General features: G+C 71.1%; 62 protein-coding genes and 2 pseudogenes (1 of these 64 only partly in view). 48 read left to right on the top strand and 16 right to left on the bottom strand.

Annotated features, from left to right (window positions below):
- From ACZ6X9_RS32820 to ACZ6X9_RS32740, 17 genes are all read left to right on the top strand, one after another.
- On the top strand, positions 1–351 hold the end of the coding sequence (locus ACZ6X9_RS32820; protein WP_469781690.1) for a hypothetical protein. It extends 432 nt beyond the left edge of the window; only the last 351 of its 783 coding nucleotides appear in the window; its start codon lies beyond the left edge, outside the window; its stop codon occupies positions 349–351.
- Positions 352–492: 141 nt separating this feature from the next.
- Positions 493–921 (top strand): hypothetical protein, encoded by a 429-nt coding sequence (locus ACZ6X9_RS32815; protein ID WP_469781689.1) that lies wholly within the window; start codon positions 493–495, stop codon positions 919–921.
- A gap of 275 nt (positions 922–1196) precedes the next feature.
- On the top strand, positions 1197–1493 hold the full coding sequence (locus tag ACZ6X9_RS32810; protein ID WP_469781688.1) for a WhiB family transcriptional regulator: 297 nt from the start codon (positions 1197–1199) through the stop codon (positions 1491–1493).
- Complete coding sequence (locus ACZ6X9_RS32805) at positions 1490–1900, top strand: hypothetical protein (protein ID WP_469781687.1); 411 nt, start codon at positions 1490–1492, stop codon at positions 1898–1900. The genes ACZ6X9_RS32810 and ACZ6X9_RS32805 overlap by 4 nt, the downstream gene beginning before the upstream one ends.
- A gap of 91 nt (positions 1901–1991) precedes the next feature.
- Complete coding sequence (locus tag ACZ6X9_RS32800; protein WP_469781686.1) at positions 1992–2429, top strand: DUF6197 family protein; 438 nt, start codon at positions 1992–1994, stop codon at positions 2427–2429.
- 103 nt (positions 2430–2532) lie between these two features.
- Positions 2533–2958 (top strand): hypothetical protein, encoded by a 426-nt coding sequence (locus ACZ6X9_RS32795; RefSeq protein ID WP_469781685.1) that lies wholly within the window; start codon positions 2533–2535, stop codon positions 2956–2958.
- Positions 2959–3104: 146 nt separating this feature from the next.
- Positions 3105–3317 (top strand): DUF5999 family protein, encoded by a 213-nt coding sequence (locus tag ACZ6X9_RS32790; RefSeq protein WP_469781684.1) that lies wholly within the window; start codon positions 3105–3107, stop codon positions 3315–3317.
- 634 nt (positions 3318–3951) lie between these two features.
- Positions 3952–5673 carry a DUF2637 domain-containing protein gene (locus ACZ6X9_RS32785; RefSeq protein WP_469781683.1) on the top strand — a complete coding sequence of 574 codons (1722 nt, stop codon included), beginning with the start codon at positions 3952–3954 and terminating at the stop codon, positions 5671–5673.
- A 151-nt stretch (positions 5674–5824) separates the two neighbouring features.
- Positions 5825–6337: a hypothetical protein gene (locus ACZ6X9_RS32780; RefSeq protein WP_469781682.1), complete on the top strand. Its 513-nt coding sequence runs from the start codon at positions 5825–5827 to the stop codon at positions 6335–6337.
- Positions 6338–6340: 3 nt separating this feature from the next.
- Positions 6341–6541, top strand: coding sequence for a hypothetical protein (locus tag ACZ6X9_RS32775; RefSeq protein WP_469781681.1), 201 nt, complete (start codon positions 6341–6343; stop codon positions 6539–6541).
- Positions 6542–7793: 1252 nt separating this feature from the next.
- A complete protein-coding gene (locus ACZ6X9_RS32770) occupies positions 7794–9053 on the top strand; it encodes a hypothetical protein (RefSeq protein WP_469781680.1) in 1260 nt (419 codons plus the stop codon).
- 11 nt (positions 9054–9064) lie between these two features.
- Positions 9065–9499 (top strand): hypothetical protein, encoded by a 435-nt coding sequence (locus tag ACZ6X9_RS32765; RefSeq protein ID WP_469781679.1) that lies wholly within the window; start codon positions 9065–9067, stop codon positions 9497–9499.
- Between the two features lie 92 nt (positions 9500–9591).
- Positions 9592–9732, top strand: a complete 141-nt coding sequence (locus ACZ6X9_RS32760; protein ID WP_469781678.1) for a hypothetical protein — start codon at positions 9592–9594, stop codon at positions 9730–9732.
- A 93-nt stretch (positions 9733–9825) separates the two neighbouring features.
- Positions 9826–10668, top strand: a complete 843-nt coding sequence (locus ACZ6X9_RS32755) for a hypothetical protein (RefSeq protein WP_469781677.1) — start codon at positions 9826–9828, stop codon at positions 10666–10668.
- Positions 10665–12104 (top strand): P-loop NTPase family protein, encoded by a 1440-nt coding sequence (locus ACZ6X9_RS32750; protein WP_469781676.1) that lies wholly within the window; start codon positions 10665–10667, stop codon positions 12102–12104. The genes ACZ6X9_RS32755 and ACZ6X9_RS32750 overlap by 4 nt, the downstream gene beginning before the upstream one ends.
- A gap of 76 nt (positions 12105–12180) precedes the next feature.
- Positions 12181–12372 (top strand): hypothetical protein, encoded by a 192-nt coding sequence (locus ACZ6X9_RS32745; RefSeq protein ID WP_469781675.1) that lies wholly within the window; start codon positions 12181–12183, stop codon positions 12370–12372.
- A gap of 87 nt (positions 12373–12459) precedes the next feature.
- The gene (locus ACZ6X9_RS32740; protein WP_469781674.1) at positions 12460–12960 is read left to right on the top strand and encodes a hypothetical protein; all 501 of its coding nucleotides are present in this window, start codon (positions 12460–12462) and stop codon (positions 12958–12960) included.
- A gap of 85 nt (positions 12961–13045) precedes the next feature.
- Here the strand turns inward: ACZ6X9_RS32740 and ACZ6X9_RS32735 are convergent, their stop codons facing one another.
- Positions 13046–13240, bottom strand: coding sequence for a hypothetical protein (locus ACZ6X9_RS32735; protein WP_469781673.1), 195 nt, complete (start codon positions 13238–13240; stop codon positions 13046–13048).
- Between the two features lie 114 nt (positions 13241–13354).
- Here ACZ6X9_RS32735 and ACZ6X9_RS32730 point away from each other — a divergent pair, with 114 nt between their 5' ends.
- From ACZ6X9_RS32730 to ACZ6X9_RS32675, 12 genes and pseudogenes are all read left to right on the top strand, one after another.
- A complete protein-coding gene (locus tag ACZ6X9_RS32730; RefSeq protein WP_469781672.1) occupies positions 13355–14161 on the top strand; it encodes a hypothetical protein in 807 nt (268 codons plus the stop codon).
- Positions 14162–14328: 167 nt separating this feature from the next.
- Complete coding sequence (locus ACZ6X9_RS32725) at positions 14329–15186, top strand: DUF4097 family beta strand repeat-containing protein (protein WP_469781671.1); 858 nt, start codon at positions 14329–14331, stop codon at positions 15184–15186.
- The gene (locus tag ACZ6X9_RS32720; protein WP_469781670.1) at positions 15110–15568 is read left to right on the top strand and encodes a zinc finger domain-containing protein; all 459 of its coding nucleotides are present in this window, start codon (positions 15110–15112) and stop codon (positions 15566–15568) included. The genes ACZ6X9_RS32725 and ACZ6X9_RS32720 overlap by 77 nt, the downstream gene beginning before the upstream one ends.
- Before the next feature lie 315 nt (positions 15569–15883).
- On the top strand, positions 15884–16348 hold the full coding sequence (locus tag ACZ6X9_RS32715; protein WP_469781669.1) for an RRQRL motif-containing zinc-binding protein: 465 nt from the start codon (positions 15884–15886) through the stop codon (positions 16346–16348).
- A gap of 30 nt (positions 16349–16378) precedes the next feature.
- Positions 16379–16927, top strand: a complete 549-nt coding sequence (locus ACZ6X9_RS32710) for a hypothetical protein (RefSeq protein ID WP_469781668.1) — start codon at positions 16379–16381, stop codon at positions 16925–16927.
- A 402-nt stretch (positions 16928–17329) separates the two neighbouring features.
- On the top strand, positions 17330–17911 hold the full coding sequence (locus tag ACZ6X9_RS32705) for a hypothetical protein (protein WP_469781667.1): 582 nt from the start codon (positions 17330–17332) through the stop codon (positions 17909–17911).
- A pseudogene (locus tag ACZ6X9_RS32700) lies at positions 17908–18176 on the top strand (hypothetical protein). The gene ACZ6X9_RS32705 and the pseudogene ACZ6X9_RS32700 overlap by 4 nt, the downstream one beginning before the upstream one ends.
- A 1-nt stretch (position 18177) precedes the next feature.
- Positions 18178–18344: pseudogene (locus ACZ6X9_RS32695) on the top strand (pRL2-8).
- 84 nt (positions 18345–18428) lie between these two features.
- A complete protein-coding gene (locus ACZ6X9_RS32690; protein ID WP_469781666.1) occupies positions 18429–19373 on the top strand; it encodes an AAA family ATPase in 945 nt (314 codons plus the stop codon).
- A gap of 96 nt (positions 19374–19469) precedes the next feature.
- Positions 19470–19739 carry a hypothetical protein gene (locus ACZ6X9_RS32685; RefSeq protein ID WP_469781665.1) on the top strand — a complete coding sequence of 90 codons (270 nt, stop codon included), beginning with the start codon at positions 19470–19472 and terminating at the stop codon, positions 19737–19739.
- Positions 19740–19760: 21 nt separating this feature from the next.
- Complete coding sequence (locus ACZ6X9_RS32680; RefSeq protein WP_469781664.1) at positions 19761–19961, top strand: hypothetical protein; 201 nt, start codon at positions 19761–19763, stop codon at positions 19959–19961.
- Complete coding sequence (locus tag ACZ6X9_RS32675) at positions 19961–20446, top strand: hypothetical protein (RefSeq protein ID WP_469781663.1); 486 nt, start codon at positions 19961–19963, stop codon at positions 20444–20446. The genes ACZ6X9_RS32680 and ACZ6X9_RS32675 overlap by 1 nt, the downstream gene beginning before the upstream one ends.
- 47 nt (positions 20447–20493) lie before the next feature.
- Here ACZ6X9_RS32675 and ACZ6X9_RS32670 read toward each other — a convergent pair whose 3' ends face one another.
- Positions 20494–20697: a hypothetical protein gene (locus ACZ6X9_RS32670; protein ID WP_469781662.1), complete on the bottom strand. Its 204-nt coding sequence runs from the start codon at positions 20695–20697 to the stop codon at positions 20494–20496.
- Positions 20698–21057: 360 nt separating this feature from the next.
- Here ACZ6X9_RS32670 and ACZ6X9_RS32665 point away from each other — a divergent pair, with 360 nt between their 5' ends.
- The 3 genes from ACZ6X9_RS32665 to ACZ6X9_RS32655 all read left to right on the top strand — a co-directional run bounded on the left by ACZ6X9_RS32665 (position 21058) and on the right by ACZ6X9_RS32655 (position 22010).
- The gene (locus ACZ6X9_RS32665) at positions 21058–21273 is read left to right on the top strand and encodes a hypothetical protein (RefSeq protein ID WP_469781661.1); all 216 of its coding nucleotides are present in this window, start codon (positions 21058–21060) and stop codon (positions 21271–21273) included.
- Between the two features lie 8 nt (positions 21274–21281).
- Positions 21282–21584 carry a hypothetical protein gene (locus ACZ6X9_RS32660; RefSeq protein ID WP_469781660.1) on the top strand — a complete coding sequence of 101 codons (303 nt, stop codon included), beginning with the start codon at positions 21282–21284 and terminating at the stop codon, positions 21582–21584.
- Between the two features lie 207 nt (positions 21585–21791).
- Positions 21792–22010, top strand: a complete 219-nt coding sequence (locus ACZ6X9_RS32655; RefSeq protein ID WP_469781659.1) for a hypothetical protein — start codon at positions 21792–21794, stop codon at positions 22008–22010.
- 325 nt (positions 22011–22335) lie between these two features.
- Here the strand turns inward: ACZ6X9_RS32655 and ACZ6X9_RS32650 are convergent, their stop codons facing one another.
- The 3 genes from ACZ6X9_RS32650 to ACZ6X9_RS32640 all read right to left on the bottom strand — a co-directional run bounded on the left by ACZ6X9_RS32650 (position 22336) and on the right by ACZ6X9_RS32640 (position 25817).
- Positions 22336–23250: a ParA family protein gene (locus ACZ6X9_RS32650; RefSeq protein WP_469781658.1), complete on the bottom strand. Its 915-nt coding sequence runs from the start codon at positions 23248–23250 to the stop codon at positions 22336–22338.
- 32 nt (positions 23251–23282) lie between these two features.
- Positions 23283–24749 (bottom strand): ParB/RepB/Spo0J family partition protein, encoded by a 1467-nt coding sequence (locus tag ACZ6X9_RS32645; protein ID WP_469781657.1) that lies wholly within the window; start codon positions 24747–24749, stop codon positions 23283–23285.
- A 189-nt stretch (positions 24750–24938) separates the two neighbouring features.
- A complete protein-coding gene (locus tag ACZ6X9_RS32640) occupies positions 24939–25817 on the bottom strand; it encodes a hypothetical protein (RefSeq protein ID WP_469781656.1) in 879 nt (292 codons plus the stop codon).
- Positions 25818–26093: 276 nt separating this feature from the next.
- On the opposite strand from ACZ6X9_RS32640, the gene ACZ6X9_RS32635 reads away from it, so the two are divergent.
- The 3 genes from ACZ6X9_RS32635 to ACZ6X9_RS32625 are packed head-to-tail and all read left to right on the top strand — an operon-like array spanning position 26094 to position 29243.
- Complete coding sequence (locus ACZ6X9_RS32635; protein WP_469781655.1) at positions 26094–27179, top strand: tyrosine-type recombinase/integrase; 1086 nt, start codon at positions 26094–26096, stop codon at positions 27177–27179.
- Between the two features lie 4 nt (positions 27180–27183).
- Complete coding sequence (locus ACZ6X9_RS32630; protein ID WP_469781654.1) at positions 27184–27501, top strand: helix-turn-helix domain-containing protein; 318 nt, start codon at positions 27184–27186, stop codon at positions 27499–27501.
- Positions 27498–29243 carry a hypothetical protein gene (locus ACZ6X9_RS32625; RefSeq protein WP_469781653.1) on the top strand — a complete coding sequence of 582 codons (1746 nt, stop codon included), beginning with the start codon at positions 27498–27500 and terminating at the stop codon, positions 29241–29243. The genes ACZ6X9_RS32630 and ACZ6X9_RS32625 overlap by 4 nt, the downstream gene beginning before the upstream one ends.
- A gap of 82 nt (positions 29244–29325) precedes the next feature.
- Here the strand turns inward: ACZ6X9_RS32625 and ACZ6X9_RS32620 are convergent, their stop codons facing one another.
- Entirely contained in the window at positions 29326–29790 is a 465-nt protein-coding gene (locus tag ACZ6X9_RS32620) for a hypothetical protein (RefSeq protein ID WP_469781652.1), read from the bottom strand.
- A 298-nt stretch (positions 29791–30088) separates the two neighbouring features.
- Here ACZ6X9_RS32620 and ACZ6X9_RS32615 point away from each other — a divergent pair, with 298 nt between their 5' ends.
- The gene (locus ACZ6X9_RS32615) at positions 30089–32005 is read left to right on the top strand and encodes a hypothetical protein (RefSeq protein ID WP_469781651.1); all 1917 of its coding nucleotides are present in this window, start codon (positions 30089–30091) and stop codon (positions 32003–32005) included.
- Between the two features lie 198 nt (positions 32006–32203).
- On the opposite strand, the gene ACZ6X9_RS32610 is transcribed toward ACZ6X9_RS32615, so the two are convergent.
- Positions 32204–33094, bottom strand: a complete 891-nt coding sequence (locus ACZ6X9_RS32610) for an endonuclease/exonuclease/phosphatase family protein (RefSeq protein WP_469781650.1) — start codon at positions 33092–33094, stop codon at positions 32204–32206.
- Between the two features lie 174 nt (positions 33095–33268).
- Here ACZ6X9_RS32610 and ACZ6X9_RS32605 point away from each other — a divergent pair, with 174 nt between their 5' ends.
- Complete coding sequence (locus ACZ6X9_RS32605; protein ID WP_469781649.1) at positions 33269–34363, top strand: hypothetical protein; 1095 nt, start codon at positions 33269–33271, stop codon at positions 34361–34363.
- Between the two features lie 33 nt (positions 34364–34396).
- Here ACZ6X9_RS32605 and ACZ6X9_RS32600 read toward each other — a convergent pair whose 3' ends face one another.
- A complete protein-coding gene (locus ACZ6X9_RS32600; RefSeq protein ID WP_469781648.1) occupies positions 34397–35836 on the bottom strand; it encodes a transcriptional regulator in 1440 nt (479 codons plus the stop codon).
- A 291-nt stretch (positions 35837–36127) separates the two neighbouring features.
- On the opposite strand from ACZ6X9_RS32600, the gene ACZ6X9_RS32595 reads away from it, so the two are divergent.
- The 4 genes from ACZ6X9_RS32595 (at position 36128) to ACZ6X9_RS32580 (ending at position 39715) form a co-directional block, all read left to right on the top strand.
- Complete coding sequence (locus ACZ6X9_RS32595) at positions 36128–37360, top strand: SIR2 family protein (RefSeq protein ID WP_469781647.1); 1233 nt, start codon at positions 36128–36130, stop codon at positions 37358–37360.
- Positions 37361–37468: 108 nt separating this feature from the next.
- Positions 37469–38794 carry a UDP-glucose dehydrogenase family protein gene (locus tag ACZ6X9_RS32590; protein ID WP_469781646.1) on the top strand — a complete coding sequence of 442 codons (1326 nt, stop codon included), beginning with the start codon at positions 37469–37471 and terminating at the stop codon, positions 38792–38794.
- Between the two features lie 50 nt (positions 38795–38844).
- On the top strand, positions 38845–39171 hold the full coding sequence (locus tag ACZ6X9_RS32585; protein ID WP_469781645.1) for a MazG-like family protein: 327 nt from the start codon (positions 38845–38847) through the stop codon (positions 39169–39171).
- Between the two features lie 109 nt (positions 39172–39280).
- Entirely contained in the window at positions 39281–39715 is a 435-nt protein-coding gene (locus ACZ6X9_RS32580) for an NUDIX domain-containing protein (RefSeq protein ID WP_469781644.1), read from the top strand.
- Positions 39716–39786: 71 nt separating this feature from the next.
- Here the strand turns inward: ACZ6X9_RS32580 and ACZ6X9_RS32575 are convergent, their stop codons facing one another.
- Together ACZ6X9_RS32575 and ACZ6X9_RS32570 are read right to left on the bottom strand one after the other, a co-directional pair.
- Positions 39787–41097, bottom strand: a complete 1311-nt coding sequence (locus ACZ6X9_RS32575) for a hypothetical protein (protein WP_469781643.1) — start codon at positions 41095–41097, stop codon at positions 39787–39789.
- A gap of 65 nt (positions 41098–41162) precedes the next feature.
- Positions 41163–41858, bottom strand: a complete 696-nt coding sequence (locus ACZ6X9_RS32570) for a hypothetical protein (protein WP_469781642.1) — start codon at positions 41856–41858, stop codon at positions 41163–41165.
- 1325 nt (positions 41859–43183) lie between these two features.
- On the opposite strand from ACZ6X9_RS32570, the gene ACZ6X9_RS32565 reads away from it, so the two are divergent.
- Positions 43184–44446: a replication-relaxation family protein gene (locus ACZ6X9_RS32565; protein WP_469781728.1), complete on the top strand. Its 1263-nt coding sequence runs from the start codon at positions 43184–43186 to the stop codon at positions 44444–44446.
- A gap of 189 nt (positions 44447–44635) precedes the next feature.
- Here the strand turns inward: ACZ6X9_RS32565 and ACZ6X9_RS32560 are convergent, their stop codons facing one another.
- Complete coding sequence (locus ACZ6X9_RS32560) at positions 44636–45190, bottom strand: hypothetical protein (RefSeq protein WP_469781641.1); 555 nt, start codon at positions 45188–45190, stop codon at positions 44636–44638.
- A gap of 367 nt (positions 45191–45557) precedes the next feature.
- Between ACZ6X9_RS32560 and ACZ6X9_RS32555 the strand changes: the two genes are divergently transcribed.
- Both ACZ6X9_RS32555 and ACZ6X9_RS32550 read left to right on the top strand, forming a co-directional pair.
- Positions 45558–45881, top strand: coding sequence for a hypothetical protein (locus tag ACZ6X9_RS32555; RefSeq protein ID WP_469781640.1), 324 nt, complete (start codon positions 45558–45560; stop codon positions 45879–45881).
- 241 nt (positions 45882–46122) lie between these two features.
- On the top strand, positions 46123–46314 hold the full coding sequence (locus ACZ6X9_RS32550; protein ID WP_469781727.1) for a helix-turn-helix domain-containing protein: 192 nt from the start codon (positions 46123–46125) through the stop codon (positions 46312–46314).
- A 162-nt stretch (positions 46315–46476) separates the two neighbouring features.
- Here the strand turns inward: ACZ6X9_RS32550 and ACZ6X9_RS32545 are convergent, their stop codons facing one another.
- Positions 46477–46848 (bottom strand): DUF6233 domain-containing protein, encoded by a 372-nt coding sequence (locus ACZ6X9_RS32545; protein ID WP_469781639.1) that lies wholly within the window; start codon positions 46846–46848, stop codon positions 46477–46479.
- 392 nt (positions 46849–47240) lie between these two features.
- A complete protein-coding gene (locus tag ACZ6X9_RS32540) occupies positions 47241–47732 on the bottom strand; it encodes a hypothetical protein (RefSeq protein WP_469781638.1) in 492 nt (163 codons plus the stop codon).
- Between the two features lie 83 nt (positions 47733–47815).
- Between ACZ6X9_RS32540 and ACZ6X9_RS32535 the strand changes: the two genes are divergently transcribed.
- Complete coding sequence (locus ACZ6X9_RS32535) at positions 47816–48679, top strand: hypothetical protein (RefSeq protein WP_469781637.1); 864 nt, start codon at positions 47816–47818, stop codon at positions 48677–48679.
- A gap of 23 nt (positions 48680–48702) precedes the next feature.
- Here ACZ6X9_RS32535 and ACZ6X9_RS32530 read toward each other — a convergent pair whose 3' ends face one another.
- The gene (locus ACZ6X9_RS32530; RefSeq protein ID WP_469781636.1) at positions 48703–48918 is read right to left on the bottom strand and encodes a hypothetical protein; all 216 of its coding nucleotides are present in this window, start codon (positions 48916–48918) and stop codon (positions 48703–48705) included.
- A gap of 201 nt (positions 48919–49119) precedes the next feature.
- Between ACZ6X9_RS32530 and ACZ6X9_RS32525 the strand changes: the two genes are divergently transcribed.
- The 3 genes from ACZ6X9_RS32525 to ACZ6X9_RS32515 all read left to right on the top strand — a co-directional run bounded on the left by ACZ6X9_RS32525 (position 49120) and on the right by ACZ6X9_RS32515 (position 50301).
- Positions 49120–49278: a hypothetical protein gene (locus tag ACZ6X9_RS32525; RefSeq protein ID WP_469781635.1), complete on the top strand. Its 159-nt coding sequence runs from the start codon at positions 49120–49122 to the stop codon at positions 49276–49278.
- A 261-nt stretch (positions 49279–49539) separates the two neighbouring features.
- Positions 49540–49755, top strand: coding sequence for a hypothetical protein (locus tag ACZ6X9_RS32520; protein ID WP_469781634.1), 216 nt, complete (start codon positions 49540–49542; stop codon positions 49753–49755).
- A 360-nt stretch (positions 49756–50115) separates the two neighbouring features.
- A complete protein-coding gene (locus tag ACZ6X9_RS32515; protein ID WP_469781633.1) occupies positions 50116–50301 on the top strand; it encodes a hypothetical protein in 186 nt (61 codons plus the stop codon).
- 78 nt (positions 50302–50379) lie between these two features.
- Here the strand turns inward: ACZ6X9_RS32515 and ACZ6X9_RS32510 are convergent, their stop codons facing one another.
- Both ACZ6X9_RS32510 and ACZ6X9_RS32505 read right to left on the bottom strand, forming a co-directional pair.
- On the bottom strand, positions 50380–53247 hold the full coding sequence (locus ACZ6X9_RS32510) for a helicase associated domain-containing protein (RefSeq protein WP_469781632.1): 2868 nt from the start codon (positions 53245–53247) through the stop codon (positions 50380–50382).
- Positions 53248–53289: 42 nt separating this feature from the next.
- Positions 53290–53874: hypothetical protein (locus ACZ6X9_RS32505; protein ID WP_469781631.1), on the bottom strand; the 585-nt coding region annotated here is incomplete at its 5' end.

Genomic DNA, 53874 nt, shown 5'->3' with positions numbered 1-53874 from the left:
GTCCGCCAGGTGTTCCGGCGACACCAGCAGCAGTGCCCGGCCTGCAGGCGCGAGGCCGTCGGCCACGACGGACAGCCGCTGCCCTGCCGCGATGGTGAGCGGCTGGCTGGCACCTTCCTCCGGCTGTACCGCCAGGAGCCCAAGCGCCAGGCCGCCCGCGCCCGGGAGCGTCAGCGCTTCGACCGCCGGTACGCCGCAGCGGCCCCCGTGAAGCGGACGTCCGAGTGGGCCGCGGTGCTCCCGAAGGTGAAGGACGCTGACGCCCGGCGCGCGCAACTGCCCGCAGGTGAGGCGCCGCTGGAGACCCTCGTGCCGCTGACCACGCTCCACCCGCAGCACCCGGCGCGCTGAACCTACTTACGAACGATCACGGCCGGCCACCCCCGCTCGCGAGGGTGGCCGGCCGTGGCTGCTCGTACGGCAGTCAGCAGCCCCCCGGAGTAGCACCTCCGGGGGGCTGATCTCACGCCACTGGACCCTCGGGAGGCCCAGATGAACGCCAGCATCGCACATCCGCGGCCCGCGCCCGCGGCCGTACCCGACCCCAGCGTCCTCGAGGCCCTGCGCCGCGTCATCGCCACGGAGATCGGCCCACGCCGCCCCGGCGCCATCTATCAGAACCAGGACGGCGCGTTCGAGGTGGTCGCGCTCATCCGGGACGCCCAGCGCGCCCGCGAGTTGCTGAAGCGTCGGTGCGCCCAGTGGGCGCTGATCGTGAAGGACGTGCTCCGGCCGGGGGCCGAGCCCTTCGCGGTCGGCTCGGTGTGGACCACCGCCGATCGTCTCGTCCGCGAAGGAGCCGCCCAAGCGTGCGGTACCTGCGGTGGGGCCAAGGGCTGGTTGGTCGACACCAGCAGCGACGGTGTCTGCCGGCAGACCTGGAAGACCTGTGACACCTGTGGCGGGACCGGGAGCGCCTGATGACCGGCGTCGGGCTGACGGACGAGGAGCGCGAGGCGCTGTCTCAGAAGGTTGCCGAGCAGAACAAGTGGTCGTCGAACCGGCCCTGGTAACGCTTTACGACCGGCTGCCACCGCGTCAACCAGCTCACTTTGCACCGCTCCGCGCTTTCGCTCTGTGTCGGGCGGGGGCGCGGAGACCGTCGTGACAGACCCCCTGCTGTGGCCGGGCGGCTGCAGCAGATTCACCAGCCCCGAGGTCATCTCCTTGCGGCTGCCCGTTTCTGGGAGGCCCCCATGCACTACCTGGTACGGACCTACGCCTACAACCCCCTCAGCACGGCCGTCGCAGAAAAGCCGCGACCGGCCTGCGCGGACGAGGACCCCGAACTGTTCTTCCCCATCGGCAACACCGGCCCCGCCTTGATGCAGATCCAGGAGGCCAAGGCCGTGTGCTGTCGGTGCCCCCTGTTGGAAAGCTGCCTCCAGGACGCCCTGGACCGCAACGAACTGGGCGTGTGGGGCGGCCTGTCCGAGGACGAGCGGCGCGCGCTGAAGCGCCGCGCCGCCCGCAAGGCGAAGGGGGCAGCATGACCACCACCCCCAAGAAGCACCCGACGGAGGAGGCCAGCGCGGTCGCTCTGCTCGTGCCGATGCGCGAAGGCGGCCGCATCGCCGTCCGGGTCCGCCGCACCATCGTCGGCGGCCTGTTCGTCCACCGGGCGGTCGGCCAACCCGGCTGGCGGCTGACGCACCACTCTGGCCTGGCCCTCGCCGCCGTCACACACGAGTGGCAGGGCGCGCTGGTCGCCGCCCTCCTGGCGGGCGTCACCGACTGGACCCGAGGTCCGGCCGAGCTGCGTGCGGACGTCGCTGCCCTCATTGAGGACGTCGACGGCGCCGTACGGCAGGCCGGCGGCGAGCTGCTCTTGACCCCGGGTGGCGAGGCTGAGCGGCTGCTGGACGTCCGCTCTCCGCGGTCGGTGTCCCCGGTCACCTGACTGCCGGTTGCCTGATCCGCCCGACCGCCGCTCCCCCGGGGCGGCCGGGCGGTGACGGGAGCCGGACAGCCCGGCCACCAAGGAGGCCACCATGGCGGCACCGCCCTCGCACCAGCCCGGCATCCCGGTCGACATCACCTTTCAGCACATGCTCAGCAAGTTCAGCGACGCTGCGCAGTGGGTCGGCCCCAGCGGGCGTTCGGTCCCCGGGACGGCCGTCGGCCGACACCTCGAGGCCGCTATGCGCCTCGTGGCCAGCCACGGCCGGGCGGTTCAGCGTGACGCCCCGCCGCCCAGCCGTCGCTTTCTCGACGCGTTGGTCAAGGTCCGCGGTGAAAGCGGGGACACCGACGTCCCGGCCGTCGCCGAAGTCGTCGTCCAGATCTTGCTGCAGTTCGTCACCGGCGTTCCGCACGTGGACGTCGAGGCGTGGAGCCGGCGCCCTGACCGCACAGTGTCCGAACTGCTCGCCGTTCTGTCGGCGGCCGCCAGTTTCGCGCGTAGGTACGGTCCTCCGACCGCTGCCTGACTGCCGGTTGCCTGATCCGTCCGTCCTCCCCGCTCCCCCGCGGCGGCCAGGCGGTGACGGGGAGCCGGACAACAGGATCCTCACCTTCGACCCGGAGAACCCCATGCTTCGTCACACCGCCGCCCCCGACGTCACCGAGACGGTCGTCGAGTCCATCCGCAGCCACCGTCGCCACCTCGCCAGCGGCACCCGGTACATCAGCTACTACGACACCGACAAGAAGGTCGTGGGCCGCTTCGGCGCCCTGGCCGACGCGGTTGTCGAAGTCGAGCTGCTCATCACGTTCAACAAGTGCTTCAACAGGACGACTCGTAGCGACGAGAACAACGTCGCGTTCGCCGCACTCGCCCGGTGCACCGGCCACGGCTGCACCGACCCGCGGCATGAGCTGCCGTTCACGGACGTGTTCCTGCTGGACGCCGACGCCGATGAATCCGCTGAGGCCGCGCTGCCGGTGGTTGCCGCAGCCCGGGGCTGGGCACAGATGCACGCCGAGCGCTGCCGAGCGCTGCCGTACGACGGCCGCTGACCCTCGCCGCCTCCACTCGCCGGGAGCAGCAGGCGACTTCCCGACCAACCACGGCACCCTTCACCAGGCCGACGGCCCGACCGGGACCGTCGGCCTCTCCCTATCGCCCGGGCAAAGCCCGGGCGCCCGTCTCCGTAGGAGAGGCCATGCGCCGAGGTACCCCGCTCACATGCCCGCACACGCCGACGTGCCCGCCGGCCACCAGCTCAGACCACGAGGCCGCTCACACCATCGTCGCCCACCCAGAGCAGGGCTGGAGCCTGCTGTGCAACGGCGTCCTGTTGTTCGATGACACCGGCGAGTTGCTCCCCGACGGCAAGGCCATCGCCCCGCGCCGGCTCCTCGCGATCGCGGCCTGACTGCCGGCTGCCGGATCCGCCCGCACCGACCGCTGCACGACGGCGGCCGGGACGGGCGGTGAACGGGAGCCGGAAAGCCCGGCCACAGAAGAACGGGGGCACCGTCGCCAGGGAGCACGGGCTCGACACCTCGGACTGGCTGGTCCACCTCGCCGAGGACTACGCGCACCCCCTCCCCCAGTACCGCATTGTCCGCAACGGCACCGTCAGGTACGGCGACGCCACCCCGCTGGTCGTTTCGGCGAGGCATCTGATCGAGGCCCCAGCGCGAGCGGCTGCGCGAGGTCACCGACCTCGCTGGCGCCGAACACGCGAACTGTCACGGCAAAACGCCCACTTCGGCATCACCACCGCCGACCTCCGCCGGCACGGCGCGCGATTCCCCGAGAGCTGATTTCGTTCCCGCCCGGCGGGAGCGGCAGGCAGTTTCGGGCCCGCCCCGCAACGCTCCCCCGCACCGGCCGCCCGCCTCTCGGGAGGCCGGCCTTTCCGCGTGCCCGGAGCGGGTAGTGCCGGTGCCAGTTTCGTGATCAACCGACCGCACCGGCCGCCGTTTCGGGAACGCCCCTCCGCGTTTCGGGAGCACCGGCCGCCGTTTCGCCCCCGCCCTGAACGACCTCTTCCGGAGGCCCCCATGACGATCACCGACATGCCGCAGACCGCGGCTCCCGACACCCCTGCTTCGCACCCGCCGGGCCTCGCTTCGCGCGCACCCGAGAAGGCTTCGGGTACGCCCCGGAGCGCTTCGAGCCCGGACAAGCGGAAGACGATCAAGCCCACTCGCGACCGGCTGATGACCGCCCTGTCCCTCGTCGCCGCCGGCGGCGGGACGCTGGTCGGCGTCATCGGCTTCGCGATGTCCTACAGCACCCTGGCCAAGGTCGCCCTGAGCTGGGGATTCAGCAAGGAACTGGCCCCCTGGTTCCCGGTCGGCGTCGACGCCAGCATCATCGCGTTCCTCGCCCTGGACCTGTACCTGATCCGCAAGGGCACCCCGTGGCCGCTCCTGCGGATGGCCGCGCACGCCATGACGGGTGCGACGATCTGGTTCAACGCCAGCTCACAAGGCCACGTCGGCACCGACCCGGTGCAGGCCGCCAGCCACGGCGTCATGCCGCTCCTGTTCGTGATCGGCGTCGAGGCCGCCCGCCGCCTGATCATCCAAAAGGCCAGGCTGGAGGCGGGAACGGTCACCGACCGGATCCCGCTGCACCGCTGGATTCTCTCCCCCGTCGCCACGCCGGTCTTCTACCGCCGGATGCGGCTGCACAACGTCACCTCGTACCCGGAGATGATCCGGCGCCAGCAGGAGCTCATCGGCTACGAGCAGTGGCTCAAGCGCAAGTACGACGGCGACCTTGGCAAGGCCACCGAGGACGAACTGCTGCCGATGAAGATGGCCGCCCACGGCTACACCGTCGCGCAGGCCCTCGCGATGCCTGAGCAGCAGGAACGCCAGGCGGAGCAGCGGGCGGAGGAGGCCGAGCGCCGGCGCCTGGACGCGGAGACGCGCCGCGAGCTTGCGCGCAAGCAGGCGGAGGCCGACCGGCTGGAGGCGGAGGGCAAGCTGGAAGCCGTCCGCGCCCGGGTGGAGGGCGAGACCGGCCAGGCCCGCGCACACGCCCGAGCCCAGGTCAGCGCCGCTGAGCGGGCCGCTGAGCTGGAGGCGGCCGCGCTGGAGACGGCCGTTATCGCCGAAGCCCGCGCCCGCGAGGCGGAGGCGGAGCGCAAGGAGGCCCAGGAGCGCGAGGCCAAGGCCGCCGCGGACGTCCGCGCGGCGGAGCTGGAGCGCCAGGCGGCGGAGAAGCGGAGGCTGGCGGCGGAGGCCGACCGGGTCGCCGCGGCGGAGGCTCAGGCCATCGAGACGGCAGAGATCGCGGAGGCCCGGCAGCGTGCCGCCGAAGCCGATCGGGCCGCCGCCGAAACTGAGCGGGCCGCTGCCGAAACCCGCCGCCGCGCCGCCGAAGCCGACCGGCTCGCGGCGGAGGAGAACGAGCGCAAGGCGACCGCCGACGCCAACACACAGGCGGCCCGCAAGCGTGAAGCCGAAACCGAGTACGCCGCTGCCGAAAGGCGGCTCGCCGCCGCCGAAGTCGAGCGGCGCGCGGTCGAAATCGAGGACGCCGCCAAGCTGACGCCGCGCGAGCGGGCGGTCCGCAAGGTCGCGCGCATGGCACTCGCGGCCGGCGCGGTGTTCGTCGGCCTCGACGCCGAGGGGATCCACCGCGAGCTGTGCCGGGTCGTCACGATCGCCGACGTCCAGCACGCGTTCGACGTGTCGTCCACCGACACCGCCTCCAAGTACCGCCAGGAGGCCGTCGCGCTCATCGCCAGCGGATACCGCCCGAAGCAGTGACCTGCACCACCGAGCGGTTCGACGGTTCCACCGGCCCCCGAGACGAAGGAAGCGCCTCGGGGGCGCGGTGAAGGCGCCGAAACGCCGCGCCACAGCCTTCCACCCGGCTGTCCTCTGCACATCCCCACCGAGACCTGGAGGTCCTTTTCGCATGTCCGAGAACGCACGGTGGACTTCCGACCACCTGATGAAGCCGGGCGGCACGGCCCTGTACGGCGCCCAGCAGCGCGAGCGGCTGCGGCAGATGGCCGACGAGGTCGGGGTGCTGCTCCGCGAGTATCGGGCGGACCTGGAGAGCATCAAGTTCGACGGGGACAAGCCCTTCGAGGCCCGGATCCGCGCCTTTCTCGCGTCGCGTCCGCTGGCGCAGCTTGAAAGCGACCTTCGGGACGCCGTGAAGCACGCCGGAAAACTCGACGTCGAATACCAGCGGCGCTATGTCGAGCTGCCGGAAAAGCGTAAGGAGAAGGCGGAGAAGAAGGAGTTGGAGAAAGCCAGGAAGAAGGGCTTGAGCGCCGCCCGCGCGGTCAACACTGCCGGGCAGCTCAACGGTCTCTCGCAGGCCCTCACCGAGTCGACCGGCGACGGGAAGGGGGTAGCGAATAAGGCGGGCTCGGGCGACGGCGACCATACCTTCCTGGACTTTTTGGAAAAGAGGGCCTGACAAGTGGCTGCCCCGCTCTCCAAGGGCCAGGAGGCGCGCTGGAACAAGCGTCTGGCGGAGACCACCACGAACCGGTCGCGGGCGACCGCGCTGTGGGATCTGGCCCGCCTCCTGGCCGGCGCCGACGACAGGGCATGGGCCGACCTGGTCCTGCTGCTCCAGGGGTGGACCCAGAAGCAGCAGGGCCGGGGTCCCGGCTCGTAACGCTCCGCGCTCACCACTGTTCATCATCACCGCTTCACTCCGTGAATCGCGGGGTCGCAACACGCGCGCCTATACGCGCGCGTGAGGCGCTCCTGATTCGTGGCCCTGAGTGACTGATCGAAGGAGACGGCCGATGGCCGACGACGACGCCGGGGGGACCGTCCTCGGCTTCCCCGGCGGGCTCACGATCCCGGGCCCGGTGGGCAGCGGCCCGCCGCCGCCCGGAGCCGCGGCTCCCGCCCTGACCGCCCTGCCCGACCTGGCACCCCCACCCTCCCTGCTGGTGGCCGGAGATGCCGACGTCGGCGGCGGGAGTACGACGACCACACACGCGGACCCGGGAATGCCGGATGCCCCGGAAGGGCCGGGAATCGCCGCCATGTCGGTGGTGATGATGGCCGGTATTACCGTCGCCGCAATGCGTGGAGCATGGAATGCGGCTGCTTATCTGAAAGCGCGTCACGAACATCATCGGGCGATTGCAGATCAGCAGCGAGCGACGGCTGATAAAGCCGCGATCGGGGTCGAAGTGGCTCGGCAGAAAAGCCGCTTGCAGTCCGGTCCGGAATTCGGGCGGAGTGCCCGTACGGCTGGCGGCGGAGGGGGTCGGACAAGCCCCGTAAAGAATTCCACGCCGGGTACATTTCGTTCCTCCGGCGGTTCCAAGGCGCCGGGCGGCCCTGGATCCAAGGCGCCCAGCAAGGGGTCTGGTGGCGCCTCTGGTGGCCGTACAGGCGTACTGGGTGCTGGCGGACGGGGAAGCGCCAGCGGGGGGCGCAGAGGCGCCCTGGAGCCTTCCGGGGCAAAGGGCGGCGGAAAGACTGGAACGGGGGGCGGAAAAGCCCCCGTAACCGGGACGAAGAACGGCTCCGGCGGTCCGGGAGCCGTTCGCGACCGTGCCGCCGACCGGATCCGCAACAACCCCAGGCCGGGGGGCGGAAAGCGCGGCACCGCCACCCTCGGCACCTCCGGCAAGCCCGGGGCAGGCGGCGGCTCCACTCCGCCCTCCGGCTCAAGGGCGGGCCGCGGGCCCGGGGCGAAGACGGGCATCTCCGGTCCGAAGACCGGCACATCCACGAGGGGTGCGTCCGGGACGAAGACCGGGACGTCCGGAACGGGCACATCCGGGGCGAAGACCGGCACGTCCAAGACCGGCACAACCGGGACGAAGACGCGGACCTCGGGGACGGGCGCGGGCGGCAAGGGGCGGGTCACGCTGCCGGAGGCGGTGGCGAAGGAATCAGCGCGGCGGTTGAACCGGCGCCGCAAGCAGTTGCCCCTGCCCGTCCTGTCCACGGCCGGCAAGCGCAAGAAGGGCAGAGGGAAGCCGAGCAGCGGCGGCCCCAGCCCCAAGCCCAAGGGCAAGGGACGAGTCACGCTGTCGGCGGCCATCGCGGCGGAATCGGCGCGGCGGCTGAAGAAACGACGCAAGCGGCTGGACCCCCCGGTCCTGACCGCAGTGTCGAAGGGCAAGGGCAAGAAGAGCGCGAAGCCCACCCCGGCCAGGCCGACGCCGACGACGACGCCCAAGATCGACCTGACCAAGAAACCCAAGCCCGGGTCCTCCAGCGTGGGCGGCACGGCGGCGCCGAAGGTCGACCTCACGAAGAGGGCCAAGCCGAAGCCGGGTACGGGCGGTGCAGCCACCCCCGGCGGCTCGGCTCCGCAAGTGAACCTTCGCAAGAAGGTCAAGCTCACCAAGAAGCCGCGCAAGCCCGGGGCGGGCCCGGCCGCCGGATCCGCCGGCGCCACGGGCCAGGCCGGGGCGAAGCCGACCGGGCCGAGCACGGGGCCGAAGACGAAGGCCGACAAGCGCCGTTCCCGTCGCGGCTGGTGGGAGCGGGCGAGTGCCCGCCGCTCCGGCCGCCCGACTCCCGACCCGTCCAGCTCCACCAGCTCCGGCCCCACGCCGGGGCCGGGCGCAGCAGCGGGCGGAGGGTTCGGCCCACCTCCGGGCTGGGGCTACGCCGACGGCACGACGATCACCGTCGAGCAGGTCGGCGGCCAGCTTTGGGAGGCGCGCCGGCGTGAGGCCCGCCGACGAGCCGGTGTCCCCGCCGGGGCAATTCCCGCAACACGGACAGGAGGAACCGGAGTGACCGTGCCCGTCCCGGCGAAGGCGCCGAGCACCCAGTACGCGGACAGCGACCTGACGATCTACGACGTCATCGACTCGGACGCCGACATGGCGGAGGAGATCATGGCGGGCGTCGATGAAGCCCGCGCCGCCGCCGAGGGCTGCGAGAAGATGATGACCCGGCTGGAAGCCCTCCACCAGAAGATCGTCGAGCTCAAGGTGCCCGGCGTCCTCGAGGGCTGGTTGCTGAACCTCGCGGAGAAGGCCATCAGCGTGAAGGCCAAGGCGGAGGCCCTGGCGGAGAAACTGCCCGCCGCCTCCGAGGCCATCCGCACCGCCGGCGAGAACGCCGAACGCCGCCACAAGCCGCTCGCCGACACCGTCCGCGACGCCGGACACGCCGCCCCCGCTGAGCGCGACTACCACGTCGAATAGGAGAACCCACCGTGTCTGACCTCGTTCCCGCGATCGGCGGCGCCCTGCAGAAGACCGGCTCCGTCATCGTCGGCGCGGTCCGCTTCGGCATCGTCGTCGCGCAGATGACCGCCGCCAGCACCACCATGGCGGGCCTGTCCCACCAGGTCCGCTCCACGTTCAAATACGTGGAGGACTGCGCGGACTCGGTCGACAAGCTCGCCGACCTCGCCGCGTCCAAGGCCGTCGACCAGTCGACCGTCAACGAGCACCGCGAAGCGGCGACCGTGATGCGGTCCTGCATGGACGAAGCGGAGGCCATGGCGGTGGAGTGCGAGGAGATGGCCGCACTCTTCCACGAGACCGCCGACGGCCACATCGCCGACTACGGCGCGGTCGCGGACGCCGCGGGCAACATGCCCGACGGCATCGAGATGGCCGACCGCACCTTCTACAGCAACCGCTGACCCACACCTGCTCCCGACAGGAGATTTCGACGAGCAAGAGGAAGCTCAACAACGCCCTCCACAGCGAGGAACTGGCCGGAGCCCGCCGCAGCGTGGCCGCCGCCGACAGGACCACCTGCCACCGGCACCAGTCGTGGACCGAGGACTGCGCCGACCAGCACACCCCGGGCAGCCCCGGCCGCGGGATCGACGAGCGGATCGACCTCGACTACGTGCGCGGCAACCGAACCTGACCAACACGCACCACCACCAACCCACCTCAGCACCAAGGGCGGCGAACCAACCGGTTCTCCGCCCTTCTCCATGCCCCCGAAGGAGAGCCACCGATGATCCGCCTCGGCCCCCTGCGCGGCCGCCTCGCCCTGGCCCGCAACGCCTTCGGCCGCGTTACCACCGTGGCCGGCACCGGCGCGCTCGCCACCGGAACCTTCACCCACGACCTCTATGGCCCCTCCGTGCTGGCCGCCCTCGGCTGCGCAGGATGGGGCGCCCTGTGGTCGCTGACCCTGCCGCGCAACGCGGCGGGCAACACTGCCATGGGCCTGTACCTGTCCCCGTCGGTGTCCATGGCCGCGCTGCTCACCGCGCAGCGCATCGTGCCCGGCATCGACTGGTACTGGCAGATGCTCGCCGACGCCGGCTGGAGCGCCGTGGTGCTGTACGTGCGCCCGGCCCGCCTGGCCCGCGTCCTGGCCGGCCGCGAGAAGTCGCTGACCCCCGAGGCCATCGAGCAGACCCAGGAACTCCTGACCGCCGACACCGACCAGGCCAGCCCGCAGCACCCGATGGCCGCCTACTGGGCGCAGCACGTCGCCATCGAGGGCGGCGCCGCCCCGAACACCGTGCTGGAGCAGATCGAACGCACCGGCGAGGAGTCGATGACCGCCGTCATCCGCTCCACCCTCCCCGGCAAGCCGGTCCCGAAAATCGACCTGCTGGAGCTGTCCGCGGCCATCAACTGGCCCGAGGACGACATCGCCATCACCCCCGTCCCCCGACAGGGCGCCGGAGTCCGGCGGCTGACCGTCGGCCAGGCCCCCGAGGAAGCCCTGGACATCTATACGGCCTGGGAGAAGCTCATCGCCCCCAAGGGCATGCCCTCCACCGTCATCACCGCGATCCGCACCGTCGACATCCCCGACGAGGAGACCAAGGAGCTCCCCGCATGAGCAAGATCTACGAGCTGACCGTGGAAGCGGCGGAGGCCGGCGACATCATCACGTATCACCCGATGAAGCTCGCCGCTGCCCTGCGCATCACGGACGTCAACCGGCTCGCGGTAGAGACCAGCGTCATGGGCGACAAGGCGCTGGTCACCATCTACCCGCACGACCCGCTCGCCCGCGTCATCCTCGCCGACCCGCAACTGCTGGTCATGGACGACCGCGGGCGGGTGTGGATCGGCCGCTACCACAACGGCCGGCCCTCCATGCTGCGCCTGTACGACCCGGCATCCGGCTCCGCACAGCGCCTGCTGCTGTTCGGCACCACCGGCGCGGGCAAGTCCACCGCCGGGCAGATCATCCTCGCCGCGATGAAGCGGTCCGGGATCGCCGTGCTGTACGCCGACCTCAAGGGCGGCCAGTCCGCCCCCGAGGCGTACGGGCAGACCGGTCCCGGTACGGACGGCAACGTCGCCTGGCGGGTCACCACACAGGAAGGCACGATGGCGCAGCTACGCACGACGTGGCTGACCATGATGGACCGCCAGGAGCGCTACGCCCGCCTGGGCCGCTCCAAGTTCCTGCGAGGCCGGCCCGACCCGCTGATCTACCAAATCGTGGACGAGGCCAACCGCCTCCTGGAGAGAGGCGCGCCCTACCGGGACGAAGCCACCTTCTACATCAAGGACATCGGCCGCACCGGCCGCTCCCTGGGGGTCGGCATCGGCCTGTTCGCGCAGGCCGGCCACCTCGAGGAGATGGGCGGCAGCGACACCCTCCGGGCGATGCTCAAGGAGGGCGAGGTCATCCTGCTGCGCTGGACCAGCTCGATGATGAAGCAGTTGGTGACCGACGGCCTGCTGCCCGCCGGACAGATCCTCGCCCCGATCCCGAAATACGCGGGCGAAGTCGACCTCGTCTCGCAGTTCGACGAGGAACACACCGACGACGACCGGCCCGGCACCCAGGGCACCGCCTACAACGTCAACGGCCGCTACCCGACGTCCAAGATGCGGTTCTGGAACATCGGCTCGGCCATCCCCACCGAGGGCCTGGACCCGATGGTCCTCGACCTGTACGGCCCCGGCGCCCCGCCCGAGATCGAGGAAGCCGCCTGGGACCTCATCGGGGACGCCTACGGCCAGCGCCTGGACGGCATGGAGGCCTACCAGGCCGTCTTCCCCGAACCGGAGGAAGACGAGGACGGAGAAGGCGGTGGCGGGGGCAAGAAGAAGGGCGGCGCCAAGGCCGCCGTCTCCCCGGTCCCGGCCTCCCAGCCCAGGCCCCGCGCCCGCACGCTGCGCGACCGCATCGAGGCCGTCCTGGACGCGCACGACGACCCGCTGGACGCACTCCAGATCCTGGAGCTGGTCAACGCCGACGGCGGCCGCGAGGTCAAGCTCGGCAGCGTCCGCAACACCCTGACCGCGATCAGGAACTGACCCTTACCCCTCGCCCGGCCGGGCCGGGCCTCGCGCCCCGCCCGGCCGCCGGCCTTCCCTGAAGGAGTTCTCCACTGTGGCGCTGACCGTCTCCCTGGTCGTCTTCGCCGGAATCATCGTCGTGGTCCTGCTGCGCACCGGCTACCTGCGGCTGTGGCCCGCGCTCGCCGCCGTCCTGTTCGGCTTCACCCTCGCCTCCACCGGCATCGCGCCCGCCATCAACAACGCGATCAGCAGCGTCGCCGGATGGATCAGCACCCTCGGATAACCCAACCCACTGCCGCTCCCCCGCCCCTCGCGCCCTCCCCGCCACACGGCAGGGAGGGCGCGCGCGTACCTGAACGGAGACACCACGATGGACTTCCATTCCGCCGGCGGCCGCCCGATGTCCGACTCCGAGGCCGCCGCCGAAGCCAAGCGGATCATCGAGGAGAACTTCCGGCCCGAGCCGCCGGTCCACTTCCCGACGTCGTTCCGCGACCACTCCCCCCTGCCCGCCTACGGCGACGCCCCGCCTGCCCCTCAGGACGACCGCCGGATCGTGCCCGCCTGGGCGGCCGGGATCGCGGTGGCCTCCATCGGGGTCGGCGCCGGGGTCACCGGCATCGGCTGCGGTGCCTGGCTGGTCCTCCAGGGCCTCGCCTCGGTCACCCTGACCGGCGTCCTGATGATCACCCTGCCGTTCGCCGGTCTCGCCATGGCTGCCACCGCGATCGGCGGCGCGATCAGCCGCGCCCGCTCCGTCGTCACCAAACACATCTACGAGGGCCCGGTCATCCAGAAGACCGAGATCAACAACCACAGCACCACGCGCGGCATGTTCTTCGCCCGCACCCGCACCGACATCCACATCTGATCCCGGCACCCTGCGCCGTACTCGAACCCCGCCAGCACAGCCGGGAGTCGAGTGCGGCGCAGGCCGCCCCGGGCAGCCCGCGCGATCAGTCGCCGTCCAGGTAGATCAGCAGGCGGCCGTACTCATCGACCTCCGCCTCGTAGATCACGCCGCCGACGACCGCATGGTCGACGACGACCTCGAAGTCATCTTCGTCGTCGATCCACAGCACACCGTCGTCGTCCGTGAACGCCGGATATATCACCCCGTCGGCGATCACCGCATCGAACTCCACTGCCATCGCGCCCCCTTGCTGCTCCTGGCCCCGCCCCAGCCTGGCGCACCACCAGGCCCCGGCGACAGAGACATGCCCATCCCGTACGCAGCGTCACCGCCCCCGAAGGAGATGCCGACCGTGGCTGACCACAACGACCGCACCCCGAACATCCCCGGCCAGCGCCGGGAGTCCCCGACCGCCGACGACAGCCAGGCCCTCGACTCCCCCGAGGCCCCACCCGTGCCCTCGCTCGACAAGGAGCCGCGGCTGGAGGCCCTGCGCGAGCGGTGGACCGACGCCTGGGACGACGGCGGCTTCCTGCACGCCCGCTGGGAAGACCTGCGCCGCGCCCCCGAACTCGGCTGGCACGGCATGGCGACCTGGGCGAAGGCGGCGCTCGGACTCGCCGGGATCTGCGCAGTCCTGATCCTGCTGGACGGCGCGACCGACGTCTTGGCCGACGCGCTGCACCACCTGCTGACCGCCGTGCCGCGCGTCCAGATCGGCGCCGACACCTCCAACGGAGTCCTCGCCGTGGTCGATCAGCCGATCCGCACCTACATCGCGGCGCACTCCGCCGCGCTGCCGATCAGCGCCTCCACCGTCTACACCGTCTGGCAGTTCGCCGGGCTCTTCGGCCTGGTCGGCGGGTTCTTCCGCAGCAGCGGCGCGCGCCTGACCTGGACCGCGTGGGGCGCGGCCAGCATCGCCATGGTCTGGGACGCGGCCCCCGCCGACGGCCGCCCCATCGCCACCGGCCTCGCCATCCTCGCTTGGACCGCCGCCTCCGCCTTCGCCCTGCGCGGCCTGACCCTGCGTCCATCGCTGCTCATCCACTACCCGGCCCCCGGCATCGAGATCCGCCCGGAGATCCACGTCCCCTCCCTGCCCTCGGCCCCGGCCACCGAGCAGACCCTGCACAGCAACTGTTCCTCCCGGGACTGACCTCCGGTCGCTCCGCCTGGTCCTCGCCGCCCGCTCATGGGCGGGCGAGGGCTGGACAGACCGACCGGCCACCTCGCGCCGCGCCCGCCGACGAACAGCCGGCGGGCGCGGCCCATGAGACGCGGGGGCCGCCCAGCCTCCGCACGCTCCGACCAGAGGAGTCCACGTTGAGCACCTCCCAGACCTTCACCGCTGACGTCGCCGGCGCCGTCTGGACCGACGTCATCAGCCACGTCGGCACCGTCACCGTCACCGTCGACCCGACCCTCAAGCACGCCGAGATCACGGTGAGCACGGGCGACGACGACGGCCCGCTCGCCGACGCGGTACGGGGCGCGACCAAGAGCGAGAGCCGTTACCAGAACCTCGACTGCATCACCGTCCGCGTACCGGAGGCCGAGGGCAGCACAATGATGATGGGCGCCTCCACCTTCCGCTTCTCCGGCGGGAACATGGTCGTCGGCCAGAACTTCGGCGTCATCTCCGGCTCCGTGACCGGCATGACCATCGCAGGCGGCGACGTCATCATCGGCGGCCGCAAGGTCGTCTCCAACGGACGCGTCGTCGCCGAGCAGGGCACTGTCGTCTCCGGCGGCGGCATGGGCTCCATCACTGTCGACGTGAAGCTGCCCAGCGACCAGTCGTCGCTCCGACTGAGCACCACCAGCGCCGACCTGACCGTGAACGGTGACCTCCAGGTCCTGGACGTCCACTCGGTCTCCGGCGACGTATGGGTCCGCGGCGTGCACACCCTGCGCGGCAACACCACCAGCGGCGACTTCGAGGCGGAACGGGTCGGCGCCCGTGTCGATGTCACCTCCGTCTCCGGCGACATCACGATCGGCGCCTACAGCGGCGTCGAGTTCCGGGCCAACACCGTCTCCGGGGACGTCGACGTCCACACCACCTCGGGCGCCACCGGATCGATCGACGCCAACACGGTCTCCGGTGACATCACCACGCGCGGCACCGGCCGGCTTCACGAACGCATCCGCACCGTCACCGGCCGCCACCGCCGCCGGTGACTTCCCCCCGGGGCGGCCGCCATCCCGGCCAAGGTTCGCCGGCCGCCCCGGGCCCTCCCCTCCCGCCCCAACAGGAGCAGGGGGGCAGACATATCGACCCCCACTCCCCCACTGGAGCCCGACACGACCCCGCGCCCCGACGACCAGGCCCGCGCCAGGCCGCGGCCTGGTCGCCCGCCCCAAGGAGACCTCCGTGCCCTACATCCCCGACCAGCCCCTGACCCCCGCCGACGCCCCTGCCCTGAACTCTCCGGCCTTGACGGTCGCCTGCCCAGCCTGCAGCTCGCAGCCAGGCGCCCTGTGCACTTCCCACGGCGGTACTCGCCTACGGCGGCACGACGTCCACCGGGCCCGTGCCGCCGCCCACGCATCTGCCACCTGAACAGTCGTGCCACGGGCCATCGGCACCCCCGCCCGCTCCGGCTCACTCAGCGCTCACCTGACGCCCCGTCTGATCCTCGCCCATCCCGTTCTGGAATCGACGAGGACCGGACGGCCGACCGGCGCCCGCCACCCCCAACGCCCGCAGCGGCTTTCCCCCCCGGCGGGGCGCAGCACTGCCCGCCATCAACCCTGTTGGAGGACAGGCCGTGCTCATCCCCCGCCCACGCCGCCGGATCGGCCAGCCCCGCCCGCAGCGCCCCGGCCCCCGCTACCCGCAGCGTCCCGCCCGGCTCCCCGGCACCTGGAACCGGTGATGCCCCGCCCCCGGAAGAAGGGGCACCACCGCGAGGTCAAGAAGGTGCCGCGCAGCACCGCGACCTTGCCGGAGTACGACCGGCGCACCTGTCCCGAGGGCCTGGTCGCGCGCCGCCAGTTACGGGACAAGGCCCTCAGCCCCGGCGGGCACGGACCGGTCGCGGTCCTGCGCTGCAAGGGTTGCGCCTACCGGCCCGACCAGTCGTGCAACCACCCCACCCGGGGCTGGCTCTACGACGTGGACCTCGCCAGGCCGAAGCGGACGCCGACGCTCGCGCAGGAATGGGCGCTGGACCGGGCGATGGCCGCGCGCCAGACCTGCCCCCAGTGCGGCCGCTGCTACCACTTCTGCCTCCCGCTGCGCACCCAGGGCTGCTGCGACCCGTGCGCCAGGGGCTACGAGCCCAGCCCCGACACCTACTTGCCGTCCACGGCGCCGGTCGTCCACCGGCTGGCCGCCTGATCACCGAGTCTCCCGAAGGAGAAGTCGCCCATGAGCCTTTTCACCCGCCGCCCCGCCGTGCAGGACCCCGCGACCTGGACGCCGCCGGGCACGACCGTCGTCCAGCGCTACCGCAACACCCTCGGACCGCTGGAGGGCGCGGTCGTCCTCGTCTACACCTCCGCCAGCGACCGCAGCTCCTCCTACGCCGCCGCGTGCCTGGGCTGCACCTACCGCGCGGCCCGCAACGACCGCCGCGCCCGGCTGGGAGAGGCGGAAGCCGCCGACCTCGCCAACACGCACGCCGCCCACTGCCGGGCGATCAACCGGGGCCTTCCGCAGATCCCCGACGACGACACCGCCGCGCAGATCGTGCGCAACCGCCTGGGGAAGTTGCGCCCGCACGGCCCCTCCGCATACCCGGTGCACCTGACTGACCTCCTCGAGGACCGCGTCGACCTCCAGCGCGACGACGACTTCGTCAAGCAGGTGATGTTCGAGATCGCCCGGACCGACCGCGGCTTCCTCAAGGCCGAACCCGCGTACAGCGGCAGCACCGGCACCCGGTTCCTGCTCCAGCCGCCCCCGCTGCGGAAGTGACGCGGTCCGCCCCCGCACGGCGGTGCTCCTGGCGGCCGTCGTCCCGGCCTTGGCTGGCACGGCGGCCGCCGCCGTCCTCAAGGCCGGCCACTGGCGGCTGCACGCCGACCGGCACCGCATCGAGCTGACGCCCCGGCCCCACCCCTCCTGTCCCGGCTGCCGGGGCGCGGGCGGCTGGTGGGTCGGCGGTGCGAACCCGGAGATGGAGGCGTGCAGATGCTGGTCCGACCGGCGCGAGCTGCGCATCCGGCTCCTGCCCGTCCCGGCCCGGCCAGACGGACCGCCGTCTGAACGACCCGACCCCGGCCGGTGCGGCCGGGGTCGGACCTCGGGCGGCCGCGCATCGGCAAAGGGCCGGCCACCTGCTCCCTCACCCAGATCCGAGATCAGGAGACCTCCAGCATGCCCCGTCACCTCACCGCCGAGCGCCTCGCCCTGTTCGGCACCCTGCTGGCCACCTTCGGCGAGCTGCATCCCGCATGTGACCACTGGGTCCAGGGGTCGAAGACGGCTTCGCGGAAGCGCCTGTACGGCAAGGACCTGGTCCACGCCGACGGCTCCCCCGCCACGCCGGACTCCACCCGCCCGACCATGACCACCAGCACGCTCGGCAGGCGCGCGGTGGCCTGCCACGTCGCGTCGTACACGGCCGCGCAGCTCGGGGCGACCGTCGCGATCACCCGGGCGTTCGGCTACCGCGTCACCCCCGGCGCGCTGCTCGCCGGCGCGGCTATCAACGCCGGAACGCACGCCGCGATCGACCGCGGCGCCCTTCTGCTGTGGCTGGCAAAGAAGACCAAGAAGACGGGCTACATCGAGCACTGCCAGGCGGTCCGGCTCGACGACGAAGGCGCGGTCACCAAGGAGATCACCGGGCCGGGCAGTGCGTGGATGGAGTTGGACGCGGCGCTCCACCGCGCCATCGGCGTCGGCGCCGCCGCCGTCACCACCTGGCTCACCACCCGCCCCGGCGGCCGCCGGTGAGCCGCACCCGCCTGGAACGCGTCCGCGCCTCGGTCGGGATCGCCTCGCTGGCCCCCAGCAGATCGAGGACGACCTCAGCGCCGACGACGTCGACCAGGAGGAGCTCGCCGCGATCCTGCGCGAGCTCATCGAGGACACCGACCCGCCCGGCGGCTTCATCGCGGCCCTGGCGCAGATGCTCACCGTCGCCGCCCTGATCACCGACAACGCCGGGATGCGCCTCATCTGGGCTGCCCGAGCCCTCCACCCGCAGGGAGGCAACTGAGATGGCGAGCAAGAAGGCGACGAACCCGCCCCGGGGGCAGTGCACCCAGTGCTGGTACCACGCGACGCCAGCCGCGAGGCCCACGCCGGGCTCGGTCCGCGCGAGGACTGCCCGCAGTGCGTGGACCACATGAAGAACGGCCACCCCGCCCACATGATCGTCCGCTGACGGTGCTGCGCGCAGCCCTCACCCCGCCCACGCCGGGCAGCCCTTTCCCGGGCTGCCCGGCGCGTCACCCGCAAGGAGACCGGCATGACCGAGCTGATCTACCCGCAGATGCCTGAGCACAGCCTGGTGGTCCTCATCGGCCCGTCCGGGGCCGGGAAGTCCACGATCGCGCGCACCTGGCCTGCCTCACAGGTCCTGTCCCTGGACGCGCTGCGCGAGGTCGTCAGCGACGACGCAGGCGATCAGGACGCGACCGGCGACGCGGCCGCCGCCCTGCACCTGCTCCTGGAGGCGAGGATGCGCCGTCGGCTGTTCACGGTCGTCGACGCCACCAACGTCAGCCGGTCCGCCAGGGAGCCGCTGGTCGCCGCCGCGAAGCGACACGACATGCTGCCCATCGCGGTCATGGTCGCCACCCTCGGCAGCGTCTGCATCGAGCGGCAGGAACCGCGGCCGGCCAACCGCACGGTGCCGGAGGCCACGGTCATTAAGCAGCGTCGGGACATGGTGGCTTCGCACCGAACCCTCAAGGCGGAGGGCTTCCCCGAGGTCGTCTTCTCCGACAGCCTCTGCCGGCTGCTGCCGTTCCTGGAACGCCTGAGCGGAGCCCGGCAAGCCGATCTCGGGCTGGACGGCGGCGACGGCCTCGGTGACCTGAACCTCGTGTCCCGGGTGTTCAGCGAGGAAATCGTGCCGTTGTGGCGATGGAAGGACGGCTCGAACGTCGCCGGCGGCGACCGGGTCGCGGAGATCCGCCTCGGTCAGCAGTACCTGACCCTTGCCCTGCGCACTGACGTGGACGGGGAGGGGGCCGTCGGGTTCGACGTGATGGTGCCGTGCCCGCACGACGACGAGTGCACCGGCTATGCCTGGGTGCCCGCCTACAGCGTCACCTGCCTGTTCCGGGCGCTCAACGGCGACCTGGACGACGACGAGGACATCGCCTGCACCGTCCACGGCCCGAACAACGGCGACGACCAGGACGACGACCCCGAAGGCCGCGCCGACCTCGAAGCGATCCGCGGCTGACGGACTCTCCGTGCTGCCCCGGCCCCGGCTCGCCGCCGGGCCGGGGCGGTCGGGGTGGTCCCTCAACCGCCGCGATCACGAGAGGAGATGGACGTCATGACCCTGCCCTACTTCGAGGTCGACGTCCTGGTCCCGGCTCCCGGCGCGCTCCTTGAATGGCGCGACAGCCAGCACTTCGACGGCTGGCAGGACCGCCCCTGCGTGCTGTGCGACAAGCCCACGCCGATGCGCTCCCACGCCGGGGAGCCCATCCACAAGGCGTGTGCCGAGGGCTGGATCGCCGCGAACCCCGTTGAGGCCCGCCGTGAGGGCCTGTTCGCCTCCGACATCCAGCCCAAGAGCACCCTGCGCGCGACCCACGTCTGATCCCCTCCTCTCGGAGGTCCCATGAGCAGCACCGACCGCGACGTCGACCACGTTCTCGCCTACCCCGAGCCGCCGGCCTCCCTGCTCTGGCACCGCCACGGCGCCAAGGCCCGCCCACTCACCCCCGACCAGCAGCGGCGCAACCGCGAGCTGCTGGACATCGCCCAACGCACCACACCCCGCTCCCCTCGCCCCATCGAGACCCTGGCGGAGGCCAGCTAATGGACACCACGCACTGCGCTGTCGACGGCTGGGTCGACGCGATCCCCGTCCCCGGCCCGCGCATCGGGACTGCCACCTTCGACCTGGTCGTCCGGCCCACCGACATCGACACCGTCGACGACGACGTCCCCGACACGGTCATCACCTGCACCAGCGGCGACCCTCGGATCACCCACGAGCTGCTGAACGGCGTACAGCCCGGCGACCTGCTCCGTGTGACCGGCATCCTGGTCCAGCCCCCGGTGCCCGGCGAGCCCGCCCGGCTCACCGTCGACGCCCTGGAGGTCCTGGACACCGCGCTGGTCCCGGTCCTGCGGGAGATGGTGCTCGACAGGTATGGCGACTACGTCGTCGTCTTCGACGCCGACACCGACACGGTGCCCGTCTTCACCGTGCACGGGAAGTGGGTCGGCCTGGCGGACAATCCCGACGCCATTGCCACCCTCATCGACATCCACGAGCGCGTGAACGGCGGCGACGCCTGATGGCTACCACTGGGCAGGGCCGCCCGGGCGCGGAGGGACTTCGCCCTTCATGAGTCGGTGCGCGGAGCCGCCGCGCGTGTCTTGGCGCCGGCTGCTCTGCGCCGCTTGTCGATCCAGTCATGCATCGCTTCGATGAGCGCGTCGGACGGTGTTCGCCCCTCGCTGGCAGCGAGTTTCTCGAACTCGTCCCGCAGCGCCTTCGGGGGGCGGAACCCCATGACCTTGGTCTTTCCTGTTGCCGGGCGTCCCATTAACCACTCCTTTTCTGTTTAACAGAATCTAGTCTCCGCCTGCGCAAGTGGGTTGACAAGCTGGGTGGGAGGGGTGTTTTCTGTTTAACAGAAACTGGCAGTAGCCAGCCGCTCCGGCTGGATCGGCCGACAGTGAGGAGACCGCCATGGCTCGAATCACCCGAGCCGCATGAACAGCGACGCCGCCTACTGGGAGCACACCGCCGCCCCGCGCGGACAAGGCGGCAGCCAGCGGTGAGCGCACCGCTGCCGGCCAGAACGAATCCGAGTACACGCGGAAGTGCGCCTCCCGGGCCGCCGAAAACCGCTGACAGCGGTCTCCGGCAGCCACGACCCGATCGCACCGAATGAGGAGAACCGATGCCCGACATGTGGAGCGGCAAGCCGCTGCCCGAGCGTGGCAGGACCTACACCCATATCCACTACCGGCTGTACGACGGCCGCACCGGCCAACTGCTCAGCTTCAACTCGACGAACAGCATCAACTCGCTCGTCACCGACGTGCTCCGCACCCAGCAGGAGCACCCCGCCGCCCAACTCTTCGCCGTCGAGTACGACGGCCCCGCCTACCGATAGGAGAACCCATGTCCGCCACCGCGATCACTGCCGAAGACATCATCCGCCGCTACGCCGACGACATCGCCTACGTCGCAGAGGAGAGCCCGGCCGCCGACCTCGGCACCTTCATCGCCCAGCTCGACACCGCTGCCCCGCGCTTCAGCATGGCCGGCATCCTCGGGCACGAGGACTTGGAGACCGCCGCGATCCACCTCAACGAGGCCCACCACAGCGGCGACGAGATCGCCCGCAATGTCTTCCTGCACCGCGCCGACGCCCTCCTCTACCCGATCGTCTGGGACATGACGCAGGAGTACCGCGCCATCTGACCCGGACCCGGGCTAGCCCCGGCTGGGCTGGCGCCTCTCGTCTCACAACCGCGCAAGCACGGGCCCCGCCAGGCGGGGCCCGTGCTTGCGTCACGGCCCACCTCCTGGCCCGACGCGCCTGCGCCGCCGCGGCCACCAGGTCACCGTCCACCACCGCGACTTGCACCGGCCGGTCGTGCAGCGCCAGGCCGTGGAGCCCCTCGCCTCATGACCACCCGACCCGAACCGCACCTCAGCCAGTCGCACGCTCTGGTTGGCTGGGACCAGGCCACCTTCCGCTGCGGCCGGTGCGGCACCCACCGCACCGCCACCACCGAGGCCGACTACCTCCGGATCGTCAGCGCCCACCAGGACGCGCACGCCGCCGCCGACCGGCTGACCTCGATCGAACGCGACGGGATGGCTCGATTCTCCGCGTGCTCCTGACCGACGTCGACCTCTCCGCCCAACTCCTGACGCTCATCGACCAGGACAGCAGCGGCACCGTCTCCCGGACCTCGCGCTGACGGCTCCCCGTGCCGCTCCAACCCTCACCGGGGCTGGAGCGGTGCGGAGGGCTGGACAGACCGCCCGGCCTACCCCCGGAAGAAGTAAGAGGTCCTGGGACTGCGCCGCCGCCTCGGGAAGCCGGTCACCGGCGGCGTGTCGGCCGGCTGAGAACTTCGCTGACACGAAGGCCCGTACCCCGTGAAGCGTTAGCTCGGGGTACGGGCCTTCGTGTGTTTCGGGAATTTGTTTCCCGCGGGAAACGTCAGACTCGGCGCTCGAAACCGAGTGCAGTGGCGACCTTGTTGTACTCCCGTGCGGGCATGCTGTTCGGTGCGAAGATCGGGACGGGGCAGTCGTCGCGGTAAATCTTCGGCATCTCGCCGGACCAGTGAACGAGAGGCAGCAGGAACTCGCCGTAGGCGTCCTGAAGCTCTTCAAGTGTCTTGAAGTGCTCCTTGGTGCCGTACGAGGAGTTCGGCGCGGCACAGGCGAGGATCCGCTTCACCTCGGGAGAGATGCCCTTGGTGATGTACTTCCGCTGGGTGCGGATCTCGTGGAGCTTTTTCTCCAGACGCACGAGGGCTCCGGCCTCCTTGAAGGTACACAGCACCGGAGGGAGGACTTCGCCGTCGACATCCTTGTCCAAGGCGATGAACGCGGTGACGGTGGTGCGGCCATAGGTGGCGGGGCAGTCGATGAGGACGGCGTCCCACTCGCCGTCCATCGCCGCCAAGCCGTCGCGGATCCAGTACGCGTCGGCGTTGCGGTGGTCGTTGAGGAGCCGCTCGGCTTCGTCGATGTCCGGGTCGTCGATGTTGCCGGGGACGAGGTACAGGTTCTCGATCGGCTCGTACGCGGCGTCCGGATCCTCTGGATCGATCTCATCGACCTGATACCGGGCCTGGACGACGACGTCCTTCAGCTCGGCCTGCTCCTTCATGACGTCCGTGATCCCGAGCTGCCCCTCCCGGAACGTGCTGTGGCCCAGGACCTGGGTGCTGTTGCACTGCGGGTCCAGGTCGATGACGAGGACCCGGTACCCGCGCTGCGCGATGATCGCGGCGAGGCTGGTGCAGGAGCTGGTTTTAGCGGTGCCGCCGGCCTTGAGGGCGAAGACGAGAACGCGGGTTTTGTCGAGGACGCGCGCTCTGGCGAGCGCTGCGGTGGTGGTGGCCATGGAAGTCTCCGGAGAGCCGGGAAGGACGGTGTTCACTGCGCCTCCTGAGGGGAGAGGCCAAGCAACTCCTGCTCGTACTCGGTCGGCTGGTAGGCGACCTTGCTGGTCATGAGGAACTTCAAGTGCGCGCGGTCGCGGTCATCCCATTCACGGTCAGTCCTTGCGGCACGTACCTCGTTGGCGGCCAGAGCGATGGCGAACGCGGCCCGGCGCCGCAGGTTGGCATCACTACCAGCAGCGACCGCATCGAAGTAGGCGGGCGCCCGCCCGACCTTGGGCCCCTTCCCCAGGCTCCGCAGCCACTCATGAGCGCGGACGGCCGCCTCTTTCCACTCCTTCGGGTTCAGCACAGCGTTGACCAGAAGTCCGTCGACGACGGAGGCGCCTGCGTACCGCTCTTCGGAGAGAACCAGGCGACATGCGAGATCGCGCTGCTCGGCCGACTCGGCAGCCGCAAGGAGCCTGTCCCGCTCCTCAACCGGCTCCTCGGGCTCAGCTTCACCGGACGGCTTGCCGTCGGTGGAGCTGTCACCCGTCGCCTGGTGCGGAATTGGAGTCTCACTCTGCTGGCCAGAGGGTGCCCGCTCCGTTCCCTGCTCCTGACCATGTTTCTCGCGGGAAACGTCCTCGTCGCCCCCCGACGTCTTCGAGGTGTCTCCGGTCGGAGTGGAACCGTCTCGCTTCCTGCTTCCCGCGGGAATCACAGCTTCGAGCTTGAGGCGGTTCTTCGCCGCCTCCGCCGTGATCTTCTCGTCCTGCATCCAGCCGAAGGCCTTCAGATGCAGAGCGCGCGCGGCCTCGGAAGAGTTGCTGTCCTGTTCGTCCTTGATGGTCGACAGCGTGTAGCCGGCCTTGGGTGAGGTGCTGCCCGCGTGAATCGAATCCTGGATCTGCTGCGGAAGAACCAGCAGGTTGAGAATGCGCGTGACGCTTCCCCGGCTGCTGTAGCCAACTCGCTCGGCGATTTCCTCGCCAGTCAGGCCGCGACGCCGCAACAGATCCAGCTGCAGAGCCTGTTCGATAGGCGTGAGGTTTTCCCGATCCTTGTTCTCACTGATCAGGTTCTCCTCGACCGTGCGCTCCTTGGCCCATCGGTCGCGCAGGATCACCAGCATCGGCTTTCCGGCCTGAAGCGCAGCCTCGCGCCGGCGGTGGCCGGGGCCGAGGATGTAGGTCCGATCCGGATGCGGTACCTGATCCGCCCACTCCGGGTACATCTCCATGAACAGATCGGTATGCATAACGGCACCTGGCGTGTGGACGCCCTGACGCCGAATGCTGTCGACCAGTTCCTCAATGTTCCCCAGACCGAGACGCTGGTTCATGGGGTTCGGGCTGATGTCGGCCGGGTCGTGCTCGAACAGCTCCCCGTCTTCGGGATCGAGCGTGTGAATCCCAGAGATCGGACCCGGGCTGGGCACATCAACCCCCGCCTTCGCCCGCTCTTGGTTGAGCTTGCCGCCGCCCTTGTTCCGCATGGGCTTGCGTGGCGCGGTCATGAGTCCTCCGGGATGGTGCTGTGGTGGTAACGGAGGGAACCCTAGCGGTCGCCCACAGCCCGTACGCGTTTGGGCGCTGATGTTCGCTCCGGAGGATTGAGGGGCAGTCGCCGTCGTGTTTCCCGCGGGAAACACGACGGACGGACCCGGCCTCGACTCCTAGTGGCGAGATCCTTGTCGTGCGCGTGATCAGCGCTTACCCTTCGGCTTCTTCCGCTTCGGCTGGGCGCGCTGGGCCTTCGCGGGCGCGGCCGGCGGCACGACCTGCCGCGGCGTCGCAGCGGCGGCCTGCAGGCACGCGAGGATCCGCTCCTTCAAGGCCGCGGCCTGCTCCGGTGTCGTCGCGCTCGCGGGCGTCTCCAGGAGGTGAGCCTTGAGGATGGCGATCATGTCCCAGTCCCAGGGAGACCGCTGGGCGGGGGAGCGGGGGATCAGCCGCGCGTAGGACTCGTCGTAGAGCTGAGCGAGGAAGCCGAGCGCGTCCTGGTCGGCGACGTCGTTGATGCGTTCTCGCGCCGGCGCGCCGATCGCCATGCTCTCAGCCTCCCGGACCTGCCGGACGAGCCTGAGCCGCACGTCTTGCCGGGCCGGAAAGATCCCCGCGTCGGTGGCGAGCCAGGCCGCGGCCGCTGCGGCGACATAGAGCTCGGCGGGCCCGGGCTCGCCCGCGCTGCCACCCGACAGGTCCATCGGAGCAGACCCGCCCGGCACCTTGCGCAACACCGCGAGTGCGGCGTCGCGATGCCCGTCGGGCACGTACCGCTCGACCAGGTCTCGAGCGCCGGCAGCGACGGCCTCGTTGGAGATCGTCATGCCGCCCGCCCTCTCGGCGACGCTGAGGTAGGCGTTGACGAGGTCGAAGACCTGCTTGAGGGCGAACTCGTAGCGTGGCCTTGGGTAGCGGACACGGCCGGGGTCGTCGTCCCACGTGCCGATCCGGTCCACGAGAGCGGCGAGGGTATCGGGCTCACCATCGATGTAGGCGATCACCGCCCGCTGGGCCATGCCGGTCATGCGGCCCATCCGCTCCACCATCGGTGGCGGCATGGCCCCCATCAACGCGTCCATGTGCTCCCTCATCACAACGCCCCCTCCGAGTAGGTCGGCCCGACGCTATCAGCGGGCCGACCACCACCCGCAGTTACCGGTAAGCCCAGACGTCGTCCGTCGTTGCTGTCTGAACTCCCGCGAGTTCATCGCGGTAGCAGACAGCATGACGGGTCCGCAGGCCCGGTGGGGATGCGGTCACTCGATGGAGCGGAGAACCTGACCAGTCGTCGGGATTCCTGAGTGCTTGGCTGCATTGTCGACCCATGGTCGGTACTCCGGAACTCGGTGGTGTGGATGGCTCTGGCAGCGGTTCGCTCGCTCGGCGCCCCACGGCGGCTGGAGACGGCGCAGGACGCCGAGGACTTCGAGCAGGAGATCGTTGATCAGTACCTCCTCGCCGGCCTCGGTGCCGGGCTCGCCGACAGCGTCATCGAAGGTGACCGGTTCACGATCTTCGAGTTCGCCCGGGCGATCGGGCGCCCGCTGTGGACTGCGGGGCCCGAGGACGCTGACCGGTTTCTGGGCAACCAGCGCAAGGAACTGACGCGGGCGCCCAGCACCGTCTACGGGAAGGCGGGCCGGATCGGCCGCTTCTTCGACTTCATGCAAGTCCGCTACCAGGGCGACATCCTCACCCTGACCGGACACGCGGTGCAGCAGCCGATCGACGATTTCAACCGACCGGCCAGGCCCGGCTACGGCGCCGAGCGCGTACCTCCCGGCGACACGGAGGTCTCGCACCTCTTCAACGCCTGGGGCGCCTCCTTGCCCCACGCCCGCAAGTACCTGCCCGCGGCCCGGAACTACATGGCGGCCTCGCTGTGGCGCCGGGTCGGACTGAGGATCAACGAGTCCCGGATGCTCGACATCAGGGACTGGCGCCCCGATCTCGGCGATCACGGCAAACTGCACATCCGGTTCGGCAAGGGCAGCCGACGCCGGGGCCCCAAGCCGCGCGTCGTCCCCGCCATCAACTCGGTCGACGACCTAATGAACTGGTGGTTCAGCGACATCCGGCACCAGTTCGGCGATGACTGGCGCGACCCCGACGCGCCGCTCCTGCCCAGCGAGCGCCGGGATCCACACACCGGGTTGTGCACCCGGGTGGGCGACGACGCGCTCCGCACCGGCCTCGCCACCGCCGTGCACCTGTGGCTTCCCCGCTGGCACACCCACCTCACGCCCCACGTACTGCGGCACTACTGCGCCTCGTCCTTCTACCTGAACGGCATGGATCTCAAGGCGATCCAGGAAGTTCTCGGTCACGACTGGCTCTCCACCACGACCCGGTACATCCACGTACATAGCGATCACATTGAGACATCCTGGGCAGCGGCCAACGACCGGGTCTCGGCGCGTCTCCTGAGCGGAGGGAAGTGAGCGGATGCGCTGGAATCTGCGCCTCAAGGCGGCCGAACGGGGCATCTGGAAGTCGTCGGAATTCCGGCGGCGCCTGGCCGACGCCGGGCTCGACATCAGCGCCGGGAAGATGTCCGGCTGGTGGGCGGGGACGCCCACCACCATCCGCCTGGACGACCTCGACGTGATCTGTGAGGTCTTGAACTGCGAGCCCACCGACCTTCTCATCCGCGAGCCCGAGAAGGTCGCTGCCCTCCGCCCGGCCAAGCCGGAGACGGACACGGCAGTAGGGGCCCTTCCCGAGCCGCGGCTCGGCCGGAACCGGACGGTTCCACCAGCATGAGGAAACCACGTCCGTGCCCCCACTGCGGGGAACGCCCGGTCATCGCCTGGGACGTCGGCCACTGCCATCAGTGCCATCCCGACGGGCCGCAGACCCCGCCGCCGTGCCGGCGCTGCGGCACCACCGAGAACTACTACAGCGCCGGCCTGTGCCTGTGGTGCCACCCCGGGCGGCCGCTGGCGGCCTCCTCGTGCCCGGACTGCCTGGCATGGGGTGTCTACGACCAGAGCCGTGGCTTCTGCCTCGCCTGCCGGATGTTCCGCAAACGTCATCCGGACCGGCGTCCGTGCAGGATTTGCGGCGCCACAGCCCCGCTGATGGCCGAGGTGTGCCGACTCTGCCGGCGCCAGGCCCGGATGGTCCAGGCAGCCAGGAGCGGATCCAACACGCTGGACCTGGAGGGCTCGAACCGGTTCGGGCAGCAGCTGTTCTTCGGCGACTTCGACCGGCGCGTCCGGCTCTCAGTCCCGCTCCCGGTCCGTGAGCGGATGCGCCGGCCCAAGGCGCAGGCCCCCGCGTTCCGCTGGCCGCTCACCCCCGCCGACCATCGCCAGATGCTGCTCTTCGAGCCGCAACGCGACTGGAAACGAGCCCGGCCAGGACGCCTTCCCGACCCTGTCGATATCGAACTGGCCGCCGCACTCGAATACTTCGCCTACGAGCGCGGAGCCCGACTCGGCTGGCCAAAGCACCTGGTGAGAAAGGTGTACTCCACACTCCGCACCGCCCTGGCCATCCAGGAAACCCCCGGAGCCGCGGTCAACGCCAGCACCCTGCGGAAGTTGGCGAAGCCCCAGCTCACCATCAAGCACGCCCTGGCGGTCCTCGCCGACGCCGGTTTCCTCACCGACGACCTTCCCAAGAACACCCTGGAGGAGTGGGTCACCCGCGAGACCTCCGCCCTGCCGGCCGGCATGCGCGACGAAATCCGCACCTGGTTCGAGACCTTGCACCACGGCCGGACCACACCTCCGCGGTTCAAGCCCTTGAGCGGCCCGTGCCTTCGCAACTACGTGCGCTCAATCCTGCCGATGGCCCGATCCTGGGCCGCCGCCCACGACTCCCTGCGCGAGGTCACCCGGCAGGAGGTCCTCGATGCCCTGCCGCTCCAGGGCGCCGCTCGGTCAAGCGCCATCACGGCCGCCGGCTCCCTGTTCCGGGTCCTCAAAGCTCACCGGCTCATCTTCCACAACCCCGCCCGCAGACTCGGCGCTACCGACATCTGCACACTGCCACACCCGCTGGACTCCGCCTCTCTGGAACAGCGGCTCCGCGACCCGCACCCCGCTCGCGCCGCCCTCGGGGCACTGATCGCCTTCCACGCACTCACGGTCGCGGACCTCCGCCACCTAGTGCTGACCGATGTACGCGACGGCCGCCTGCACCTCAAAGAACGCGTCATCCTCCTGGCCCCGCCCGTCCGCGAACGGCTGGCAGCCTGGCTCGACCACCGGGCGAGACAGTGGCCCACCACCATGAATCCGCACCTGTTCATCACGCCGTCCACGGCCTACCGCACCGAACCGACCAGCAACGTCTGGGCCACCGGCGTCCTGGGCGTCTCCGCCCAGGCCATCCGCGAAGACCGCATCCTCGACGAAGTCATCGCCACAGGCGGTGACATCCGGCGACTGTGGGACCTGTTCGGCATGACCCCCGCCGGGGCTCGCCGCTACCTGGAAGCCGCAGAGCAACAGACGCTTCTCGACGGCGAGCCCAAGGCGGACACCGAGAAGGCGTGACAGCGCGCTTGCGAACCCCTCGGGTTGCTGTTGGGGTGCTCCGAGACAACCGGGTGTACATAGTCGGCGTGCTTCTCGCAGGTCAGAAGCATGCACGTCGACTTCGCCCCTCTGCGTGAGCAGGTTCTTGGCCGCTGTCGGCTTCGGCACGGCCTCGGCGGCCCGGGAGCCCGGCCGTGTCGGGCGGCAGGGAGCGACGGCTGCCGGGCCGTAGCCCGGATCGCGAGGCGTGCTCGGCGAGCGCGCGGTAGATGCCGGTGACGGAGGGGGCCTGGTCCTTGCACTTGCCGGTGGGGATGATCAGGTCCGGCTGGATCTGATCGACGGCTTCTCCAAGCGCCCGGCGTCGCAGCGCGGTGTGCAGCATGTCCTCGGTGATGGCGGGCGGCCGGCCGCCGTGCTTGCCCTTACGGGCCGTGGTGTCGAGGCCTTTGAGCGTGGACCCGCGGATGTTTTCCCGCTCGGTTTCGGCCATCGCCGCGAAGGACGCGCACAGCAGTCTGCCGTGCCCGCTGGGGTCGGCTTGGCCGGACCCCTTGTAGGGCATGGTCTGTCCGGCCTGCTGGTGGGCCGGGGTGGGGGGTGCCGCCAGGTCTGCACTGGCGGGGCGTTCGTGAACAGATTGATCATTTTTGGTCTGTTCGGTGGAGGCCCGGGGGTGGGACCATGCGGCGTTGCTGGTCCGGCCGGTTGGGTGCCGGGCTTCTTTTGTGTGTGGAGTGGTGTGGGTGTCGGAGCATGTGGATGCGCTGTCGGCGGAGCGTCTGGAGCGTCTACGCGCCTCGCTGCGGGGGGTGTCGAAGCATCCGCGGGCAGCGGGCATGACGTCGCAGGGATTTGCGAATGTGCTGTTCGGTGCATCCCTGCATGCGGCGGACCGGCTGCGGCAGGGCCAGAGACTGACCAACCTGGAGGGCCTTCTGGTGCTCGCTCTGAGGACAGTTGTGCCTCAGCAGGAGGTGAAGGACTGGGGTGGTGTGTACCGGGAGGCGGTGCAGGAGCTGGGCAGCCGGGTCGCCATGGTGCCCCCGGCCATTTCCAATCTGGCGGTGACCACCGGTTTCGAGCTCGACGACCTGACGCGCATGCTGCCGGACCTGGGGCGGGAGCATGCGGCGCGGCCGAACACGGCGGCCGTCAGCCGTGAGACCCTCGCGGCAGGAGGAACCCTCGACAGCCCGTCCTTCATCGAGGGTCTGCACGCGTACGGGTTCGGCGCCACCGTCTTCCAGCGGCCCGGGGCGGCGCTGCCCGCACGGGGCGCTGCCGGAGCCGGAGCTGAGACCGAGGCCGGGGAGCAGCAGGCGGAAACCGCCGCCACGCCGTCGGCGGCGGCGTTCCGGGTGAAGCTGGAGCTGGAGAGCTTCTCCTGTATCCGGGCGGTGGGGGACCAGTGGGGCGGCCGGGACGAGATCTACTGGGCCTCCTCGGTCGGCAGTGACACCACGGCCGGTCCGGGCTTCATCTCGCAGGAGTTCGGAAAGCTGAAGAAGGGGCAGACCCGCACCTTCGACACCGACAACCGCACGGTCTTCGACGACGCGGCGAGCGAGGGGGTCATGCTGGCCATCTCGGTGTGGGAGGCCGACCAGAGCCCCCCGGCCTGGGCCAAGGCCCTCCAGGAAATGCTCACCGGACTGAGCCACCAGCTCTTCAACCACTGGGGCTGGTCTCTGGTCGGCCTGCTGCCCGGCGGATACACAGAGATGCTCATCGGCCTCGCGGCCGAAGTCGCCTCGATGTTCGCCTTCGTCGCTTACCACGCCCAGAACCACGACGACTTGTCGGCCACCCGGGTCATCCTCCTTGACCAGTTCGACCTCGCCCTGCTGGCCCGCAACCAGACCAGCACCTGGCACTTCGACGGCATCGGCCACCACAGCCTGAAGGTGAAGTACGCCGGCGACCCGGTGCCCTTCCCCGCAGGCACCCTGGAGTACGCGGTGCGCACCGGCAGCACGTGGGGCAAGCCGATCACGCTGCCCTGGGAAAGCCAGTCCCCGCCGGCGCTGGTCTCGTACCGGGGCAAGCTGCACGCCATGTTCATCCGCCCCGGTGACAACCGGGTGATGCAGACCGTCCTGGACGGACAGGTGTGGAGCGAGCCGCGGGCGGTCAGCTACTGGGGTTCCCTGTTCCCGCCCGCCCTGTGCGAGAGCGCACACGATCTGCACTGCGTGCATGTCGGCTTGGACGGCAAACTGTGGTCGTCGTTCTCATCCGACGGCACTGCATGGAGCGCGCCACAGCAGGTGGCCGGGGTGGCAGCCAAGGGCCCGACCCTCGCCAGATGGGGAGTTCCCCTGGTCCTGAGCCAGACCGCCCCGGATGAAAGGCCCTACAGCACCTTCTTGATGACGGGCTGGGCGACGGAAACACAGGACAACCTCAACTGGCGGACGACCAATGCCGTGGGAATGGCCCGCTACAGGGACACCACCTGGCGGCTGGCTCGCGGGACGGACAGCAAGGTATACATCAGCTCTTTGGGCACGAGGGTCGTGGGCAACGAGGCCAGGCCTCACTGGACCCAGCAGCACGTCGCCCCCTGGCTGACCACGCACGGCCCGGCCCTGGCCGTTCACGACGACAAAATGTGGATCTTCCTGCGCGGCACGGACGGCGGCTTGTGGGCCGCAACCTACGAGTCGAACTGGAGTACCTCGACCTCCCGCATCGGCGGCAGCAGCCTGACTCTGATGGACGAAGCCTCGGCCGCCTCCTACAACAACAAGCTGTATGTGATGTACCGCCGCCGCTGACACACGGCCAGCACAGGTAGAACCACAGCCCCGCCCTCAAATGGGGGCGGGGCTCCACGGTGACCGGGTAGCGGCATCTGCACGAGAACGAGGCCGTCACAGGCTCGTCCTGTTCGACCTGCCGAAGACAATCGTCTGGTTCCTGGCTGGATCCTGCAACGGCCTGGTGGGTGCTGGCGAACCGGGCGCTCGAAACGCCTACCTGTACCAAGCAGACCCCAAGTTCTCGCCCGAGGTGCCGTCAGTATTCGCGAACCCACGGGAAACGAGGTCGAGGTCGAGGGTGACGACCAGACCGTGGTGGTCGCTCGCGCCGGCGGGGGTGTCGAGGAGTTGGTAGGAGAGGACGGCTGGGGCCAGCGGGGCGGACACCCACATCTGGTCGATCCTGTCGTCCGTGCCGGTCCGGGCGAGCACGGCCTCGTCCTTATCGCGGTCGTAGACGAGCCGGGCGGCGTCGCGGAGGCCGTTTTGTCTCAGCTTCCAGCCGATCCGCCGGTCCGGCCGCGGGGCTTCCTTGAGCTCCGGGTCGGTCAACACGGTCCGGGCTCCCCGATTGAACGGCAACTGGCGCGAGAAGTCCGGCTGCGGCCCCTCTGCTGGCGGGTAGTTAATATCACCGCCAACGATCACAAAAGGCCCATACCGGAACGACCGGGAGCAGACGTACTGCGCCTCGATGAGGGCCTGGTCCGCGCCCCAGGGTGTGAGGTGGACGGAGGCGACGGCTAGTGGCTGGGGGAGGCCGACGTCGAAGGCGGCGACGCCGAATCCGTGGTGGGTCTCCCTGGCGTTGTCGTCGTGTTTCCAGGCGATGCGTCGGCCCAGGGTCTCGCGTCGGTAGAGAAGGCCCGGCCCGCGGCCGGAGCCGGAGGGGGCGAGGAGCCCGTCCATGTCCAGGTCCTGCTCGGCGCGCACCATCTGGAGGTGGCCGTCGCGCTCCCACTGCTCCGTCTCCTGCAGGAGCACCAGGTCCGGGCGGTGCTGCCGGATCCGCTCGGCGAGCAGCGGCCAGCGGTCCTCGGCCGCGCCGGCCCCACTGAGCAGACCCCCACGGCCCAAGTTCTGCACCACTACCGTCAATTCCATTGGCCCCCCTTTGCTTTGTTCTTCGTGCCACACCCTGACGCTGCGATCATCCATTCCCTGCGAAGAGCGATTCACCCGGCATGCCGCCGGTCGACTGCGTGAAGGGGGGCGGTGGACAGGCCGGTGCGGAGATAGCGTGACACCGTTGATCCGATCGAACGGCGGGCGGGGCTGATGGAGCATCCGGAGGGCTGGGAGGCCCGGCACCGGCAGGCATATGGAGAAGACCCCTGGACCCGGGTGCAGCGGCTGACGTGGGCGCTGACGCGAAGGGCCATCGGCTGGGACCCCGAGGACATAGAGCGGATCGATGAAGACGGCGGGGTCATCCTCGACCCGCCGGAGGCACGACGGGAGCGGCTGACACGGTGGATGCCGGCGGCGCGGCTGCTGGCGCTGGCGGTGTGGCGTGCCGCGCGGGACTCGGGGGTCCTGGTTGACGACGTGCCGCTCGAAGAGCCACTGGGGTGGCTGGGCGGCGCTCGCCACGGGGAGCTATACGCGGACCCGCTCCCCTGCTGGAAGTCCTCGCTGCCCGGGGGGTGGGCCAGAGTGCAGCAGCGCGAGGAACAGTTGCTGGAGTCGGCGCGGTGGGTCGCGACGTGGCACCTGATGCAGGACCTCCGGGAGAACGAAGCGCTCGCCGAGAGCGACGACGGCATGCCCCCGGACGATGGCACGCCCCCGGCGGTCCTGCTGCTCGGCGACCGCTGCCGGGCGCTGGCCTCCGGCCCGTACCGGGATGGTCACCGGCCCCGGTGGGCCAGCAGCGTCGACTTCGCCGTGGAGGCCCTGGACTGGGCGTCGGAGGAGCTACGAGCCGGGCTGTGGCCGCCGGGGCCGGCCGCTCGGCACGCCGCGGCGGTTCTGCACCCCAGTCTCACGGCCGAGCCGGATGCCCCGCCTCTGCCGGCCGGGGTGACGGGGGCGACCTGGATCCAGCGAGCGGTCCGCCTGGCCCACCTGCACGCCACAATCGGGGTGGTGGTAGACCACCATGGCGCGTCCGGGGAGATGTCCGCCCACCCTCGCTACCCCTTCGGATCCGCGCTCGCCGCCGCCATGATGGCGCTGCGGGAGATCACGACCACCGTCCGCGAGCTAGAGGAGCTGTGGGGCCGCCGCGACGACAACGTCGGCGTCGCGGCATGGGAGCGGGCCCACTTTCCGGTCGCCATACGCGAGCACGTCCGCGCGCTCGAGACCATGGTCACCAGCCTGTCAGCGCTGTGCTTCGACATGAACATGGACCCTGACGAGGCACATTGACGGCTTGCCGTAGGGCCCCGCCGGGAGCCGAGGTCAGGGCCGGGCCGCAGCGAGTAACTGCTCGCGGAGATCTCGTACGGCCGGTACCGCCTCACGCGGCTGGGCTTCGCGGGCGAGGTCGAGGAAGCGGCGGCGGACGCGGGCGGATTCGACATGCGAGCCGATGGCCAGGGCGCGCAGGCCGGTCGTGCAGGCGGCCTCGAGGTCGTCGACGACCAGGAGCGCACGGGCGGCGGCGATGGCGTCGAAGGCGCTGGAGCGGGCGCGCGCGGAGTCGCGCTCGGCGGCGGCGGTGCTCAGCAGTTCCAGGGCGCTGCCGGCATGTTGGGGTTGGCCGCTGGTGCGGGAGAGGAAGAGCAGGACTTCGCCGAGGGTGGAGCACAGCTCGGCGTGGTCGAGGTAGGCGATGTACTCGGGCCGTTCCTCGACGGAGTGCTCGTGGAAGATCTCCTGGGCGTGGCGGATGCTGCGCAGGGCCTCGGGGCTGTCGCCTTGGAGGGCGGCGAAGCGGGCGCCCAAGGCGTAGAGGCCGGCACGCAGGACGGGGTGGGCGTCGTTGCGGGTGCCGTACAGGGCCAGGGCGATGCAGTCGGAGGCGAGGTCGGGCCGGCCGAGGTAGCCCCAGATCCGGGCGAGGCACTGCAGGAGGTGGGCTATGACATTGCGGTCGCCGCTCTCGCGGGCGGCGTGGACGGCCATGGTGAGGTAGCGGATGGCCGCCGGCCACTGGGCGACGTCGTGGGACATCCAGCCGACACAGCCGGCGAGGTCGGCGAGTTCGCGGAAGAGGAGCCGGCCGGTTGCTTCGGTGTAGTGGCCGTCGCGGATGAGGCCGGTGGCCCAAGCCAGTTGGCCGGTGGCGGAGTGCAGGGTGCTGCCGCCGCCGTGGCGGTTGTCCAGCAACCGGAAGGTGCGGGTGTAGTCGGCGATCCGTGCGGCGTCCCCGGCGCCGAGCCGGGGCCCTCGCGGCTGGTGGACCCGGGGGAGGGCGTGGGAGGGGGCGTAGGCCCAGGTGTCCAGCGCCGGCAGGAGCCGTTCGGGCTCGTAGGGGATTCCAGGACGCTCCTGCTCGTCGGTGTGCGGGGTGGGCACGGCGGTGGGCTGGGTGCTGTGCAGGAGGGCGGCGGAGGTCATGTGGGCCAGGTCGGTGAGGAGGGCGGCGGGCCCGCGGAAGCGGGTGAGGTCCTCGGGGTCGGCGTCGGCGAGACCGAGGTCGGCTGCTGTCAGCCGCCGGCCGCACTTGGCTGAGAAGACGGCCGCGAGCAGCTCGGGGACGGGCGGGCGCGGCCTCTCGCCGCCCAGCCAGCGCCGCACCCGCGACCCGTCGGGGCGGACGTGCGGGTAGCCGGCCCGTCCTGCTTCCCGGGTGACGGCGGCGGCCAGGCCCTTCTTGGTGAAGTCGCAGATGCGGAACCAGTAGGCGAACGCACTCTCGCCCGGCCGCGGCTCAGGCTGGGGAACACCGGACGGCATGGCGGCCTCCGAGGAAATGGCTGCGCTGGAACCCTCACCGGCGACAGTAGGGCACGGCAGCCCGCCCTCGGTAGCGCCCCCGGTGGTCCGCCCCCCTTCGCTCCCCCCGGCCCGCCCGCCCGACGCTGGCCCAAAGCGCCGCGCACGCGCCCCCTGCCTCCGCTCATCCGGCGCCGCGCACACTCCCGGCACGAACAAGGCACGCCGCCCCAACGGGTGAACCCCGGCGGGCGTGACCATCGATAGCCCTGCCCTGGCCGCGAGCGGCCGTGGGCAGCAGGGGAGGACTCCGTGGACATCCCGTACACCGTCGTGGACCAACTCACCCCCGACCAACTGCGAAAGTGGAAAACCTACTTCGGCGACGCCGACCGCCCGCGCTACATCGAGGAAGGGATCTGGCGCCGTACCCAGGAGAAGGCCACGGCAGGCCCTTCCGGCTGGAGCGGCGAGGACGACGCCCGACGCCGGGTGATCCACTACCGCTACCGGTACGGCCTGGTGCCGACCCCCGCCGCGCCCGCGATCGCCCTGCAGGACCTCTACCTCTACCACTCGGCGACCGCCCCCGCCGCCGAGATCGCCGCCCACGAGGACGGCGTCCACGAGGCGCTCGCGGCCGGCGGCTGGAAACAACAGCCGGGGCACACGATGTGGGCGCGCCGCGACCTGCGGTGCCGGATCACCGCGCACCTCGTCCACCCCCAGGACGCCGCAGCGCGCCGCATCCTGCCCGCGGGCTACCGGAGCTTGGACGTGCGCATCACCTCCGCCGGCTACACGCCGCCGCCTGCCGTACGGCAACTGCCCTGGGACGTCCTCGCCTCGGGGATCCGCGTCAAGGACCGGCCCGGTACGCCGACCACGGTCGAGGACTTGGGAGTGCTGGCGGACTTCCTGCCGTTCCAGGTGGAGATCGGCTGCGGTACCTCGGTGGAGGCCGGCATCCCGCCGCTGCACCGGCTGCACGAGATCTACCGGGTCACCGACCGGCAGGACGACGAGCCGCGCGAGCACCGCTTCACCCTCTCCCCGGCCGCCGACCCGCTGCTGCGCGAAGTCCTCGAGCGACCGGAGGAGAAGACCGCGGAGTTCGTCGAGATGTTCAAGGCGTGCTTCCTGGCCGAGCCGACACCGGCGCTGCACGCCCTGAAGGACCTCCAGGACGCCGGGCACCTGGCCGGCCCGGTCATCACACACAACTTCGACGTGCTCGCCGCGCGGGCGGGGTTGGGGGAGTGCTTCATGCGCCGCTACGACCAGGCCGTCCCGGACGTGGCATGGGCCGAGGATGCGAAGGCGCTGCTGGTCGTCGGGCTGCACGCCGACCGCCGCAAGGTCCAGGCCCGCGCCCGCGAGCGCGGCATGAAGGTCGTCTTCCTCGACCCGGAGGGCTTCTGGCACGGCGGCCGGTTCCTGCCCTACCCGCTGGAAGGGCCGCAGGACGGCGACCTGGTGTGCCGCAAGAGCGCCGAGGAGGGCTTGCCCGAGCTCGTCAACCTCCTCGCGAAGAACACCAACTGACCTACCTGCACCGACCGCTCCCGGCCGGACGCGAGCGCTAGCGTGGCGCCCCGCGACCGGCCCGGGACCGCCGGGCAGGCCAGACCAAGGGAAAGGAACGCCGGCACCATGCGCGTATCCGTCATCGGCTGCGGCCACCTGGGCATCCCGCACGCCGCCGCGATGGCCGAGATCGGCCACGAAGTCCTCGGCGTGGACCTCGACCACATCAAGATCGACCGCCTCAACGCCGGTCACTGCCCCCTCTACGAGGACGGTCTGCCCGAGCTCCTGGCCACCCACACCGCATCGGGCCGCCTGCGCTTCACCACCGACATCGCCGAGGCGGCCGCCTTCGCCGACGCGCACTTCCTCGCCGTCGGCACCCCCATCGACGCCGACGGCCGCAGCTACGACACCGGCCAGGTCTTCGGCGCCGCCCGGGCCCTCGCCCCGCACCTGCGGCGGCCCTGCGTCATCCTCGGCAAGTCCACCGTCACCGTCGGCACCACCCGCACCCTCGCCGCCCTCGTCGCCCGCATCGCCCCCGCGGGCAGCGACGCCGAGGTCGTCTGGAACCCCGAGTTCCTGCGCGAGGGCCACGCCATCGAGGACACCCTGCGTCCCGACCGCATCGTCGTCGGCGTCTCCTCGCAGCACGCCGAGGACGTCGTCCGCCAGGTCTACGCCCCGCTGTTGGACAACGGGGTCCCGCTGTACGTCACGGACCCGGCCACCGCCGAGCTCATCAAGGGCGCCGCCAACGCCTACCTCGGCATGAAGATCTCCTTCATCAACGGTGTCGCCGACATGTGCGCCGCCGCCGGAGCCGACATCACCCAGCTCACCGAAGCCATCGGCCTCGACCCGCGCATCGGCCGCGGCGGCCTGAACGCCGGCCCCGGCTACGGCGGCGGCTGCCTGCCCAAGGACGTCCGCGCCTTCACTGCCTCCGCAGAATCCCTCGGCGCCCTCGACGCCGCAGCCCTCCTGCGCGCCGCCGAGCACCTCAACGAATCGAGGCCCGCAGCCGCCCTGAGGCTCATCGAGGAGACCCTCGGCCGGCCCGTCGCCGGGAAGCGGGTCACGGTGTGGGGCGCGTCGTTCAAGGCCGGCACCGCCGACGTCCGCGAATCCCCGGCCCTCGCCCTGGCCACCCTCATGCACCAGCGTGGCGCCGTTGTCACCGTCCACGACCCCCACGCGGTGCCCGCCGCCCTCGCCCGCCACCCCCACCTCGAGTACGACCCGGACCTGGAGACCTCCGTCAAGGACACCGAGCTCGTCGTGCTGGCCACCGAATGGACGCACTTCCGCGACGCCGACCCCCAGCACCTTGCTGCCCTCGTCGCCCGGCCCGTCCTGGTCGACCTGCGCAACCTCGTCGACGCCGACACCTGGCGCGCCGCCGGCTGGACCGTACGCCAACTCGGCCGACCCGCCACCCACCCCTAGTTCCGCCGGCCCCCGCCGCAGGGCCGGACCATGTGATCGGGAGGACCGTCATGGACAACCTGTGGGACAACATCACCAAGCTCTCCGCCGTCTGCCGCAAGGCCGGTGAGCACCTGCCCGAAGCCGAGCTGACCAGCCTCCAGGTCGGCAAGGTCGCCGAGGAAGCCGGCGAGGCCATGCACGCCCTGCACGGCCTGAAGGGCCTGACCACCTGCGGCGACGACCACGGCTGGACGGAGGTCCAGAACGACCTCGTCGGCGCCGTCATCGCCGCCCTGCTCGCCATGCACTACATCGACCCCGACGGTGCCAGCACGACCTTCAACGAGATCTTCCACCGGCGCACCCGCCGCGGCCGCGAAGCCGCAGCCGCCTGACTCGCAGCACCCCCACCGGCGGCCGTGCCCACGAGGCACGGCCGCCGGCCCGTGTCACGCTCCCGTCCCCGCCACCACGACGGGACGATGACACCGGAAAGGGGAAGAAATGACCGACACCCAGCCCCCGGCACAGGCCGCCGCCCTCCGCACCGGGGTCTCCGCACTGATCACCAACCGGCGGGGCGAGTACCTGCTCCACCTTCGCGACGACATCCCCGGCATCTGCTGGCCCGGATACTGGGCCCCCGTCGGCGGCCGACCCGACCCCGACGAGGCACTCGACGCGGCCATCGCCCGCGAGCTCCAGGAAGAGACCGGCCTGACCATCCCGCTCACGGCCTTCACCACCGTCGACCAGAAGAACGCCGACCATCTCGGCAAAGGCCCCATCGCCATCTACACCGGACAGTGGGACGGCGACGCCCACGCACTCCCGCTCACCGAAGGCATCATGCTGCACTTCTTCCCCACCACCGTGTTGCCGCGCCTCCGTCTCCCCCCGTGGTGCCGAGAGGCCATCCAGCTCCATCAGGGCTCATAGGCCGAGAGCGGAACCCAGAGGTTGCTTCGGCCACCCTGCCAACCAGTGCTCCCAGCTCGCGAGAGGCTCTCTTACCGGCCGCCGAACAGGTGACGCAGCACGCCGCGCAGCCCATGCGGGCGTTGTTCGGGGAGCGGCGCAGGTGGTGCGGGCGGTGGGTACGGCGGAAGGGCCGGTACGGCCGGCGGCGGGGGCGCGGTCGGCGACGCGCTCGGAGGAGCGGATGGGGACGAGGCCGGTTCGGGCGTCGGAGCGGGCTCTGTACGGGCCGGGGGTGCCGCAGACGCCACAGGGGAGTCGTGCCGGTCGCTGGGCGCGTCCGGCACCTGACCTTCCATCGGGACGGACGCCGCGGGCGGACCCTGGACGGTGTCCTGCTGCTCCGGTGGCGTCGGTTCTGTGAGCCGTCCGGCGTCGGCGGCCTCCGTGCCGATGGATGGGGAAGCGGACGTGTGGCGGGCGAAGTACAGCTCCCGGGCGTTCTTCCTGCGCCAGCGGTACCGGCCCTCCTGGCCGTTGTAGAGCTCGTCCATGACCTGGTGCGCCTGGGCGGGGTGGAAGACGGCCCGGGTCCTGGTCATCGAGGCCAGCGGTATCGGCACCAGACCCCAGTAGTCGGCGTCCGGTGAAGGCGCGGGCTTGCTGATCCGCCAGTCGTCCCGCGGGTCGCGCCGCCGGGGCCATCGTGGCCAGTTGGTCCAGTCTTCCCTGGCTCTGGCGGTGTGCTGGAAGGGGTGGATGCCGTAGGGGACGAGGACGAGTTTGCCGTCGAGCCAGTACACGTGTCCGCCGGCGCTGATGATGGCCTGCTGCTGTTCGTTGGGTGCCAGAGTGTCGTGGGCGGTGTCCTTACCGCCGAGCCGCACAGTGTGGGTGCCGAGCTTGCCGAACTGGTCTCGGTCCTTCTTCAGGAACCACACGTGCCGCTCGACACCGTGATGTTCACGGACGGCCCGGACGCGGCGACGCACTACGTCGGGGCCGGGCAGAGGGCCTTGCGGTCGTTCGATGGCGATGGTGGTGTCACCGCAGCGCGCGATGACGACCGGCTGCAGTCCCGACGGCCCGCCCTTCTCCTCGCCGACGATGTCGACCGTGCCGGTGAACCCCGGGATCGCGCGGACCCAGTCACGGAGCTGGATAACCACCTCGATCTCCGCATCGACCTGCTGCTCCCGCTCAGGGTTGGCGCAGTCGGCGCCGTCCTTGTGCGCGAAGTACGGCGAGACCTTCGCGTCCGGCTTGTATCCCTTGAGCATCACGGGTTCCCAGCAACCCAGGCAGGCGTAGCGGTCGTCCGCGAGGCCGCCCGGCAGCCCCGCTACCCCGTCCTCGACCCATATCAGCCGGTCCGTGACGACATCCCAAGCACACTTCCCCATATCAGTGATCATGCCGGTACTCCGCGTATCCGAACAGACCTTTTCCGCCGGGCGGCCGGTCGCCTTCAGCCGGTGAGCCCCTTGTATCCGGGCCCGAGGCCGCGGCGCCGGCCGGTGCGCGCGCTGGCGGAGGGGCGGCGGCCGAGCGCGGCGACGACGCTGCGCGCAGCGCCGGGCGTGAGCCCCGCGCTGACCTGTCCGGAGGCGAGGACGCGCGCGTACGCGCTGGGTCCGTGGACGACGAGCACCTCGGCCAGGGCGGCGGCCGCAGTCTCGGCCGGCCCTTCACCCCACCCTTCTTCGGCGTTCCGTGCCTGGTCCGGGACCTCATTGCGTTGTACGAGCAGCGCGGCCAGGGCCTGCGCGTCGGCCGGGTCGAGGGTCACGGTGACCAGCGCCGCTCCGAGCTGGTGGACGCGATGCCGGGCGATGCCGTGCCCGGTCAGCGCCTGGCGCAGCGCCGTGCTCGTCCCGGCGGAGCCCCGGCCGTCGTCCTGCGGGCCGTCGCCGTTCCGGGCGTGCTCGACGCGCTCCAGGACGGCGGCCGCGGCGACGGGCACGACGGACAGGATCTCCGCGCACTCCGGGTCGAGCTGCGCGAGGGCGCCGGCGAGCACCTCCAGGGCGGCGGCCGCGTCCTCCACCGCGCCCGCGCTCCAGCTCTCCGGGGCGGCGGCATCGGCGAGCGCGCACGCCGCGACGACGGCCCGATCGGCCAACGATTCGAGCCCGCTCGCCTGCTGGCCGGGCGTCAGTTTCATGTTCTCCCCACGAGAGATGACCGCGCCCACGCGCGCACCCAAGATCCCATGATGACGGCCTTCACCACCGCTCTCCGCCCGGGCCGCGGCATCCAGTGCACGGCCGTGGTGTCCGGCGCGCACTCGGTGCGGGCGGTGCGGTGCATCGAGTGCACCGCGATGCGCACCGGCGGTGCACCGCACCCCGCGTCCCGCCCGGGTGTGCATCGGGTGCACCGCACCGAGTGCGCCGCATCGTCCGCACCGATGCGGCACGAGGTCACGAAGAGTGAGGCGGCGCGGTGCGCTCGGCGGCTGGCCGCCCCCTTGACCAACCCCTTGTCCGCGCGGTGCCGTACCCCTTGACCAGGTCCTGCGGTACGCGCGTTTCCCCTTGACAGCGCCCGCTAGAGGGCCTGTATGTCCGGGTATGCGTTCACGATGCGCGCCGTGGTGCGGTGCGCACCCGGTTCCGGGAGGCGGTGCGCCGCATCGTCACGATGCGTGATCCGGTGCGGCCGGGGATGCGCCGCATCGTATGCACCGCGATGCGCGCTGGCTGTACTGCGCACCGGGCACACCCGCGCACCGCACCGCCCGGTGCGCACCGCATACGCTCGCCCGCCGCACTACATGAGGGGGCAGGCGCACCGGGTGCGCACCGGCCGGTGCGGGGTGCGCATCGAGGGCCTGGCCCACGCCGACGGCCTCCAGCTGGTGGTGGATGTCGGCGACGTCCTCGGTCTGGGGCATGGCAGCTCCGGGTGGGCGGGCGCCGCGCTGATCCCGGCGGCCTCAAATCCGAGCCCGGCGGGGCCGCGCCTGGGGACAGGGGAAGTGCTCGGGAAGGGAGAGTTCTCTACCTTCCGGTTTCATCCGATGGCGGCCTGTGGTGGGTTGTGTTGCTGGTCACGGACAAATCGGCCGTGCAAGGGGTGAAAGGGGGTGTAGCGGGGCGGTGTTGGGGCTGGGGTAGCGACTTGGACCAGACGTTGGTCAAGGGGTGCCTCGTCACGGTGGCCGCCGGTCCGTGCGTCACGGCGTGCGGGCCGGTCCAGCTGATCGAACCGGCCGCCGGCCGGAGAACCGAGGATCCGATGACCGCCATCAACCCGCCCGAGCAGCTCCGCCCATCCTCCGCGGACAACCCCGCCGAGCCGCCTGCCGCCGATGTTCCCGACCCCTCCGCAGACCCCTCCATCGCCCCCTCCGCGCCCCCTTCCCGGGAACTGGACGTTTCCGCAGGTCAGGCCCGGCGGTCAGGGGGGCGCCGCAGGTCCGACAACCCTCATGTTCAAAGGAGTCCTCAGCACAGGAGGACTTCGACCGAACCTCGACGCAGGGAACTGCTGCAAGCGCTGGGGATCTTTCAGCGGGCGACGCCCGATCAGCTGTGGAAGCTGACTCGCCCGGAGAACCGGCACGACCGGCTCACGCGGGACAACCTCCTGGATCTGGAGGACCACCACCTGGTGAGGATCGAGTCGGTCCAGGACGACCAGCGACAGGTCTGGGTGCTCACCGCCCGAGGACACCGCGAGGCGAAGAAGCTGCTGGAGCCGAAGGGCATACGGATCTCCGCGCTGCGCAAGGAAGAGTACGACCTGGTCACGGGGGAGCTGCTGGGGACCGGCTACGACGACCACGCCGCGGCGGTCACCTCGACGGCCGCCGAACTGCACCGCGCCGGGATCGGCCACCGGCTCGGCTTCGCCACCGAGATCCCGCACCGGCTCGGCAACGGCTACGTCCAGCGGGCGGACCTGATGGTGCGGGCGCCGGCGGCCGGGGTGCCGGTGATGCTGATGGAGATCGACCGCCGCACCGAGGACGCCCACGACCTCGTAAACAAGCTGCGCCGGTACTGGGAGTGGGGCCGGCTGCTGTCGCCGGACGCGGACGAGAAGACGGTGCGCCTGGTCCGGTCCCGGCCGGACGCGATCGAGAACGTCGACCACGAGAAGCGGCTGTGGCGCCGGGTCTACCCGCCGACCGGCCGCGAGGGCCTGGTGCCGCTCGCCTTCGTGTTCGCCGACACCACCGCCGCGAAGGTTGCCAACACCGTCGCCGTGCTGGAAGAAGCCGGTCGCCGTTACTGGGCGCCGCGCCGGTACGAGACCTATCACGACGGGATCACCGCCCGGGACTACGGCCAGGCGGTGCCCGTCATCGTCACGACCCTGGAGCAGCTGAAGGAGCACGGCGCAGGTGCGGCGGTGTGGCGGCGGCTGGGACGGAGAGGCGAGCAGACGCTGACGGCCGCGCTCGACAACCCCGACGGCGACGTCCTCTACCGCCGCCAGGTCGCCCGCGCCGACGCGGAGGAGAAGCGGCGCCGGGTCGCGGAACGGGAAGCGCGACGGCCGGTGTGCTCGCGGTGCGGGGCGAAGTTCACCGACCAGCGCTGGGAGGAGACCACCGCGCGGAGCGGTGCGTGGAAGGCCGGCGACCTGTCCGTGTGCGGGACGTGCCACGCCGACGATGTCGCCCGGGAGGAAGCCGCCGCCGAAGCCGTCCGCGAGCAGGCAGCCTTGCGCCCGGTGCCGGAGGAGGACCGCGGCCAGGAGCCGGGCAAGCCCCGCCGCGGCCTGTTCCGTCGGCGGACCTGACCTGTAAGCCGAAGGCGACTCTGGGCAAGCTTCCCCCGGCGGGGGATTGTCCAGAGTCACCGCTCGGTGCTGGGCGGGAGACCGCGCACCGATATCTGGCCGCCCGGCGAGTGCCCTTCCTCGTGCCGCCCGTCCGACGTCCGGCCCCTGGGGGCGTACTCCAGGGGTCCTCGGGGTCGCGTTGCCGGGTTAGCGGAAGTAGGTGCGGAGCCAGTTGGGGATGCGGCTGGTGTGGGAGCGGGCGCTGGTGAGCATTTCTTCGGCTTCGCCGACGGTGGTGGTGAGGCGGCCGAGGTGGTCGGGGGAGAGGTTGAGGCGGGCTTCGAGGAGGATCATCAGGGCGCGGGCGGTGTCGGCGGCGGCTTTGATGAGGGGGTCGGTGTCGGGGAGCTGGTCACGGATGGTGCGGAGGTCGACGGCGATGTCGGAGGCGCGTCCGTACCAGACGAGTGCGAGGGCTTCGGGGCGGTCGTCGCCCTCTTCGACGGCTTGGACATGCAGGCGGTTGAGCGCGGGCAACTGCATCGTCGCGCCGTCGGCGATGAGGTCGGCCTTGGCTTTGTTGGCGATCTTGGTGGCGCGGGCGTAGATCGCGGTGGCCAGGGCGGCTTTCGAGAGGGTCTCGTTCGCTCCGTCGGGGAGGTAGTGACGCGGTGTCCCGCCGAGGGTCTTCAGTGTCTTGGCGAGGTCCATGGTGCCGGGCACGACGGTCGGATCCGGCCGCGATTCGGGCAAAACAGTCATAAGGGTGGACTGTAGCGACTGCCGGTCGGGTCGCGCGGTTACCGACCGGATGGGCCGCCTGCGCCCCGCGCTCGTATCCCGGCACGCCCCCGCCAGCAGCACGTTCGACCGCGCCCGGGCCAGGGTCCCGGAGTCGCAGTCAGCGGCCTGATGGCGGCGGGCCGGGATTGGTGCTCCCGGGGTCCGGCCGTGGTGTTCAGCTGTCCCGATCCCGGTGGCTCCTGGAGAGATATGGCCGCTGCCCCTCTCGCGGTGTTCGGAGAGGTACGGCATTCTCGGTCGGATACCGGCTCGGCCCGTACGGGAGGGGAGTGGTCTGGTGCTGTGGTGGGTGGCGGCCTTATGGGGGTTGTCCGGCGCGGCTGCGGTGGAGGGGCTAGTCCTGTACCGCGCGATCCACCGGGTCAAGGACTTCCCCTGGCGCATGGAGGGCGAAGTCGTCTTCGCCGCCTACCTGGCCTCCGTGGTCATCCGGGTCGTGCTGGGCGGTGGCCTCGCGGCCGCCTTCGGCGCGTCGGCGCAAGTCGCCGGCCCGCTCGGTGCCCTCGCGGTCGGGATCGCCGCTCCGAAGATCGTTGAGCAGTTCCTCCGGCAGGGCTTGGCCCACCAGGCAGTGGAACCCCTGCCACAACCAGCCCCCAGCCCGCCCGCGGCCAACGCTTCCACACAAGGAGGGTCTGGTGCGGCCTGACTCCTTCGGCTCTCAGCTGTGCGCCGCCCTGGCGCGCACCACTCCGGCTTTCCGGGAGGCCCCCCGCCCTGCCCGTCCGGGCTTCCTCCACCAGCTCGCCGACGCCCTGGCACGGGTCACCCCTGCCTTCCACAGCGCACCGGTCACCGCGCAGCCGCCCCGCCCCGACGGTTCCCCTGCGGCCCAACCCGAGCCTGGCACGGGGCAGCGCGATCCGGAGGACCGGCCCGGGCCCGGACCGTTGTTGCCGGGGTACAAGGGGCAGCTGCTGACCGTCGCGGAAGTCGCCTCCATCATGCGCGTGTCGAAGATGACCGTGTACAGGCTGGTACACGGCGGGTACCTCCCGGCCCTCCGCGTAGGGCGCTCTTTCAGGGTGCCGGAAGAGGCGGTGCACGACTATCTGCGGGAGAGCCTGCACACCGTGCGCTGAGTCACCGGCCGCGCCGAGTGCAGGCCGCCTGCGCGGCCCCTCGCCGACGTCCTCCTGCCAGCAGCAGCCGCTCGCCGTTCACAGGCTCCTGGATACCGTCGCCCGCGACGAGGGACGCCGCCCTCATCCAGGCCGGACTGCCCGTCGTCGCGGCCGAGAGGTCTACGAGCCCGTCGCTTCCGCCTGCTGTAGCCGCAGGTGCGGTTGGCACCGCGGGCATGGCCGGACTCCCTCTTCCACGAGAATCAGGCGCGCCTCCTTGGTGGACAGCAGGGAGCCACTGCCGCTGGCCTGCGGGCAGTCCCCGCGGTGCAGCACGCCGCCGCCGGTGCCGGGCCGGCCTAGGACGAACCGCCACCACTTCAGCTCATGGCCGGCAGGCGTCCGGTCGGCTGCGCTGCTCGGCGCCGCGCGGCGCTGTTCCAGTTTCCGGATCCTGACGTCCACCTCCGCGAGCTGATAGCGCAGGTAGGTCTGCAGCACCCGGAGGCGGTCAAGGTCCGGGGGGTACAGATCCGACATTTTCTCGTTCACGCGTTCGATTCTATGTCGGGGGTCGGGGACGTCGCGCTGGTCACCTACCTCGAGGCTGGCAGGGCCGCGAGACCCTCGTCAGCCGCCGTCGACCAGCCACGCCTCGGCCCCACAGGTTCCGCCGCTTCCCGTCCGGTGGCCCGCTCACCAAGCGAAGGCAGGCTCCACAGTGGCTGGAGGAGGGCCTCCCAGCGGGGGCCGAAGGTGTGATCGGAGGTGGGGGATGCCCAGAGCGGACACCGGGTGTTCTCGCAGACCAGCTCCCCTGGGCAAGCCCACCGACGGCGGCGACTCCTCTTCCCCGCGCGCGATAGCCAAGGGGAGAGATCGCTCCAGCCGGCGGCCGCGCGGACGCCCGGGCAGACCGAGGCTGTCGGCGAGCGGGCGGGTAGTCAGCTCCAGGGGACGGAGTGGGGCGCGGGCTCGGCGGCGGCCGATTCGGCGAACAGCATCAGGTGGGTGGCCAGCCGCACCGGTGTGTGAGGATCGGCCCCGGCCGTGCTCTTGGGGCCGAGGGCGGGTGCCAGGAGCATCACGGCCTTGCTCATGTCCCGGCACGCATCCCCCACCCTCGCGGTGGGACCGGGCGGCCAGGCGTCGGTGGTCACCCCGAGTTCGTCCGCCGCGCCTGCCAGCGCCGTGTACGCGTCGGTGAGGCGCGCCGGCCGGTCCTGCGGCAGACCGATCCGGGCAGGTGCGAGGGCGTAGACGACCAGGACGTGGTCGCGGGCCTGCCCGATCAGCTCGCGCGCCTCTCCGAGTGCGCCGCCTGCTGCTTCGTGCGCGCCGTCAGGGCCCGGCTCCTGGACGGCGTCCGTGGCGTTGAGCGAGGCGTGGGCGCGGTGCAGCAGTGTGCCGACACGGCCGAGAGCATGAAGGTCCATGCCTGCTCAACGCCTCGGCTCCGGCCCGGACACCCCCGGGCCCCTCTCGCCGTCCGGTCGGGAGGAAGGGTACAAGTACCGGTATGGCGCGTGAGCGGGTGCGGTGGCCGGCCGTGGTGGACCGGGCGCGGGAGATCGTGAACGGGTACGCACCAATGAAGGTCACGTTGCGCCAGGTCATGTACCGCCTGGCCTCCGAGGGGACGCTGCCGCACACGGCGCCGATGTACCGCCGGTTGTCCGCGCAGCTGGCCAAGGCCCGCCGGGAGGGCCGGTTCCCCGACTTGATCGACACCGTCCGGGAAGTCCACGTCCTGCCGGCCTGGACGGGCGCGGACGCGTTCCTCGCGGAGATGCCCGACTGGTTCCGCCTCGACCGCACCGAGGGCCAGGAGCACGCCCTGTACGTCGCGGCGGAGAAGGACACCCTGCGCCAGCAGCTGACCGGCTGGCTCGCCGACGCGGGTATCCCGGTCCTGGTGGTCCGCGGCTTCGGCTCGCAGTCGTACGCCGACGTCGTCCACGACCGCGTCACCGCCGACCCGCGCGCCGCCGTGCTCCTGGTGGTCGGCGACTTCGACTGCTCCGGCGAGGACATCGAACGGGACTGGGTGGCGCGCACGGGCTGCTGGAGCCACACCGAGCGGGTGCTGCTGACCTACGAGCAGGTGCGCGCCTACGGGCTGCCCGCGACCGAGGGCAAGCGCGGTGATCCGAGGTGGCCGGCCTTCGCCCGCCGCTACGGCTTCGACCCCCGCCGCCCGGTGCAGTGGGAGGTGGAGGCGCTGGAGCCGGCCGAACTCCGGCGCCTGGTCCTCGCCGCCGTCGACCCGTACGTCGACCGTGACATCCTCGCCCGGCAGATCACCCGCGAGGAAGAACAACGCCGCGCCCTGGCCGCCTTTCTGGACGGCTGGGACGCGGCGGGCGGGAGAGCACCCTCGTAGTGCTGTTCCGGCGCGGGGGGCGCTCAGGCGGGTGCCGGTGCCGGGCGCAGCGCCGCGAGCGGGGAGCGCCGGCCTTTCTCCACCGCGCGCAGCTGCTCCCAGTCGACCTCGGGGTGGGCGGGGACGATCGCGTCGACGGACGCCGTGGTGTAGAGCGCGACGTCGACGGCCCCGGCCCGGCTCGTGCCGAAGCGGACCTCGATGGACTGCGGTGAGCGGATCCAGCCGAGCCGGACCATGTGGTCGAAGTCGGCACGCCGTACTCGGAGCGGGCGGCGGCTTGCTCGGGTCCGAGCGGGGTGTCGGCGGCGACCAGGTCCGCCAGGTCCTCGCGGCGGCAGACCTCCGTGACCTGACCGGGGTGGTGCAGGGACCCGTCCGGATTCGTGCTCAAGTCGACCAGGAGGCCGCGGTCGACGAACCGCCGCACCACGAAGGCCGTGACGTTCGCCTTCTCGCCGTACGCCGTCGGGTTCGGTGTGCCGAGCGCGTCGGCGATCCGGTCCGCCGCCGCGCCGCCGCCGATCGGCGGGGACGGCATCGAGGCCCGGATGGCGTCGGCGTCCAGTGCCTCCACAGCGGCCCGGGACCACTGGTAGGACGACGCGTCCGGGTCGGGGATGAGGCCGGTGTGCCGGGCCCACCGGAAGGCGGCTGCGGGGACCTTGAGTCGCTTGGCGGCCTGGCTCGCGTCGTACTCGGTTCGTCGCATGAGATCACCTCTCGCTCGTTCGCCGGAAGCGGCGGGACAGAACATGACAGAACACACGAAAAGCTGTCAATACCTCCTGGAAATAGGCAAGTTAACCGCGCGTCGATAGGGCTGCGCCCGCGTGCGCGAAGGAAAATCACCCGTCCGGGTGCCGCCCCAGACCGGCCGGACCGCCGTGGCGAGGGGCGGCCGTAGGCCCGACCATGCCGGGCCCCGCGACACCACCGCTTCGCGCCGCCGCCTGCTGCTCCTGTCCGTACAGCTGTGGTGGCACCCCTACTGGGAGACCGTCCCCTCGGTGCCGGCGGCACGGTCCGAGCTGCGCCACCTCGCCCGCGCCCACGGAGCCGTCCGGGCCGCGTGACCGGTCGCCCCGGTCGACCAGGAGCACGAAGGTGGCCAAGGATGGCACTAGGTATTGCGCGGCCCGCAGAACCGTCTCCGTCCGCGCAGGTCACCATGCGCTTTGCCTTGGTCGACTTGCTGACATCCCTGGTGCGGCTGCTCTGCCAATGCCCCTTGGCTGGAGAGAGACGGGCGGGATAGGCGGCGCGGCCGCGGCCGGGGGGCCGGGACGCGCTCAGCCGGCTGGGGCAGCCGCGCTTCGCCGTCAGCCCGGCGCCGGAGCGGGGACGGAAGTCGCCAGCGACCCGATGTTGTCCTGCCGATGCTGAGGGCCACCAAGAGATGGGGCGGGAGAGTCCCGCCGGATGGAGGTACCGCTGTGATCGTCCGACTCCTGGGTGGCCCGCTCGCCGGTCGCGTGTTGGAGACCACCGATGCCCCGTGGGCCGGGGACTGGCTCACGGCCGGTGACGCCGACTGGGGCCTGTATGTCCCGGTGCACCGCGACCCGGTGACCGGCGTCGTCCTGGCGGAGGTTCGGGTCACCATCCCGCGCCGCCGGTAGCAGCCCGCCGGTGCCGTGACATGCGAGACCCCGGGCCCTGTTCGGCGGGCCCGGGGTCTCACGGCGGCGGAGGAGCGGTCAGAAGTCGTCCCCGTAGCCCTCCCGCTCGGAGGGCGGCCCGAACCGCTTGATGGACCAGCAGGTGCAGTTCCCGCCCTCGTACAGCTCCTTGTCGCACTCTTCGTGGTGCTCCCGCACCGACCGCTTCGTCGGGGCCGTCGACGGCGCGGACTGCGGAGCGGGCGGCTCTGGGGCAGCCTCGACGGCCGGTACCGCGCCCGCCCATTTCATGCCCAGCGCGGCGAGGGCGTTCCGCTGTTCCTGGGTGAGCTTGTCCCGCCGGCTCTTGGTGTTCGAGACCCACACGCCCAGCTTCACGGCGACTGGCTCGTCCTGGCCGTCGACCGTGATCTCTTCGATGTGGCCGCGCGGCACCGGGCGATCGGGGCCTTCGCGCTCCACCCACTGGGCGAGGGCGGCCAGGCCCCGTTGGAACGCCTGCTGCGCCTTGCTCGGTCCCTTTGCTGTACGCCTGGCCGCCGGGGCGGGAGACGGTTCCTCGAGCGGTTTGATGCCCAGCAGGGTCAGCCGTTTCTGCTGTTCGGGCAGGAGCTGTGCCCAGGTGGCCGGCTGCTTTTGCTGCTGGAGCCATTTGCCGAGGTCGTCGCCGTCCATGAGCACGCCGGGTGCGATGTCGGGCAGGTGGCCGTCGGCGTCGACCAGGTCCGCCAGGACGCGGTAGTGCCGCTGCCAGTCCAGCGGCCAGGGGCAGGCCCAGTCAGGGTCGATCTCCGTCAGCTGCGCCGCGCGGACGGCGGCCCGCTTCGGGTCCTTGCCCAGGCCGTTCTTCGCGCCCTTGCGCCGCAGGTTGGCCATGTGCTGCCCGATGGGCACTTCGGTTCCGTCGGCGGGGTCGGTCCATACCGCGTCCTGGCGGGGTGCGAGGTGGCCGTGGGCGCGTCGGTAGGAGCGTAGTACGGCGCGTTTCTTCTCCCATGCTTCCTCGCCGGGTTCCCAGACCATCCCGGCGTCGTCCAGGAGTTCGTAGCGGTGTTCGTCGAGTTCGCCGGCGCGGTATGCGCGTCGCTGTTGGTGCTCCCATCTGCCCAGGGGGAAGACGGTGACGCCGAGGTCCACTTCGGTGTCGTAGGGGATGGCGTAAGGGCCGGTGATGCCATTTTCTTGACGCCAGCGCTGTCGGGCTTGGTAGCCCTCCAGCCAGACCAGCGATTCCGGCCGGTAGACCCGGGTGCGCAGGAAGGCCGCGATCGTCGCCGCGTCCCGGGGGGTGGAGAAATGCAGCAGGGCCGATTCGGCGGCGGCGTCGGTGCCGTCCTGCTCCTGGGCCTCGCCGCCGCTCTCGCCGTCAGTCCCGACGATGCGCCCCTCTTCGTCGCGCCGGACGTGCACCTTGCGCTTGCCGCTGGTGAGGGCACGCGAGGCGAGCTGCTCGACCAGGCGCTCATCATGCGAGCGCAGGCCCTGGAGGACGGCTACGAGAGGGCGGAACGAGGCGCTGGCCACCATGTCGGTCGGGTCCTCGCCGGGCTGGAGGAAGACCGGCACGATGATGCGGGCGATCTTCGTGCTGCCGTCCCGGTTGGGCCGCAGGGCCCGGCCGATGTTCTGGACGATCTCGACCTGGGAGCCGCGGGTGTCGGCGAAGCAGATCGCCTCGACACCGCGCTCGCCGGTGATGTCTACGCCCTCCCCGAGGACCCGCACCGAGGCGAGGAACGCCCGGTGCACGCGCCGGTTGTTCGCGTCGATGCCGTTGGCGAACTGCCGCAGGACCTCGCGCCGCTCGGAGACGAGGTGGTCGCCGCACAGCCACGCCGACCAGACCCGGTCCGGTGGGACGTGCCGGCCGGCCTCCAGCTCGTAGAACTCCGCGTCGATCGACGACGCCGGCAGGGCCTCCGCCTTCGCCAGGTCCTCGTCGGAGACATCGTTGACGTACAGCTCGGCCGCGGTCTCCGGCAGCTTCTCCGCGAACGCCATGGCCTCCTCTACCCGCTGGTGGAACGTCATCACGGTGCGCAGGTTCCACCTCGCGGCGTGCTCGAGGAGCGCGGTCTGCAGGAGCGCCATGCGTCGGCCCCGCAGGGCCTCGTCCGATTCCCCGTAGACGGGGGAGGGGTCGCGGATTTCCAGCACGTCGATCTCGAACGGGGCGAGGATCGCGCGCTCGATCGCTTCCGAGAGACCGAGCTCGGCCAGCCACGGTCCGTAGGTCTCCGAGTCCTGGCCCATCGAGGCGATCTCAAGCTCCTGGCCGCCGGCGCCCCTGCGCGGCTGGGGCGCCGCCAGGATCCGCGGGGTCGCGGTCAGGTAGAGCCGGAAGTCGGCGGGGATCCGCTGGTTGTCGTGGATCGCGGCCCACGGCCGCCCCAGGTCCCCGGCCGTCCCGTGCGCCTCGTCCACGATCGCGAGGTCGAAGCCCGCCAGCTGCTGCCCGTACAGCCGGTCCCCGCCTGCCAGAGCGGCCTCCAGCGGCCCGCGGACCTTCCGCTGACCCTCGGGGGCGTCGATGTCCTCGCGGTCCACCAGGGAGGCGTACGTGGCGAACACGACGACCGGTCCCGTCGCGGCCCACAGGGCGAGCTGGATGGGGTTGGTGGTGGTGCGCACCCCGAGCTCGTTCAGCACCGGGTCGTTCTCCAACGAGCACACCGCCACCATCGGGGCCCGGTGACCCACCAGGCGCCACGCCTGGGCGGTCTGCACAAGGAGATCCAGGGTCGGGACGGTGACGAGGATCCGGCCGTCCGGGAAGCACTCCAGCGCGCACGCGGCGGCCGTGATCGTCTTACCCGAGCCGGTTGCGGACACGATGGTGCCCCGCGCCCCCCGAGCAGACACAGGCGATCTTGCAGGGAATCCAACCCACTTTCGGAACGCTGACTTCTGGTCTACCTGGTGTTCCCGAAGGTTGATAACCGGCATTACGAAAACTCCTCCACCCAAGATTTCTACCGTTTCGGGAATTCACCGAGTCGGTGTGAACGGTGGTACGGAAACCGTACCGTCCTCGTGCACCACGATTCGCTCGGTGAGCTGCGCGAGGGCCTCGGCCGGCCGGACGCCAGCCCGGGCGGCAGCGGCCCGGATGAGTCGGCTGGACCCGGCGGTCAGCCACAACTCGGTACGCAGCTCATCCGCTGCTTCCCGCCGCCGTGCCGCGAACCCCGCGTGCGCGTCCAACGCGGCCTGGCGCCGGGAATCGCGCTCCCGCGCCCACTCCGAGCCATGGGCATCCTGCTCTGGCTCATAGACGTCCCACCCGGACCGCAGCATCAGGTCCCTGACGCGGCGCCACTCCACATGCTTAGCGGCCCAGATAGCAGCCAGCCGCTCAGGATCCGACGCGAACTCCGACGAGTATCCACCCTGGCGCACTTGCCTCCGAGTCTCCCGCTCACGGACAGCCGCTTCCACGACCCGCTGCTCAACCTGAGCAGCATTCAGACGCTCACCGTGGCGCCGGACCGAGTCCCGCGCCACGTCCTCAGCGTTCCACATCTTCATTCCCTTCACGGCGCGGGCGATCAGTCCGCCCCGGGGATGGTTGGA

The organism is Streptomyces sp. NPDC052910 (assembly GCF_055585605.1).
The sequence above is the reverse complement of the archived record's forward strand: the minus strand, read 5'-3'. Positions and strand labels throughout refer to the sequence as shown.

What these genes read in the sequence shown, in the direction of transcription:
- ACZ6X9_RS32535 (WP_469781637.1), top strand. Translation starts at nt 47,816, where the DNA reads ATGGCGCGTGAGCGGGTGCGGTGGCCGGCCGTGGTGGACCGGGCGCGG.
- ACZ6X9_RS32605 (WP_469781649.1), top strand. Translation starts at nt 33,269, where the DNA reads ATGGAGCATCCGGAGGGCTGGGAGGCCCGGCACCGGCAGGCATATGGA.
- ACZ6X9_RS32680 (WP_469781664.1), top strand. Translation starts at nt 19,761, where the DNA reads ATGAGCAGCACCGACCGCGACGTCGACCACGTTCTCGCCTACCCCGAG.
- ACZ6X9_RS32580 (WP_469781644.1), top strand. Translation starts at nt 39,281, where the DNA reads ATGACCGACACCCAGCCCCCGGCACAGGCCGCCGCCCTCCGCACCGGG.
- ACZ6X9_RS32600 (WP_469781648.1), bottom strand. Translation starts at nt 35,836, where the DNA reads ATGCCGTCCGGTGTTCCCCAGCCTGAGCCGCGGCCGGGCGAGAGTGCG.
- ACZ6X9_RS32510 (WP_469781632.1), bottom strand. Translation starts at nt 53,247, where the DNA reads ATGCCGGTTATCAACCTTCGGGAACACCAGGTAGACCAGAAGTCAGCG.
- ACZ6X9_RS32785 (WP_469781683.1), top strand. Translation starts at nt 3,952, where the DNA reads ATGACGATCACCGACATGCCGCAGACCGCGGCTCCCGACACCCCTGCT.
- ACZ6X9_RS32750 (WP_469781676.1), top strand. Translation starts at nt 10,665, where the DNA reads ATGAGCAAGATCTACGAGCTGACCGTGGAAGCGGCGGAGGCCGGCGAC.
- ACZ6X9_RS32800 (WP_469781686.1), top strand. Translation starts at nt 1,992, where the DNA reads ATGGCGGCACCGCCCTCGCACCAGCCCGGCATCCCGGTCGACATCACC.
- ACZ6X9_RS32660 (WP_469781660.1), top strand. Translation starts at nt 21,282, where the DNA reads ATGTCCGCCACCGCGATCACTGCCGAAGACATCATCCGCCGCTACGCC.
- ACZ6X9_RS32670 (WP_469781662.1), bottom strand. Translation starts at nt 20,697, where the DNA reads ATGGGACGCCCGGCAACAGGAAAGACCAAGGTCATGGGGTTCCGCCCC.
- ACZ6X9_RS32715 (WP_469781669.1), top strand. Translation starts at nt 15,884, where the DNA reads ATGCCCCGCCCCCGGAAGAAGGGGCACCACCGCGAGGTCAAGAAGGTG.
- ACZ6X9_RS32540 (WP_469781638.1), bottom strand. Translation starts at nt 47,732, where the DNA reads ATGGACCTTCATGCTCTCGGCCGTGTCGGCACACTGCTGCACCGCGCC.
- ACZ6X9_RS32530 (WP_469781636.1), bottom strand. Translation starts at nt 48,918, where the DNA reads ATGGTCCGGCTCGGCTGGATCCGCTCACCGCAGTCCATCGAGGTCCGC.
- ACZ6X9_RS32610 (WP_469781650.1), bottom strand. Translation starts at nt 33,094, where the DNA reads ATGGAATTGACGGTAGTGGTGCAGAACTTGGGCCGTGGGGGTCTGCTC.
- ACZ6X9_RS32755 (WP_469781677.1), top strand. Translation starts at nt 9,826, where the DNA reads ATGATCCGCCTCGGCCCCCTGCGCGGCCGCCTCGCCCTGGCCCGCAAC.
- ACZ6X9_RS32665 (WP_469781661.1), top strand. Translation starts at nt 21,058, where the DNA reads ATGCCCGACATGTGGAGCGGCAAGCCGCTGCCCGAGCGTGGCAGGACC.
- ACZ6X9_RS32790 (WP_469781684.1), top strand. Translation starts at nt 3,105, where the DNA reads ATGCGCCGAGGTACCCCGCTCACATGCCCGCACACGCCGACGTGCCCG.
- ACZ6X9_RS32575 (WP_469781643.1), bottom strand. Translation starts at nt 41,097, where the DNA reads ATGGGGAAGTGTGCTTGGGATGTCGTCACGGACCGGCTGATATGGGTC.
- ACZ6X9_RS32705 (WP_469781667.1), top strand. Translation starts at nt 17,330, where the DNA reads ATGCCCCGTCACCTCACCGCCGAGCGCCTCGCCCTGTTCGGCACCCTG.
- ACZ6X9_RS32640 (WP_469781656.1), bottom strand. Translation starts at nt 25,817, where the DNA reads ATGGACGCGTTGATGGGGGCCATGCCGCCACCGATGGTGGAGCGGATG.
- ACZ6X9_RS32815 (WP_469781689.1), top strand. Translation starts at nt 493, where the DNA reads ATGAACGCCAGCATCGCACATCCGCGGCCCGCGCCCGCGGCCGTACCC.
- ACZ6X9_RS32655 (WP_469781659.1), top strand. Translation starts at nt 21,792, where the DNA reads ATGACCACCCGACCCGAACCGCACCTCAGCCAGTCGCACGCTCTGGTT.
- ACZ6X9_RS32795 (WP_469781685.1), top strand. Translation starts at nt 2,533, where the DNA reads ATGCTTCGTCACACCGCCGCCCCCGACGTCACCGAGACGGTCGTCGAG.
- ACZ6X9_RS32710 (WP_469781668.1), top strand. Translation starts at nt 16,379, where the DNA reads ATGAGCCTTTTCACCCGCCGCCCCGCCGTGCAGGACCCCGCGACCTGG.
- ACZ6X9_RS32620 (WP_469781652.1), bottom strand. Translation starts at nt 29,790, where the DNA reads ATGCCCTACAAGGGGTCCGGCCAAGCCGACCCCAGCGGGCACGGCAGA.
- ACZ6X9_RS32740 (WP_469781674.1), top strand. Translation starts at nt 12,460, where the DNA reads ATGGACTTCCATTCCGCCGGCGGCCGCCCGATGTCCGACTCCGAGGCC.
- ACZ6X9_RS32780 (WP_469781682.1), top strand. Translation starts at nt 5,825, where the DNA reads ATGTCCGAGAACGCACGGTGGACTTCCGACCACCTGATGAAGCCGGGC.
- ACZ6X9_RS32675 (WP_469781663.1), top strand. Translation starts at nt 19,961, where the DNA reads ATGGACACCACGCACTGCGCTGTCGACGGCTGGGTCGACGCGATCCCC.
- ACZ6X9_RS32735 (WP_469781673.1), bottom strand. Translation starts at nt 13,240, where the DNA reads ATGGCAGTGGAGTTCGATGCGGTGATCGCCGACGGGGTGATATATCCG.
- ACZ6X9_RS32590 (WP_469781646.1), top strand. Translation starts at nt 37,469, where the DNA reads ATGCGCGTATCCGTCATCGGCTGCGGCCACCTGGGCATCCCGCACGCC.
- ACZ6X9_RS32645 (WP_469781657.1), bottom strand. Translation starts at nt 24,749, where the DNA reads ATGACCGCGCCACGCAAGCCCATGCGGAACAAGGGCGGCGGCAAGCTC.
- ACZ6X9_RS32685 (WP_469781665.1), top strand. Translation starts at nt 19,470, where the DNA reads ATGACCCTGCCCTACTTCGAGGTCGACGTCCTGGTCCCGGCTCCCGGC.
- ACZ6X9_RS32635 (WP_469781655.1), top strand. Translation starts at nt 26,094, where the DNA reads ATGGCTCTGGCAGCGGTTCGCTCGCTCGGCGCCCCACGGCGGCTGGAG.
- ACZ6X9_RS32560 (WP_469781641.1), bottom strand. Translation starts at nt 45,190, where the DNA reads ATGACTGTTTTGCCCGAATCGCGGCCGGATCCGACCGTCGTGCCCGGC.
- ACZ6X9_RS32625 (WP_469781653.1), top strand. Translation starts at nt 27,498, where the DNA reads ATGAGGAAACCACGTCCGTGCCCCCACTGCGGGGAACGCCCGGTCATC.
- ACZ6X9_RS32805 (WP_469781687.1), top strand. Translation starts at nt 1,490, where the DNA reads ATGACCACCACCCCCAAGAAGCACCCGACGGAGGAGGCCAGCGCGGTC.
- ACZ6X9_RS32690 (WP_469781666.1), top strand. Translation starts at nt 18,429, where the DNA reads ATGACCGAGCTGATCTACCCGCAGATGCCTGAGCACAGCCTGGTGGTC.
- ACZ6X9_RS32585 (WP_469781645.1), top strand. Translation starts at nt 38,845, where the DNA reads ATGGACAACCTGTGGGACAACATCACCAAGCTCTCCGCCGTCTGCCGC.
- ACZ6X9_RS32570 (WP_469781642.1), bottom strand. Translation starts at nt 41,858, where the DNA reads ATGAAACTGACGCCCGGCCAGCAGGCGAGCGGGCTCGAATCGTTGGCC.
- ACZ6X9_RS32650 (WP_469781658.1), bottom strand. Translation starts at nt 23,250, where the DNA reads ATGGCCACCACCACCGCAGCGCTCGCCAGAGCGCGCGTCCTCGACAAA.
- ACZ6X9_RS32630 (WP_469781654.1), top strand. Translation starts at nt 27,184, where the DNA reads ATGCGCTGGAATCTGCGCCTCAAGGCGGCCGAACGGGGCATCTGGAAG.
- ACZ6X9_RS32810 (WP_469781688.1), top strand. Translation starts at nt 1,197, where the DNA reads ATGCACTACCTGGTACGGACCTACGCCTACAACCCCCTCAGCACGGCC.